The organism is Nocardia sp. NPDC057440 (assembly GCF_042802915.1).
In the GTDB taxonomy this organism is placed as follows: domain Bacteria; phylum Actinomycetota; class Actinomycetes; order Mycobacteriales; family Mycobacteriaceae; genus Nocardia.
The window spans coordinates 57,102-114,772 of record NZ_JBHVDF010000004.1; the positions used below are offsets into that span (position 1 = coordinate 57,102).

Genomic DNA, 57,671 nt, shown 5'->3' on the forward strand with positions numbered 1-57,671 from the left:
ATATTGCTACAACGTTGCAATTCGGCGGCGTGTGCTTCAAATATAAAGAACGAACATCGTTTAATATCGACTCCCATGGGAGCGGACTCACATCGTCGACGAAGGAGCCATGACCAGCCCGATCGTATGTGCGTCGCAGCCGGCGCGAACTGTTCAGCTTGCCTCTTGTGTAGATGTACCCAACTCGTTGATGCGACTACAGCTTCATAGGAGTGGATTGCTGTGCTAATCAAGTCGACCGATGCCGGCGACGGGAATCAATTGCGGCCCCCTACCTTCGGGGGGCTGCTGCGCCGACTGCGTGACGACCGGCGCATATCCCGGGAAAAGCTGGCATTCGCCGCGGGGGTCAGCTCCAGCTATATCACCCATCTCGAAGGCGGCGATCGCGATCACCCCACCAGGGCGGTGGTAACCGCGCTGATCGCCTATCTGGATCGGATCAGCCCGTTGGCAGACGCCGAACGTAGACATCTTTTCGATCTGGCCGGGCTAGCCGAAGAAACGTTTCCCGGCGTGCCGCAGTTGCGCGCCGAGATCAGTGACGACATGCGCAACGGGCTGCGACTGCATGAGCCGAATGCCGCAAGCTACCTCGATACCCGGTGGAACATTCTGTCGTGCAATGACGCCTACGAGGCCACGTTTCCCGGGTTGGTCGAGGACGTCAATATCCTGCGCTGGCTTTTCGGCAACGAGCTGTCCAAGCGGGTCATGGTCGATTGGCGGCGCGAGGCCGCGCTCACAGTGGACTGGTTGCGCGGCCTCATCGGTCAATCGGGCGACACCGCATGGTCCGCCGAACTGCTCGACGAACTCGGCGACTATCCGGAATTCCGAACCATGTGGGCGGCGGGCCGCACCATCTACGGCAGGGACCAGCCGATGCATGTTCGTGACCTCGACACCGACGAGTGCTACAGCCTCGATGTGCAGATGTTCCGGGTGGACTCCGGTAACTATCCGGGCAGGGTCCGATTCTTTCTCGGCATCCGCACATCGTGCCCCGCGACCGCGCCCACCACAAAATCGTTCGGTTCCTAGCTCGCACGGCGCATGAGCTGGAGTAATGGCAGCGCCACCCGCTCGGGATAGGCCACGCCGTGCCCGGCATCGGGCACCGTGACGACCCCGGCGTGCCGGACAGGCCGTCGGCCGACGCGGCCGACTTGGTCGCGGTGCTGGAAATATCGAGGCTGCCGCGCAGAACCAGTGCCGGCACCTCGATTTCGGGCGGTCTGTGCAGCACCGAATCCCGCGTCATCAGGCATTGCGCGGCCGCGCGGATGGCCAGGCGATCACCCGCTCGCCAGCGGGCGGTCCACCGCGTCCACGCGGCCGGGTCCGGACCGCCGATCAGCTGCGGCGCCAGGGTCTCGGTGATCGGCGCACGGGGTCCGTACCGCACCAGGCGTCGAAGAAAGCGCGGTAGTGCGTCACATTCGGGCAGGCTGCACGCGCCTGCCTCGGTATCGAGCAGGGCAAGTCCGAGTACTCGATCGGGTGCGAGCATGGCGGTGCGCAGCGCCGCGTATCCCCCTGATTCATCCCGCCGATGACGGCTTTTCGACACCAAGCGCATTCGATACCGATAGTGCGTCGGCGGCCAGATCCCAATAAGTGAACGGCTCATCGCGCGGTGCTCTGGTTCCGCCGTTGCCGCGCGCATCCCACGTCACCATAGTGATTCCTGCGGCGATCAGGAGTTTCCGTAAAGGATCGAACATGGATTCGTCCAGAGAAATCCGTTGGCGAGCAGCAGGACAGGTCCATGGGTTCGACACGGCTGGAAATGAACTGCGACCGAGCCGGATTGAACGTAGGGCATGGCGGCGATGTTACCGGCCCAAAAGGCTCCCCGACCACGTTATTGTCCACCGGATGCGCTACACGGTTGTGTCGCGTCCGGGCGGAGTTTCACTGGCCGGTGTAAGTACATCACAGGGTTTGCTCGATGTTATCGATTCTCTGGACAAGCCGTGTCGGAGCGTCTTTGATCCGCTTATCGGACAATTCACGAAGTTGGTGACGACCTCGCGAGTATCCGGCCGATGAGGACAGGTTGCGTGCACATTGCGGGAGTGAGTGTTTCATGGTGAATGACATCCAACTGGTGCCCCACATCACGCTGGCCGCGGCCGCGGACTGCTCGAACGGCACCTTCGCGGTATGCGGTGACGAGGGCCGAGCGCTCTGGTACGGCCCCTTTCTCGACACCGACCTCGATCATCCGCACGGTGACCGCCGTGCCGGAGCTATGGCCGCCGCCGCCCGTGCGGTCTGGCTGGCGGGCCGGGCCCGGGCCGACGCGGGCCACGACGAAGCGACCCTGCATCTGACCATCACCGAACCGGACGTGGACGCCATCACCCTGGCGTGCACCGCGTCGATGTCGGGACTGGCGCTGGATGTGGTGGTAGCCGCGGACAATCCGGCGCTGGACTGGTGCCTGGCCTTCGGCAGGCTGGACTGGAACCCGGGTGCGCTGGTCAGCCTGGTCGAGGACGGACGGCCGGGTCTGCTCCAGTCGTGCGCCCTGCGTTCGGTCATCGCGAACCCACAACTCGATACCGACTCGAAGGAGATAGTTCCTATGATTCGCAGTTCGCGCGCTACCCCCGCGATGGTCGACAACGCGGCGATCGACCCCGGTGTAGAGCTGCGCTCCGCGCTGGAAGCGCTGCTGCTGCACGACGCCGTCGGATTGGATGCCAGGATGCGGCACGCGATTGCCGCGGTGGTCCATCTCGCCGTCGACACCCCGCACGGTCCGCCGGAGGATGCCGAGGAATTCCTCGGCAGGCTCGACGCGGCCTGGCTGCTCGCCGCGTGGGCGGGCCACGACACCGAGATGTCGCTCATCGCAACGCTCGCCGCGGGCGATGTACCCGCCATGTCCTGGTGCGAACTCATGTTCACCACCGCACTGGCGCCCTGGTCGACCAGTCCCGTCGCGGTGCATGCGCGCCGTATCTTCGCTTCGGTCCAGCACGGCCACCTGGGCGCGGTGCGCAGCCAGATCGGTATCTCCGGCGCCTGAGCACGCAGGCCGACCGCGGCTGAGAACGACTCAGCGCAGCTCGAGGCGACTCAGCGTAGCCGGCGATGACTCAGCGCGGCTGGACTTCGGCGAACGAGGCTACCCAGCGGTGCGGTGGTCGTGGCGGATTCGGTTCGCCGGGGCGGTGGACGCCGATGGCCGACCAACCCGCCGCGACGGCGGCATCGAGTTCATCCGGGTGGTCGGACAGGAACAGGATCTGCTCTGCGGGCGTGCCGATCGCGCCCGCGATCTTCTCGTAGGACGAGGATTCCCGCTTCGGCCCTGCGGTGGACAGATCGAAATAGCCGCCGATCAGCGAGGCGAGTTCGCCACCGCGGGCGAAGGCGAACCAATCCTGCTGGTTGCGTACCGATCCCGACGAATACACATAGAGATCGAGCCCGTCGGCCCGCCATGCGGCGAGTGCCGGCGCGACGTCGGGAAAGAACTCGCCGTGCAGGGCGCCGGAGCGGAAGCCTTCGTGACAGATCAGTCCCTGTGCGGCTTTGAGCGGCTCGGCCTTGACATCCGAACCGAGCCAGTCGCGCAGGATCGCGGCCACCTCGGCTTCGTCGGCGTCGGGGCGTTCGGCGAGTGCCCTGGTCGCCGCGACGATGGGGACGGCCGCGTCCATGCGGTTGTCGGCAAGCCACTCGGGGAGCCTGGCCCTGGTGTAGCCGTACAGGTCCTCGCGCACCGAGCTGGTCGGGCTGGTGGTGCCTTCGATATCGACGACGACCGCGGCGATCACGGCGCGGTCAGCAGCTGGTCGAGCGTCGGGAAACCTTCGCTGATGCGGTCACCGGTGAAATCGCCGACCCAGCCGTCTTCTTCCTCGAAGAAACGGATGGCGATGAAATCGGGGCGGGTGCCCATATCGAACCAGTGCAGGGTTCCGGCGGGGACCGAGAGCAGGTCGCCGCCCTCGCAGACGACGGCCAGCACCGCATCGTCGAGGTGCAGGTAGAAGCACCCGCGGCCGCCTGCGAAGAAACGCACCTCGTCTTCGGCGTGCCGGTGCTCGTTGAGGAACTTCTCGCGGGCGCCCTTCGCGATCTGCGGCCATTCGGGGTTCGCGTCGTCGGGATGGATGCGGGCGATATCGATGTGGCGGTAGCGGCCGGCGGCATTGAGCTCGGCGACCCGCTCGGCGTACTCGGCCAGCAGCGCGTCCGAGGCAGTGCCTGCGGCGTTGTCCACCACCGGCCAGCGGTCGAAAGTGATTCCGCGGTCGGCCAATTGCGCGGCGATCACCACGTCGTCCGTGGTCCGCAGTAGTACCTTGTCGGCATTGTCGGCGGCCATCACCTGCAAAAGCGTCATCGGGTGTTCGGCGCGGTTACTCCCTCGTTCGCGAGGAGAGGAAGCGCCGTCCTCCTTTCAAGGGTTGGGTCGGGAGGGTTTGTCGGTGGTCTGGTTGATCTCCTGCCTTCAGACAGGGGAAGCGTCAAATCGGTCCAATCTCGAGGATCTCCTCGCGCGCCGTGCTCTGTCGAGCGACCTGCGTGCAGTCGCCGTCGGCGAACGCCTGTCGTCGACCGGTGCGGATCACCAGTTCGGACAGTGCCTCGAAGCATTCGGCGCGGTCACGCGCCTGGGAAAGAGTGTCCCCCCACGTGGTGATGCCGTGGCCTGTGATCCCCAAAACTGTTGGCGCGGTGGGATTCTCGGACAGGTACCGCTCGATGTCGGAGCCGATTCGCGCGACGTCGGGCCAGTTGGGGAACACCGGGATATCGATGGATGCCGGGTCAGCGCCGCCGAGTCCCTTGATGAGTTCGAAGTCGGTGATGCGCAGGGTGGTCACTTCATCCGGGGAACCGGTCTGCGTCGAAAGGGTTGTCGCATACGGCGGATGGATGTGAACGACCGCGGCGGCATCGGTCGTCCGGTAGATAGCAGTGTGAATGGTGGTCTCCGCCGAGGGTTTCCGTGTCTGCTGCGGCAATGGCGTCGAATCCGAGATGCGGACGGTCACCATGTCGTGCTCGGTCAGCTCGCCCTTCGGTAGGCGACTGCCGGTGATCACGGCGTTCGCGCCGGTCCGCGCGGAGATATTGCCCGCGGTGCCGGGCATCCACCCGCGTTCGTAGAGTTCGCGCGCGATGGCGGCGATCGCCGTACTCGGATTCGAAGTTCGTGCGGTCGCGCTGTGCACCACGCCGAGCTCGGTGACCACGGCGGTCACCAGGTCCGCGGGTGTCACGTCGAAGGCCGGGTTGAAAACCGCGGTGCCCTCGGGAGCTGTTGGGACACCGCCGAATCCGGTGACCTCGGCGGCGGCTCGCTGTTCCACCACGATGTCGTCACCGGTCGCCATATTCGGGTCGCGGGTGGACTCGGGGGCCACCACGATGAACGGGATCCCGTGATGGCGGGCGGCCAGCGCGAGGGCGTAGGTCCCGATCTTATTCGCGACGTCGCCGTTGACCGTGACGCGATCGGCGCCGACAAGGACGCAATCGACCTGACCGGTGGCCATTGCCCAGGCCGCCGCGGAGTCGATGGTGAGGCGATGCGGGATGCCCGCCTCGGCCAGCTCCCATGCCGTCAGACGCGCACCCTGCAGTAGTGGACGGGTCTCGTCGACCAGGACGTCCTCGATCGCGTCGCGCTCGAACAGCACTCGAAGCGTGCCGATCGCCGTGCCGAAGGCGCTCGTCGCGAGCCTGCCGGTGTTGCAGTGGGTCAGCACCCGCAGCGGGCGATCCGGGCAGAGCTCTTGCACCAGATCGGCGGCATGCGTCGCCGCGGCCTGGTTGACCCGGCCGTCCTCGGCAAGGATGGCCAGTGTTTCCGCGAGCACCGCGTCCGCACCCAGCGGCACTTGGGCCGTGACCCTGCGTACCGCCCAGGCCAGGTTGACCGCGGTGGGCCTGGTCGCCGTGATGCGCTCGGCGTCGGCTTGGACGCGCGCCACATCGACCACGCCGTCAACGGTGTTCGCGGCAGTGGCGATAACCACCCCGAACGCCCCCGCGATCCCGATTGCGGGAGCACCGCGGATGGCAAGCACCCGGATAGCGTCGATGATCTGATCGACCGTCGTGAGCCGCAGCTCCCGTACCTCGTGCGGCAGCCCGCGCTGGTCGATGGTGACCAGTGCACCGTCGTCCCAGATGAGGGAACTGTCGTCCATCAGGTGCGTCCTTCTAGTCGTGAAGAGGGCTGTTGTGCCTGGTCAACGGTATCCGACTGGGGACGGTGTCGAAAAATCGGCTTACGCCTGCGCCCGTAGCTTCGCCGCCCGCTCGCGGGGGTCGTAGTTCGGTCCTACGCCCTCGATCAGCAGCAGGTCGCCCTCGATGTGATCGGTGCGCAGAGGCAGGATCTCCTGGTACGCGGCAGAGTCATACCAGGCCTTCGCTTCGGCCATCCCCGGGAATTCGATCAGCACCATCCTGCCGGGCCACGAACCTTCCACCACCTCGGCGGGTGGGCCGTGGATGACGAAATGGCCCGCGAAAGGATCGAGGGTCTCCTGGATACGCTCCAAGTATTCGATGATGTCCGGGTGGTCGCGTCGGCTGCGCAGATGGGCGAAACCATAGGCGGGCATGGTCGAATCCTTTCGGTGGGCAGCGCCGTCGCTATCGGACGACACACCGAACGTAGGTCGCGCGGATACATCGGACAATTACCTCGCAGGTAAACACCGTCGGCACGGTGCCTACTCAGCGACGAATTCCGCTTCGCGTTCCACCGCCTCGATGGTGGCCTCGGGAACGCGGATCGGGCCGGGGGTGTAGGTCACCGCGCGCAGTTCGCCGGAGTAGCGGAAGGGGCCGCGACGTTCCCGCAGGTCCCATGAGACCGGGCCACGGGCATCGACTCCGACGGAGATGCCGGTCCACGGGGCCATGCCGACCAGTTGCACCTGATCACGCAGTTCGGCGACGCGTTCGCCATCGATGACGATGCTGAAATCCCAGCGCAGATGCGGGCGAACCGCCGCGGTCACTGTGATGCGGCGGCTATCGGTGTTCAACGGGCCCGCCGAGACCGTGGCGTAGGTGCCGTAGCTGTTCACCCCGAAGGTGAGCCGGCCGTCTTCGACATAGAGCAGGTAGCCGCCGAGCGGATCGCCGTGTGCGACCAGAACGCCCTCGTCACCGGGGCGGTATCCGCCGAGTTCCACGGTGATGGCGAAGTCGCGGTAGGCGATCAGGCGCTGCGAACGATAGCGCTCCAGGGTCGGCGTGCCGGGCAGCAGCCGCAGCGGCTCGGCGAAGCGGGACTCCTCGGGCCGCCTGCGCGCCAGATCCTGACGGGTCAGCAGCGGGAAAACGGTGTTGGCCCAGGCGGATTCGTCCCAGGCCGCGGCCAGCTCGGCGGCCTTGTCCGGATACTGGTCCGAAAGGTCGTGCAGCTCGGTCGGGTCGGCGCGCACATCGAACAGCTGCCAGTGCGGGGCATCGACATCGGTGCCGGGTTCATGCAGCGACAGCAGCTTCCAGCCGTCGCGGTAGAAGCCGCGGTGTCCCGTCATCTCGGAATATTGCTCGGTGTGTGTGCTGAGGGCCTGCGGGTCACGTAGCAGTTCAGCGGCGGATGTACCGTCGAACTCCTTGGCGGGCAGCCCATTACGCACACTAGGCCGTCGCAGGCCGGCCAGCTCGAGCAGGGTCGGCGCCAGATCGGTGACGTAGGCGTATTCCTGCCGGATGCCGCTGTCGGTTTCGGTACGCGGCAGACCCTTCGGCCAGGAGACGATGAGCGGCACACGCACGCCACCCGCGAAGGTCTGGCCCTTGTAGAACCGGAACGGTGTGTTGGAGGCCTGGCCCCAGCCGCGCGGGTAGTGCACGCCGAGCCGGGCGGTGCCGATCAGTTCCTCGTCGTGCGGCACATCGCCGACCCAGTCCGGATCGTCGATGTGCGCGAACTCCGCGAAATAGGTGCGGGTGCCTTCCGGGCCGCCCTCGGCGGTGCCGCCGTTGTCCGAGGTGAACACGACGATGGTGTTGTCGAGCTCGCCGAGCTGCTCGACCACATCGAGGATGCGGCCCAGGCTCTGGTCGATGCTGTCGACCATCCCCGCGTACACCTCCATGTACCTGGCGAAACGCCGCTGCTCATCGGCACTGAGCGAATCCCACTCCGCCGCCTCGTATCCAGGCTCGGTGTTGCGAGCCTTCTGTTGCGTGCCCTCCGGGAAAAGGCCCTGCGCGAGCTGAGCGGCAAACCGGTTCTGGCGCAATCGATCCCAGCCCTCGGCGTAGCGGCCGCGGTATTTGGCCAGGTCTTCGGGCTTGGCCTGCAGCGGGCCGTGCATGGCGACATGCGCGAAGTACAGGAAGAAGGGTTTGGCCGAATCGTGGGCGCGCAGGTCCTTGAGGTAGCCGATGGCCTTGTCGGTCAGGTCGTCGGTCAGGTAGTAGCCCTCCGGGTACTGCTCGACGTCAACGACGGAGGAGTCCGACACCAACTGGTTGGGGTAGTAGAAGGAGTTGAGTCCCTCCAGCGAGCCGTAGTAGCGGTCGAAGCCGCGCTGGGTCGGCCACGAATCCCGGTGCGCGGCAGGGTTCATCGTGGCGTCGCGCACCAGATGCCATTTGCCGACCGCGTAGGTTGCGTAACCGTTGCCGCGCAGTATCTCCGGCAGGGTGAGCACGTCGTCGGCCAGTTCCAATCGCAGGCCAGGGTACCCCGGATCGGCATTCGCGACGAAGCCGAATCCGGCACGGTGAGAGTTGATTCCGGTCAGCAGCGCCGCGCGGGACGGCGAGCACAGCGGGGTGGTGTGGTAGTTGGTGAACCGAACCCCGTTGGCGGCCAGCCGGTCCAGCGCCGGCGTCTCGATCTCGGAGCCGAACGGGCCGATATCGCTATATCCCATGTCGTCGACCAGCACCACGATGATGTTGGGAGCGCCTGCGGGTGCGGCCGGCGGGTAGGTCCATTCCGGTGCCGAATCGGCGGTGGTCCGGCCGATCGAACCGGAGTGGGATGCATAGCCGCGGGCGTGGGATGGAACAGGCATCATTCGAGTCAAAGCCGGGAAGTCTCAGGTCACCAGCATTTCGCGCACGGTGCGCCGAACCGGTGCTTGCTGGATCGTTGCCTGTTAGCTTGACCGGTATGCCCACGACACAGCCCTGCGCACCCCGAACGGAGTGCGCGCAGGAACCCTGCTGTTCGTGAGAAGTTGAGCTGCAAGGGGTTTCGCTGGCCGGGCTGCCGACTGAGGAGCTTCGCGCGCTGCGAAAGCATGTCGCACGCGTCCACCAGGATGTCTCGGTTCAGGCTCAGGTGCTCGACCTGTTCGCGGACCTGCGCGCCGAGTACGGCTTCGCCTGCCTGTTCATCAGCCACGATCTCGCCGTCGTGCATCAGGTGGCCGACCGGTCGTGGTGCTGCGCGCGGGATCCGTTGTCGAAACAGGATCGGTGACAGATGTTTTCGCTCACCCGCGCGAGGATTACACACGGCGACTGCTCGATGCGGTGCCGACTCCGGATCCGACGGTCGCCGGAAGGCCGGTGGATGTCGATTCCGAATCGCTGTTGCGTATCGGTGCTCGAGGCGAAAGCTCGAATTAATCCACATAATTGAAACGGGCCGCTGATTCCTGCAATGCAGGAACCAGCGGCCCGTTCTACAGGACTTGGATCAGTGCTGCCCCGGCCGCCGATCGATGCGGTTGGGGTCGTTCTCGCCCTGGCGTCGTTGCTGGTCCGGCATCATCTTCTGGCCTTCAGCACTCCCGCCTGCTCGGGGCATGCCCTGCTCCTGGCGCTGCTGTTGCTGCTGCCGAGGCATCTGCTTGGGCATTTTCTTAGGCGTCTTCTTGGACTTTTCAGCCATCTCCACTCGGTCCTTTCCGGGTGATTAATGTTCGCCTAACAACCACACAATAGCGAGCGGGCATCAATCGTGGAAGGAAAATGCCGATGTGTCGGACGATTCGTGGCAATTTCGGTGGAAATGGGCGGAAATAAGCGGCCGAAATCAGCCCAGCAGCGGCAGGAATTCGACCTGATCGTCGTCGGTGGCCGCGGTGGGGACGATGACCAAGCCGTCGCGGTCGATGAGGCCGCCGAGATGGGTGGTTCGGACGTCGGCGTCGCCGTGCCAGCCGCCGTCCTGGTCGATACGGGCCGGGACGATACGGGGAACCGGGCCCGCGATCTCGGAGGCGTTGTGCAGGGGGCCGGTCAGTGCGCGCCGCGGTGGGCTGCCGATGCGGCCGTCGACGAGGGCTGGAGCCAGCGCCATCATGATGGCGACGGCGGCGAAGGGGTTGCCGGGCAGGCCGAGGACGGCGGTGCCCGAGGGGAGTTCCGCGACGACGGTGGAGCCGCCGGGGCGTAGGCGCAGCCGGTGCACGAGGATCCTGGCGTCCGCACGGGTCAAGGCGCCGCGCAACTGGTCGGCGGCGCCGCTTCCGGTCGCACCGACGATCACCAGGACATCGCAATCGTTTGCGGCGGTGAGGACTTCGTCGAATCCATTGGGGGTGTCGCGCAGGTGGACGCGGGCGATGGTGTGAATGCCGTACCACGACAACATGTCCGGCAGCACCGGGCCGATGGAATCGCGGGTCTGGCCGGCGCGCAAGGGGCCCCTGCTGCGGATTTCGTCGCCGGTCATGACAATGCGGGCCCGGACCGGGCCGCGGACCAGTGCTTCGGTCGCCTCCACGCTGGCGGCCGCCGAGATCAGGGTCGCACTGACAGGGGCGCCTTCGGGTGCGATCAGATCGCCGCGCCTGCGGTCCTCGCCGCTGCGGCGGATGTCGTCGCGCAGGGGGGTGCCGGGAAGCCGGTGCAGCGTATTGTCCGCCTCGACACTCGCGAACTCGTCCCGCACGACGTGGGTGGTGCCGTCGGGCACGTGCGCGCCGGTGGCGATGCGCACCGCCTCTCCGGTCAGCAATCCGACAGGGCGCTGCCCACCCGCGAAGCCGATATCGCGGCGCAGGCGCCACGGGCCGTCGCCTGCGACCGCGTATCCGTCCATCGCCGACACATCGAAGCGAGGCAGCGGGCCGACGGCCGACAGCGGCGCGGCCAGTGCCGCGCCGCGGACCGAACGGAGGTCGGCACGATACGCGGTCAGCCGAGAGATATCGGTGCGCAGCGTGTTTCGCGCCTCGTCGAGAGTCAGTGTGGGGCGCTCCCGTCGCGACGCGGCGACGGCCGAGGTCGGCCCTTCGGGTCTTGCCCCTGCCGACCGGGAGGGAGCGGGCGGCCTGGCCTGCGGCGCGGCGCTCGTGTCGGCCGCGTCGTCCACCGTCCGCGCCGCCGCTCGCGCGCGACGGACCTGCTCGTCGGTGTCGCAATCGGCGATCCCCGGCATCGCCACGGTCACCGTATCGGTCGGAACCAGCGCCTTCATCGGCTGATTGACCAGCGCATCCAGCTTCGCGATGGCCGCGGCGAGCGCCGAGCGCCGCCACACTCCGGTGAGGTACTGCGGCCGCCCGGACTCATCGGCGGCGAATACCGCCTCAGCGCCGGATTCGGTGGCGTGCCTGATCAATTCGACGACCACCGCCCCGGTCAGGAACGGCATGTCCGCGGCGAGCACCACCACGAGCGGCGACGCGGTGGTGCCGAGCGCCCGCAAGCCCGCGTCGACCGCGGCCACCGGTCCCGACCCCGGCGGGACTTCCCGGACCTGCCGGATCGCTGAATCCAGCTCCGGCCGCTGCGGCCCGACGACGACGGTGCGCACACACCCTGAGACGGCGGCAAGGGCCGCGTCGAGCATGGATCGTCCGCCGATGATGATGGCGGGTTTGTCCACGCCGCCCATGCGGCTGGCACGTCCGCCCGCGAGGATGATCGCGTCGACGGCCGTCACGAGCCGAAACCTGGAGCGAGGAACAACATGGCCGACATGCTAATTCGTCGGCGCCGCACAACCGCCCAAGCGAGCGCGGTCGATCAGACCGTCGTGTAGCTCGAGGCCGGTCGGAGCAGGCAGAACTCATTGGTCTCCGGATCGGCGAGCACCTGCCCCGGCGCGCCACCGACATCCCCGGTGGAGATCTGTGTCGCGCCCGCCGCGCGGAGCCGGGCGACCTCCGCTGCCTGGTCGTCGGAGGGGAAGGAGGACAGATCCAGGTGTAGCCGATTGCGTCCGCACTTCACGTCGGGCGTCCATACGAACTCCAGCCAGGAACCGAGCCCCGTCGCCGAACGCAGGCCGGCTACCTGCGCGCCTGCGTGTTCCATCGGCCAGCCGGACGCGGCGGACCAGAACTCGGCAAGCCGGACCGGTTCGTGCGTGTCGATGACGATCGCCGCGACCGCGCCGGTGTCCACGTACTCCTCCCTCGGCTCCAGCACACAGAATTCATTGCCCTCCGGATCGGCGAGCACCACCCACGGCACCGTCCCCTGGCCGATGTCGATCCGGCGCGCACCGAGCGAAAGCGCCCGATCGACTTGCACGCGCTGGTGGTCGATGGATCGACTGGCGAGGTCGAGGTGGATGCGGTTCTTCCCGCGCTTCGCGCACGCCGCTGGGAGGAAGGTCAGGGCCAGCTCGAGACCGTCGGGGTCGGGCGCCGCGACATCGACTTCGTCGGCGCGGTCCACGGTCACCCCCCAGCCGAGCAACTCGGCCCAGAAGTTCGCGACGAACCGCGGCCGGTCTGCATCGAACACGACACAGGACAGGCGGGTGGACATGACTTCCACGGTAACCGGCGAAGGTGGGCGGCGTGACGGGATTGCGCGGCACTACCCGTTCGGTGTGTCGGGGAAGGAGAAACGCGCTGCGCGCAGGTCGACGCGCCCGTCGCGGATCGCGACACCTTCCTCGGCGAGCCGCCGTAGTTGGCGCTCGGCCAGGTGCGCGGCCGGCTTGCCGCCCGCCCCGATCACGCGATGCCATGGCAGATCCGCGGCGTCGGTGCGCATGATCCAGCCGACCGTGCGCGGCGTGGAAAGCCCCGCCGCCGCGGCGATGTCGCCGTAGGTGGCCACCCGGCCGAGCGGGATCGTCGCGACCAGCGCGCGGACCAGCTCGACCTGGGCATCCGAGGTGGCCATCGGGATCAGAGCACCGATCGGATCAGCGCCGCCGTCTCGGCGGGCCGGATCTGGGCCACCATGTGATCGCAGTCCCATTCGAGCAGCGTCAGATTGTCGCCGAGCCGCTCGAACAGGGCGGCACGGAACTCCGGTGTCACGAACGGCGGCACCACCTTCATGGCCTGCACGAGCACCGTCGGCAGATCGCGCGGCGGCAGCACGTAGTGGCGGGCGAGCTGACCCCAGTAGGAATTGACGGCGGGCAGGCTGATCCGCCATCCGACGCGGCCGTCGGCGGTCGGCATCAGATGCTCGGCCAGTTCCGCGTCCAGCAGGCGCGGGTCCACTTCGCTCCAGCCGGTCGCCATCTTGTCTCGACGCGCATGCTCGACGTCGACGTAGTCCGGCGAGGCCAGACTCGACAGCGCGACATCCATGAGCAGTTCGGGTTCCAAGGCGATAGCCGAGTCGAGCAACACCAACTTGCGCACCAATTCCGGATGGCTATCGGCGAGGTGCAGCGCACACGCGCCGCCGAACGAGTGCGCGACCACCACAACGGGTTCGTCGGTTTCCGCGGCGAGCACCCCGGCGAGATCGGCGACGATGGTCTCGAAGTTCCACGGCGGCAGCCCGGTCGAGCGTCCGTGTCCACGCAGGTCAGGAGCGATTATTCGGACATCGGGCAGGTGCTCGGTCGCGATGGCTTCCCAGCGTTTGCCGTGGCCGACGACGCCGTGCAGGGCTAGGACGATCGGTCCGTCGGCGGGCCCGAACCGGTGGACATGAAGAGAGGACACGGTATCTATTTTGACGTGTATCGAAACCCCTCGCAGCCCGAGCCGACCCGGAGCGGCGTGTGGTGTGTCGGTCGCGTCTGTTGCAATAGCCCGCGTGGTGCGATCCGATAGCGCGGTGCGACTTGTTCGCCGAAACGTGGCGGCACCCCGGCCTCGGGTCTGGGGTGCCGATGTCCGCGCGCTGTTCGACGCCCAGGCCGCGATCGGCCCGATCCGCCCGGGATGGCGGCCGTGGCAGGTGCTCGGCGGGCCGGGCACCGGCAAGACCACCCTGTTGATCGATCTGGCCGCCGATCGGATCGCCGCGGGAGCCGACCCGGAATCAGTGCTGGTGCTGACCCATTCGAAACAGGCGGCGAGCGCGCTGCGCGATGCCATCACCGCCCGGCTGACCGGCTCCGAACCCGACGCCGAACCGGGCGTGCCCGGCGCGACGCGCGAACCGCTGGTTCGCACGCTGCACTCCTACGCATTCTCGGTGTTACGCAGGCACGCCACCGCGCACGGCAACCCGCCGCCACGTTTGCTGACCGGTGCCGAGCAGGATGCCGTGCTCCGCGAGATGCTGCGCGGCGACCTGATCGATATCGCGGCGGGGGCGACCGGATTGTGGCCCGAACGGTTGCAGCCCGCACTGAGTCTCGGTGGGTTCGCCGAACAGTTGCGCGACCTGATGCTGCGGGCCACCGAGCGCGGGCTCGGACCGGAGGACCTGGTCCGCCTCGGCCGTGAGCATGCTCGGCCCGAGTGGGTGGCGGCGGGCAAGTTCGCGGTGCGGTACGAGCAGACGATGCTGCTGCGCTGGTCGGTGGGAGTGGAGGCGCCCGAGGCGACCGCGCCAGCGCTGGATGCCGCCGAGCTCGTCGGCGCCGCCCTCGACGCCTTGGCCGGCGACGCGAATCTGCTTGCCGCGGAACGCGCTCGGATCCGATACCTCCTCGTCGACGACGCTCAGCATCTGGATCCACAGGCCGCGCTGCTGATTCGGGTGATCGGCAACGCCGCGCAGACCGCGGTGGTCGCGGGCGACCCGGACCAGGGCGTCTTCACTTTCCGTGGCGCGGACACCCGTTTCGTCGCCGACCTCGATACACCGGAGGGGCAACGAATCATCCTGCGGGACAACCACCGATCGGGCGGTCAGGTGGAGCTGGCGGTGGCCAGGATCGCGGCCAAGTTGCCAGGTAGTGCGCCGCAACGGTTTTCGCTGCCGAGGCGCGATACCGAACCGGAAGACGACGGTAGCGCGGTGCGGGTCCGGGTGCTGGCCACTCCGGCGAAGGAAGCCGGGCTGATCGCCGACTATTTGCGGCGCGCCCATCTCACCGCGGGCGTGCCATGGTCGCGCATGGCGGTGATCGTGCGTTCGGTGCCGCTATCGCTGGCGCCGCTGCGGCGCGCGCTGCTGGCGGCCGGGGTGCCGGTGCAACAACCCGCGCTCGATGCGCCGCTGGCCCGACGGCGCGGCGCGGCCTGGATGCTGCTCGCATTGCGCGCTGCACTCGCGAGCGAGCCTGCGAAGCGCAGTGCGCCGCCGACGACCGAGCCGATGTTCTCCGACGAGGATGCGCTCGACCTGGTCGGCGGGCCGCTCGGTGGCGCCGATCAGATCAGTCTGCGCAGGCTGCGGCGTGGTATTCGACGCAGCGTGCTGGAGTCGCAGCGGAACGGAAAGTCCGGTGCCGGATTCGCGGGGGATGACGACGACGGCGGTCTGCTGGATCGGTCCTCGGCGGAGGTGCTGCGGGATCTGCTGATCGGTATCGCCGACCGCGAGCTCATCGAGCGGCTGACCGATGTGGAGGCCGCACCGCTGCGCCGGGTGCTCGACGCGTTGGATCGGGCTCGCACGGCCCGGCGCAAAGGCGCCGGACTCGAAGACGTGATGTGGGCGCTGTGGACCGGGTCCCGACTGGAGCGGCGCTGGGTCGCGCAGTCCGAACGCGGTGGCGCGATCGGGATGCAGGCCGATCGGGACCTCGATGCGGTGGTCGGTCTCTTCGACGCTGCCGCCGCCTATGTCGACCGGCTGCCGCGTGCCAGCGTCGAGGGATTCGTCGAATACCTACTGCAACAGGAGATCCCGCACGACACGACGTCGCTGACCGCGCCCGGGGAAGCTGTCGCGCTGCTCAGCGCGCACGCGGCCGCGGGCCGGGAGTGGGATGTGGTCGCGGTTGCCGCGGTGCAGGAAGGCATCTGGCCGAATCCGCGTCCACGCGGCACGCTGCTCGGCAACGAGGACCTGGTGGATGTGACAGCGGGGATCGCCGATGCCGGGGAGCGCGTGAGCCGCGCGGCGCCGATCCTGGCCGAGGAACGCAGGCTGCTGCTGGTGGCGTGCAGCAGGGCTCGGCAATCGCTGCTGGTCACCGCGGTGGAATCGGTATCGGGCGACCGCGATCTCGTGCCGTCCCGTTTCCTGGCCGAGCTCCTCGGACACGACGACGACGGTGAACCCGGCGCGCTTCCGGTCGTCGATCCCGGCCGGGCCCTGGTGATGCATTCCCTGGTCGCCGAAATGCGCGGCGTGGTCTGCGATTCCGAGGCAGATCCGGAACGCAGGCGCCGCGCGGCCCACCAACTGGCCCGGCTCGCGAGTGCGGGCATTCGCGGCACCCACCCCGAAGACTGGTACGGCACAGCCGATCTCAGCTCGTCGCGGTCGCTGTGGGACGAGGACGACACCGCCGTCGCGCTGTCACCGTCCACGGTGGAACTCTTGCGCACCTGCCCGCTGCGCTGGGCATTGGAACGGCACGGCGGCACCGACGGCGACAACCCGCACGCGGTCAAGGGCAACCTGGTGCACACGCTGGTCCAAGCGCTGGCCGGAAAGGTGCCGGAGGCACAGGTCCAGGCCGCGCTCGACAAGGCATGGCAGGCCATCGATCCCGGCACCGGCTGGCACTCCCGCCAGGAGTTGCGCCGCACCGAGGCCATGCTGGAGACATTCATGGCCTGGGTCCGCAACACCCGAGGCGAACTCACCCAGGCCGGCGTCGAGGTCCCGGTCGACTGCGTTCTACCCGCACGCGCGGAAGACGAACGCCCCGTCCGCATCCGCGGTCGAGTCGACCGATTGGAACGCGACGCTCTCGGCCGCTTCGTGATCGTCGACGTGAAGACGGGCAAGTCCCCGGTCACCAAACAAGCCGCCGCCGACCATGCCCAACTCGCGACCTATCAGGTAGCCGCGGCGATGGGTGCGCTCGACCCGACGATGGGCACGTCGGATGACAACCCACGCGAACCGGGTGACTTCGACACCCAAGCCCGAGGCTCGGAATCCCGTTCTCCCGCACTCGAATCGAGGCGCGTCACCACTGAATCCTGGAGCTTGCCCGACGACGCCGAACTCGGCGATGTCGCGGGCGAACCCGGCGGACCAGCCGGTATGGCCGGTGTCGTAGCCGGAGCTCCGAGGTCACCGGCCGGCCCGGGTGGCACCGGTGTGCGTGCTGGTGTGTGGGGAGAGTCCGGTGCGGGCGCAGCCGACGGACCTCGGGCCGAGGCCGATGGGGCGGCGGGAACCCCTGAAGTCACCACCGCTGGAACGTCGAGCGCAACAGCCGACCCGATCAGCGCCGCAGGTTCGCGTGGTGAGGTCGTGAACGAGTCCAGTGGAACCGTGGGTGAGCTCAGTGGAACTGTGAGTGAGTCCGGTGGACCTGTCAGTGAGCCCGGTGGTGCTGTGGGTGAGTCCGATGGTGGCGTAGGTGAATTCGAGGGGGCTCCCGGCAGGGCCATCGGTGAAGCCAATGGGCCGATGGGGGAGCCTGGTGGGGCACGGCTGGTCTACGTCGCCAAGCCGAGCAGCAAGGAAGGCGCGACCCAGCGGATGCAGTTGCCGCTGGATGCCGAAGCTCTCGAGAAATGGCGCGGCACCATTCACGACGCGGCGGCCGCCACCCAGGGCCCGAGCTACCTCGCCATGCGCAACGATGGCTGCAGGCACTGCTCGGTCGCGGGCAGCTGCCCGGTCCAGGACACCGGGAGGCAGGTGACCGACGAGTGAGGCACTACCTCGAGCGAGCCGTGGGCGCGGGTCCTTCGGGAACTGTGGTGTCGTGTGCCGGTGCGGCGCCGTCGGCGACGGACCGGCGGCGAATGGACCGCGAGCCCAAGGCGCACGGGGCCTGCGGTGTCAGCCGTCGGCGAGGTGGCACCGTGAGGGTGCGTAGCGACCTGACCTGCGCCCCGGCTTCGACGCGGGCGATGCCGGGTTCTGACGAGGCGAAATCGTGAGACAGCACACAGGCAGGGGCGTCCGTGCTGGGACTACGAGAGCTGTGGTGCCCGATGTTGGCCGGGGTGTGCGTGTGGGGGAGCATGGCGGTCTGGCTGTGGTGTCGGGTGCTGGTCGGGGTGTGAGTGTGAGGGAGCTCGACGATCGGGCCGTCGGCGCTGGGGCTTCGGCGGCTGCGGCGCCGCGTGGTCGCGTGGCACAGTCGTGAGTCGGGTGACGCCGTATCGGCTGGCGGAGGCGCTCGGTTTGCCGCCGCCAACCGATGAGCAGGCTGCGGTGATCGCGGCTCCGCCGGGGCCGACGCTGGTGGTGGCCGGTGCGGGCGCGGGCAAGACGGAGACCATGGCTGCCAGGGTGGTGTGGATGGTGGCCAATCGACTGGTGCTGCCCGATGAGGTGCTCGGGTTGACCTTTACCCGAAAAGCCGCACAGCAGTTGACCTCTCGTATTCGTACTCGGCTGGCCAGGCTGGCGGGGTCGCCGCTGTTGCGCGATCTCGATGTCAGTGGCGAATTGCGCGCGCAGTTGGCCGGCGCCGAGCCGGAGATCAGCACCTATCACTCGTATGCGGGCAGGCTGCTCACCGAACACGGACTGTTGCTTCCGGTGGAACCCTCGGCGACGCTGCTCACCGAAACCCAGCTCTGGCAGCTCGCGCACCAAGTGGTGCGCAATTGGGATGGTGACCTGGATACCGAGCGCACCCCGGTGTCGGTGACCGAGGCGGTGCTCGCGCTGTCCGGACAGCTCGCCGAACACCTGGTGGAACCCGAACAGCTGGCCGAAGTGCACACCGAACTCGAAAAACTGGTGTTCACGCTGCCCGCAGGCCCACGACAGCGCGGGGGGCCGAGCCAGACGTTGCTCAATATCGTTCAGGTGCAACGCGAACGCGTCGCACTCCTGCCGCTGGTCCAGCAACTGGCCGAGGCGCTGCGGCGTCGCGGCGCCCTGGACTTCGGCGCCCAGATGTCCCTGGCCGCCCGCCTCGCCGCCGAGCACCCCGAGGTCGCCACCGCCGAACGGGCCCGCTTCCGTCTGGTCCTGCTCGACGAATACCAGGACACCGGCCACGCCCAACGCGTCCTGCTTTCCGCATTGTTCGGCGGCACACTACCTGCCGAGCGACAGCGCCACCCCGGTCGAGCCTCGACCACCACCACTGCCCGGCCCACCGCCGTCGAGCCACCCCGCCGTGCCCAGTCCCCAGCGATCGAGCCGCCCACGAACTTCGAACCCGCATCGGACCATGCCCCGCCCCCGAACTTCGAGCCCTCTGCGTACCCTGCGTCGTCTCCGGATTTCGAGCCTCCGCCGGATTTCGAACCCCCTCCGGACCTAGAGCCACCACGGGATTTCGACCCGTCGCAGCATCGGAGCCGACTGCCGGATTCAGGTGACCGGCAAGGCTCGGTTGGTGAGTCGGGCTCTGGCCTGGGATCGGTTTCAGGTGACCGGCAAGGTTCGGTTGGTGAGTCGGGCTCTGGCCTGGGATCGGTTTCAGGTGACCGGGAACGCTCCGTTGCCGAGTCGGACCCCAGTCTGTCGTCGGGCTCCGGACTGCTGTCGGACTCGGATGCCCGGTCGGGCTCAGGTGCAGCGTCGGGCTCGAACGCGCGGCCGCCCTCTAGCTCGCGGCCGCACGCGGGCCCCCCTGCGGTCTCTGACCGTCGTTCGAGCGCGAGCCAGCGATCGGATGCTGATCCGAGGTATGGTGCTGTTGACACTGTGCGGTCCAGCGCACCCGAAAATGTCGACAGCTCAGCACATTTCGTGCACGCCGGGCAGGGCAGGCAACGGTTGGCGGTGACGGCGGTCGGTGATCCGATGCAGTCGATCTATGGCTGGCGCGGTGCTTCCGCGGCTAACCTGCCGCGGTTCGCGACCGACTTTCCCGTCGCACCCGGTGTCCCCGCGCCGACCCTGCCGCTGTTGACCAGCTGGCGGAATCCGCCGGAGGCGCTCGCCCTGGCGAACCTGGTCGCGGAACCGTTGCGGCGCAGTGCGATCGATGCGGGCGGGGTGACTGTCGACGCGTTGCGTGCGAAACCTGATGCGGAGCCGGGGGTCGTGGCATTGGCGTTGACCGAAACCGTTGCCGACGAACGGGATTGGGTGGCGGCGCGTATTTCCGGCGAGTGGGCGGTGCGCCGCGCCGCCGACGAGCCGCCGCCCACCTCTGCGGTGCTCGTACGACGCAACGCCGACGCCGCCCCACTCGCGGAAGCTCTTCGCGAGCAGGGACTTCCGGTGGAGATCGTGGGTCTCGGCGGGTTGCTCGCGACGCCGGAGGTCGCCGATATCGTTGCGACGCTGCGGCTGATCGCCGAACCGGGCGCGGGCAGCGCGGCGATGCGGGTGCTCACCGGCGCGCGCTGGCGGATCGGGGTCGCGGACATCGCGGCGCTCGCGCGTCGCGCTCGCGACCTATCGATCAGCCGGCTCACCACGGGCGATGCCAACGAGATCACCGATTCGACCACCCTTGCCGCAGCGCTGCGCGAGGTGGCGCCGGAACCATCCGAGCAGGCAGGGCTGGCCGATGCGATCGCCGATCCCGGTCCGCAGGAACAGTATTCGGAGTCGGGGTTCACGCGGATCGTCGCGCTCGGCCGGGAACTCGCCGCACTGCGGGAGCGCAGTGGCCAGCCGCTCGCGGAACTGGTCGCCGACGTCGAACGCACCATCGGTGTCGGTGTGGAGACCCAGGCCCGGCGGGCTATGGCGGGTGCGGGGGCCGGGCGTGAGCATCTCGATGCCTTCGCCGAGGTGGTCGCCGGGTATGCCAGCGATTCGGGGGCGTCGCTGAGCGGTTTGCTCGCCTTCCTCGCTGCGGCCGAATCGGTGGAGAACGGTTTGGAACCGGGTGAGGTCGAGGTGGCCCGCGATCGCGTGCAGGTGCTGACCGTGCATGCCGCGAAAGGGCTGGAATGGGAGATCGTCGCCGTCCCGCACGTGGCGCGCGGCGTGTTCCCGTCCGGAGCGGCCTCGGGCAGCTGGCTCGGCGCGCTCGCCGAACTGCCGACCACGTTGCGCGGCGATCGCCAACAGGACGACGCCGCCGAAGGCGTTCCGGTCCTCGACCTGTCCGACCTCTACGACCGGGCCGATCTGGACCGCGCGATCAAGGCGCACAAAGAAGCTCTCGACCGCCGTCGCCTCGATGAAGACCGCCGCCTGTTCTACGTCGCACTCACCAGAACCGAACGGGTCCTCCTTGTTTCGGCCCACCACTGGGCCGAGACCGGCACCACCCCCAAGGGTCCGTCCGACTTCCTCCTCGAACTCGAGCACGCCAGCGAGTCCCCGGACAGCCCGGCCAACGGCGCCGTCGAGATCGATCGCTGGGACGACCCGCCCGCCGTCGACGCCGTCAACCCTTTCACCGACAACCCGGCCACCGCCGAGTGGCCCCGCGACCCACTCGGCAACCGTCGCGACCCCATCGAGCAGGGCGCGGCGCTGGTCCGCGCCGCCCTGGAAGAGCTACTCGCACACAGGGAGTCGGTATCCGCCACTGCCACAGTCGATCCCGTGCAGCTCCAGCTGGTGGCGGAGGTTGACGCTTCGGACGACATAGCAGTGATAGTAGGCGGACCCACCGACACGCGAGCCTTGTCCGATGCCGATGCCGATGCCGATGCCGATGCCGATGCCGATGCCGATGCCGATGCCGATGCCGATGCCGATGCCGATGCCGATGCCGGCGGCCCGAAACAGGCTGGAGTGGAAGACGACTCCGGCCGCCCGAACCAGCCCGGGGCTGATGGCGACTCCGAGGGTTGGGATCGGGTTGTAGCCGACCGCGACTCCGACGGCCGGAATCAGGTCGTCGCCGACGGCGATCCCAACGACCCAAGACAGGTCGTAGCCGATGGTGACCCCGGCGACCCGGACCCGGCTGGAGCCGATGGTGACCCCGGCGACTCGGACCCGACCGGTGCGGACGACGACCCCGACGGCTGGGCCGCCGACGTCGACGCCCTCCTGGCCGAACACGAAGCGGCTCGAGCGATCGCGCAGGTGGTGGAACTTCCGGGGCAGATCGCGGCGACCGCGCTCGTCGAGATGCGCGCCGACCCCGCGAAGCTCGCTGCGCGCCTGCGCCGCCCGCTCCCGTTCCCGCCGAACCCCTTGGCGCGCCGCGGCACCGCGTTCCACGCGTGGGTGCAGCGGTGGTTCGGCGCCGACCGGCTACTCGGCCTCGACGAGCTGCCGGGCGCCGCCGATAGCAGCGCCGCCGATGCGGGCGCGGACGTGGAACTGACCAGGATGCAGGACGCATTCCTGAACTCGCCATGGGCGCACCGCAGCCCGCTCGAAGTGGAGATCCCGTTCGAAACCTCCATCGCAGGCACCGTCATCCGCGGCCGGATGGACGCGGTGTTCGCCGAGCCGGGCGGCGGTTGGATCGTGGTGGACTGGAAGACCGGCGCCGAGCCGGGCGCCGCCGAGGAACCGGCGGTCGCAATGCAGTTGGCGGTCTACCGGCTGGCCTGGGCGAGGCTGATGGCGGCCCGAGAAGGCGGCACCGAGCGGGAGATGCTCGACCGCGTCGCCGCCGCTTTCCATTACGTGCGTTCCGGACGCACCATCGCGCCGGTCGCACTGCCCGGCCCCGACGAGCTGGCCGAGCTGATCAGGAGCGCCGCGCCCGTCGGCTCACCTTCAGCGACTGAGTGATCAGCGGCAGCTGTAGCGGCAGCCGCAGCACCGTCCCGATCTTGAATGCCCGCGGCGACTCGGGGTTGCCGAGTACGTCGGCGGCCATCTGCACATTCGCGGGGAACACGACGATGAACAGCAGCGCCGCGAGCCGGCCCCCGAAGCCGCGGGTGCGCGGCAGAGCGAGCGCGGCCGCGACGGTGAGTTCGGCGACTCCGGAGGCGTAGGTGTAGTCGCGGGCCCGGCCCGGCAGCGCGCGCGGCACGATCGAATCGAACGGTTTCGGCCACACGAAGTGCAATACGCCGGATCCGAACAGCAGTGTCGCGAGCATCAGTGCGGGCCGTCGGCCGGTGTCGCGGGGGACGAGAGCTTTATCTGCCATGCCTCACCCTCGCATCCGCCCACTGTTCGCGTTGAGATCGGGCGTCGCCGCGCGAACCGGGTAGGCTCCCGTGCTGTGCCGGAGGGACAAGCAGAGCCGGGGACAGCGATCTCGGCGAGCAACAGGGTTGGTGAGTCCGGTGCTCGGTGATCGAGTCAGGCCCGGAGTGTCCGACCGCCCGGATTTCGCGCTGGTCGGAGTGCTGCGCATTCCGGAAATACAGACGAGTCCATGGATTTCGCTGTCGCGCCGGGTGGCCTTCGCGATCGGGCTGCTGTTCAGCGCGGCGTTGGTGGTCTACCTGGGTCGCCACGGATATCACGACAATTCCGGCGACGAGCTGTCGTTCCTCGACGCGTTGTATTACGCGACGGTGTCGCTGTCCACTACCGGATACGGCGATATCGCTCCGGTGACGGCCGAGGCGCGGCTGGCCAACATCGTCATCATCACGCCGCTGCGCATCCTCTTCCTCATCGTGCTCGTCGGAACCACACTCGGGGTGCTGACCGAACGCTCCCGGCAGGCATTCAAGATTCAGCGTTGGAGGCGCAGCGTGCGTAATCACACCGTGGTCGTCGGATACGGCACGAAGGGTCGCACCGCGATCGACGCCATGATCGGCGACGGCGTGCAGCCCGCCGACATCGTCGTGGTCGACACCGATGTCGTCGCGCTGGAGGCCGCCGCCAGTGCCGGGCTGGTGACCGTGCACGGCTCGGCCACTCAGTCCGATGTGCTCCGGCTGGCCGGTGCGCAGAATGCGTCGGCGGTCGTGGTCGCCACCAACCGCGACGACACCGCTGTCCTCGTCACGCTCACCGCGCGCGAGCTCAATAAGGCGGCCAAGATCGCGGTGGCCATCCGCGAGGCGGAAAACACCCATTTGCTGCGTCAATCCGGCGCGGACTCGGTGGTGGTGTCTTCGGAGACCGCGGGCAGGCTGCTCGGCATCTCCACCACGACGCCGACCGTCGTCGAAATGATGGAGGACCTGCTCACCCCCGAACAGGGTTTCGCGGTGGCCGAACGCGAGGTCGAGGCCTCCGAGATCGGCGGCTCGCCGCGGCATCTCAGCGACATCGTGCTCGGTGTCGTGCGCGGCGGGGAGCTGATCCGGGTCGGCGAGCCCGAGGTCGACGCCATCGAGGCCGGTGACAAATTGCTCTACATTCGCCGCGTGTCCAAGTGACATCGGTGCGCCCGGCACCTGCGCGAGAACCGGCATTCCAGGCGGCAGCTAGTCTCGAAGCGTGGCATTTCAGCTCAATGGTGTTCCGTTGCTGTCCCGTTCCGTCGTCGATCGAGCCGAAGAGGTCAGGGCCGACGCGCAGGCGCTGAAGGAAGGCTGGGCCGAGGCCAGGCTGCTACGGGTGAACCGGCGGGGTCAGGTCAGGTTCGAGGACGGCGCGCTGGTGCTGGATTCGGCGATCGAACTCGCCGCGGAGCCGAGCCCTGCGGCAGTGTTCCTCGGTATCGACAAAGGCATCCACTTGTGGGCGGTGCGCGATCCCGAGCTCACCGGGTCGCTGACCGACCTGCGTGCGATGGCCGGCGGGGTGGACGATTTCACCGCGGGCCTGCTTTCCAGCGCTAGCGCCCTGCTGAACTGGCATGACAAGGCCGGTTTCAATAGCGCCGACGGCGCCGTCACCGTCTCGGCCAAGGGCGGCTGGTCGCGGGTCACCGAGTCCGGATACGAGGAATTCCCGCGCATCGATCCGGCGGTCATCTGCCTGATCCACGATGGCGGCGACCGGGTGCTGTTGGCGCGTCAGCACAGCTGGCCGCAGCCGTTGTTCTCGCTGCTTGCCGGTTTCGTGGAGGCGGGTGAGTCGCTGGAACGCTGCGTCGAGCGCGAGATGCTCGAGGAAGTCGGCCTCGATGTGCGCGACATTCACTATCTCGGCAGCCAGCCGTGGCCGTTCCCGCGCTCGTTGATGCTCGGCTTCGCCGCGGTGGCCGATCCCGAACAGCCACTGGTCTTTTCCGACGGCGAGATCGCCGAGGCGCACTGGTTCACCCGGGCCGAGGTGCGCGAGGCGCTGAGGGCGGGGGACTGGTCGGCCAAGACCGAGAACACACGACTGCTGCTGCCGGGCTCGATCTCCATTGCCCGCACCATCGTCGAATCCTGGGCGGCGCTCGACTGAGCGGGTGCGCCCAGCATGCGAATCCGCGCGGCCCGTATTCGGTCCGCGCGGATGTGCTATTCGGAACTATGCGCCGTCAGGCGATTGCGGCAAGTGCCGACTTGACCGCGGCGAGCGACGGGTTGGTCGCGGTGGAGCCGTCGGCGAACTTCACCGTCGGCACCACGTGGTTGCCGTTGTTGACACTGCCGACGAATTCGGCCGATGTCGGGTCTTGTTCGATGTCGATCTCGACATAGGTGATACCGGCCTCGTTCAGCTGTGTCTTCAGCCTGCGGCAATAGCCGCACCAGGTGGTCGAGTACATCGTCAGGTCAGGCGTCGCGTCAGTCACGGATCGTGCAACGCTCTGTGGTTCGTTCCTGTTCCATATCCGCGCGCCGACGCTTGCCCTGTCCGGCAAGGGCCTGCGCAGCAGGTTCGCGGAGGCCGAGGAAAGCCCGGGCCTCTTGCTCTGGCAAGTGACCAACCGCTGGCAGGCGGCCCAGCGTGCGGCCCTTGCCCCGTTAGACCTCACCCACGTCCAGTAGAGCGGTGAGTTGCCCGATGCCTGTGGCTGCTCGGCTTGTCGGCCTCGCCTCGCCGTCGGCCGGCGCGGTCTTGTCGGTCGGCGCTGTCATGATGGAGCCCGTGCCAGCACTCGACCTCGCCGCCCTCGACCCGGAGCAGGCCGCCGCCGTGCGCGCGCCGCGAGGGCCGGTGTGCGTGCTCGCGGGCGCAGGCACCGGTAAGACCAGGACCATCACCCACCGGATCGCGCATCTGGTCTCGGCCGGGCACGTGAAGGCCGACCAGGTCCTCGCGGTGACGTTCACCGCGCGCGCAGCAGGGGAGATGCGCGGCCGACTGCGTGAACTCGGGCTCGGCGGCGACGCGAATCAGGTGCAGGCGCGCACCTTCCACGCCGCGGCGCTGCGCCAGCTGAAGTACTTCTGGCCGCAGGTCGTCGGCGAGGTGCCGTGGCAGCTGATCGATCGCAAGTTCCCGATCGTGGCGCAGGCCGCGACCAAGGCCGGGCTCTCCTCGGCCACCGACAGCGTGCGTGACCTGCTCAGCGAGATCGAATGGTCGAAGGCCTCGCTGATCGCGCCGGAGGACTATCCCGCGGCCGTAGTCAAGCATCGGCGCGAGCCGCCCTACGACCCGGCGCGGGTGGCCGAGGTCTACCTCGCCTACGAAGCGCTCAAGACCTCGCCGGACGGCTTGCTGCTCGACTTCGACGACCTGCTGCTGCACACCGCCGCCGCGCTGGAGGACTATCCGTCGGTGGCCGACGAATTCCGCGGCCGCTACCGGAGTTTCGTTGTCGATGAATACCAGGACGTCACCCCGTTGCAGCAGCGGGTGCTCGACGCCTGGCTCGGCGAACGTGACGACCTGACGGTGGTCGGCGACGCGAACCAGACGATCTACTCCTTCACCGGCGCCACTCCCGCCTACCTGCTCGACTTTTCCCGGCGCTTCCCTGAGGCGACGGTGATCCGGCTGGAACGCGACTACCGCTCGACCCCGCAGGTGGTGTCGCTGGCCAACCGAGTGATCGGCGCCGCGCGTGGCCGCATCGCAGGCACCCGGCTGCAGCTGATCGGTCAGCGACCCGACGGGCCCGAACCGGTGTTCGCCGAATACGACGACGCCCCCGCTGAGGCCGCGGCCGTGGCGCGGTTCATCAAGCGGCGGATCGCGGCGGGCATGCCCGCCGCGGAGATCGCGGTGCTGTATCGCATCAACGCGCAGTCGGAGGCCTACGAACAGGCGCTGACCGAACTCGGCATCCCGTATCAGTTGCGCGGCGGTGAGGGCTTCTTCGCGCGAGCAGAGGTCAGGCAGGCCGTGCAGGCGTTGCGCACGGCCGCGGCCCGCGACGATCTGCCCGACCAGGCGCGCAGTGGAAGCGCCCTGGTCACCCTGGTCAAGGCGGTGCTCGGCCCGCTCGGACTCACCACTGCCGAACCGGCGGGCGCGCAGGCACGGGAGCGCTGGTCGTCATTGGTCGCACTGGTGCGGCTGACGGAGGAACTCATCGGTCATGACGACCAGCTCGACCTGCCCGGTCTGCTGCACGAACTGCGTGCCCGCGCGGAGGCGCGGCACCCACCGACCGTCCAGGGCGTAACCCTGGCGTCGCTGCATGCGGCGAAGGGCCTGGAGTGGGACGCGGTATTCCTGGTCGGCCTCGCCGACGGCACGCTGCCGATCGCGCATGTGCTCGGCGACAACGGCTCGGTCGCCGACGAGGCGGCGCTGGAGGAAGAACGCCGCCTGCTGTATGTCGGCGTGACACGGGCCCGCGAATACCTGCAGCTGTCCTGGGCGCTGTCGCGCGGTGAGGGCAGTAGGCGCACCCGTCGGCGCTCCCGGTTCCTCAATGGCCTGGTCCCCGACGATTCTCCCGCGTCGCGGATCGCCGCGCCCGCCTCCGGCGCTACCTCGAACGGGATTCGCCCGTCCTGCCGAGTCTGTGCCAAACCGCTGATCGGCACCTACGCCACCATGCTCGGTCGCTGTCGGCGCTGCCCGGCGGAATTGGACGCCGAGCTACTGACTGCGCTGCAGGCGTGGCGGGAGGAGAAAGCGCTGGCACTCGAGGTCCGCGAGTTCGTGGTGTTCACCGACACCACACTCACCGCGATCGCCGAGCAACTGCCCGGCGACGACAACGCGCTGGCGGCGATCCCCGGGATCGGGTCGAAGAAGCTCGATCAGTACGGCGCGGACGTGCTCGCGATTGTGGCGTCCAGGCTGCGGTCAAGCCCACAAAACCGCAGGTAGAAAATAGGTTGTCGGTTTCGCCGACATTGCATATGGTGGGAATCACGCACCGGGAGGTCATCTCGGCGCGCACAGTTCAGCGACAGACAACGAGTAAGGAGGGAGGCAGACCAATGAACGACTACATGAACTTCGACGCGAACGACGTTGCGGTGAATACACCCGTCATGTCGGCCTCCCGGGGGATCCTCGCTTTGCAGGGGATCGGTCTGTCCGGCGTCGGTGTATTCGGGGAGCGGGCGCGGTTTACGCACATGCAGTCCCCCATTTGCACCCTCACGCAGGACAAGCCCAGCGCGGGTTGGCACCCGGCAGCCGCGAAAGCAGCCGTCGGCACCGACGCATTCGAAGCCGGCTATGCACCGGCGGACCTGCAGGCAGCACGCCTCCGCACCGCAAACCCAGCGACCGTGATCAGGAATCGACACAGATGTCGACCTAGGTAGGGAACACCCCGACCTCCTGGCCACGGATCGCCCGAAGCGAAACCGTGGCCAGTATTTTTTCCCGGCCCTTCAGCCGGACGGCACCGGTTTCGCAGAAGAAACGAAACGAACCGCTGCAAACGAGCTGAAGGAGAACGACGTGTTCACCGCAGAGAGCTGGCCGCAGGCCACCGCTGGCGTGACATGCCGAACCGTGGCACTGCCTACCCGCACTCGGGAGGTTACGAAGGTCCTGCCTTGTCGAGCCGGAGACCCCGATCTCTGGTTCGCCGAGAGCCCTGCCCAGTTGGAGCAGGCCAAGACGCTGTGCGAGTCCTGCCCGATCCGTAAGGGCTGCTTGGCCGCAGCCGTGGATCGGCGCGAGCCGTGGGGTGTCTGGGGCGGTGAGATCTTCGACCAGGGTGTCGTGATCGCCCGCAAGCGCCCGCGTGGACGTCCGCGCAAGGTCGCGATCTCGGCATGAGCGAGCGTAGCGAGCTCACATCGGCGCAGTGCCCCGGCGTCATGCCGGAGCCGAGCGTCAGCGAGGCGCAGGCATGATGCCGAGACTCGCGACCTCCCTCCCTCCGGTCGCTGAGGCCCCTCCGGTCGATTCACCCCGGATCGGGGCCCACGAACGAGAAAGCACAAGAGCCGCTCACCTCGAGATCAGGTGGGCGGCTCTTGTGCGTTCGACACCGGCCAGCGGTGAACGGCCCGTGCGTCTTTCGAAGGTCAGCTGGCCGTGCGCTCTTCCCGGAAGCCCGGCATCCAGGTCTTCACCAACTGCATGAACGGCAGTTCCGCGTCGAGCTGGGCCAGGATGCCGACCGAGCCGCCGAGGACACGGAAGATCATCACGTATTCGGCGGGCAGCTGCAGGGCGCGTGCGGTCTTCATCTCGGGACTCGTGAGATCGGACGCCTTGCCCGCCACCCGCTGCATCCACTTACGGGTGAAGTGGAATGAATCCGTCTGCACCGGGTCGGTGAAAGGCCGTAGGTAGTCGGCGATCTCCTTATCGGTGACGGTGCGACCGGGAATCACCCAGCCGTTGTCGTACATCAGTTCCGTCAGCTCGTCGAAGCGCTCCTCGACCTCCAGCGCCAGCATCCGGCCGAGCACCTCGGGGAAGCCGTCGGGCATGGGTGCGCAGGCGCCGAAGTCGATGACCGCCAGCTTGCCGTCGGGCAGCATCATGAAATTGCCGGGATGCGGGTCGGCGTGCAGCAGGCCGACGGTCTCGGGCGAGGAGAAGTGGAACTTGCCCATCAGGGTTGCGACGCGATTGCGCAGCACACGGGTGCCTTCTGGATCCTGCGCGCCCTGCGTGATGATCGCCGAGACGGGGATGCCGTCGAGCCATTCGGTGACGATCACCTTCGGTGCGCTGGCCACCACCTTGGGCACCACGATTTCCGGGTGCCCGTCGAACGCCTTCGCGAACGCCCGCTGATTGGTTGCCTCGTTGCGGTAGTCCAGTTCCTCTTCGGTCCGCGCGGTGATCTCCGCGAGCAGTGGTTTCACGTCGGCGCCAGGAATCACCGAGGCGAACAGGCCCGTCATCCGCGACAGTGTCTTGAGATCCGCGCGCAGGGCCTCGTCGGCGCCGGGATACTGCACCTTCACCGCGACGACTCGGCCATCGGACCAGACCGCCTTGTGCACCTGTCCGATGCTGGCCGACGCGGCCGGAGTGTCGTCGAAAGACTGGAACCGCTGCCGCCACTGGGTGCCGAGCTGCTGGTCGAGCACCCGGTGCACGGTGTCGGCCGGCATCGGGGGTGCGGCGGCCTGCAGCTTGGTCAGCGCCTCGCGATAGTGCTCGCCGAACTCCTCGGGAACCGCCGCCTCCATCACGCTCAGCGCCTGGCCGAACTTCATCGCGCCGCCCTTGAGCTCACCGAGCACGGTGAACAATTGTTCGGCGGCCTTCTGGTTCAACTGGGCGTTGATCTCGGACTTGTCGCCACCGGCCAGCTTCTTACCGAACCCTACTGCGGCCCGGCCTGCGATCCCCAGCGGAATCTTGGCTAACTTGGCATTGCGGGATGAGCGACGACGCACAATCTCAGACACGTACCCATCATGGCGGACAGACCCGTTACTGTGCCATGGCAATGTGATGTCTTTCCTTGGCAGAGTGTAAGAACCGCCACACTCATGCGGCCGGACCAGCGAAGATTCCGCGACAGCCGCACGCGGCGTGCGGCGGCCACTCACGTCGCTCGATCACATGCGAAGCGAGATCGAGCTCGACGGTGGAATTCAGAGTGGCCAGCTCGTGGCGGGGCGAACATCTGCGGATCGCCTCGAATTCGCCGAGCAGCAACGCCGTTGTCGCCGCGATACCGGCGGGCGAGGCGTGCCCGACCCGGCCGAGCAGCTGCGCGGCGAGCAACGGCCAATCCGGGTCGTACCGGCAGCGGATGAGGTCGGCACAGCGCAGGCAGCTGGTCATCCCGGGCAGCACCAGTGGCCCGATGACGCCCTTGTCGTCACGGATACGGACGTGCAGATGCGGAATCCGGTGCAGCACGAGGTCATTGGCGAGACGCGGATCTATCACCAGCGAGTCGGTGAGCACCACCAGGTCGGCCCGCCAGCCGGTGACCGTGGCGTCGGGACGGTAGTCGCGAGAGCGGCTCGGTCGCAGCCCGAGCAGGCGAAGTCCGGCCGATACCGCGTCCGCGAGCGGACCGAGCCCGTGCACGCGCACCGCGCGGACCGGTCCTCCTGTGTCGCCGGGGTGTACGAGCAGGCCCGCATTGTCGATCTCGGCCAGCAGTGCAAGCGCACGCTCCGGTGCGATGCCGTGTTCTCCGGCTCGCCAGATCAGCTGCGGTCTGGTCTGTAATCCGTCCAAGAGGCGCAGGAAGGCGAGCACGGTGTCGACGGTCAGCTCGGCCGGGTGCAGCAGCAGTGCGCCCTCCGGGTCCCAGCCGAGCTGGACCACACCGGAGGGGCGCACCAGGATCGTCACCCGGGGATGCAGCATCGGACCGTGTGGGCGGATCGTTGTTGTCATGGCCAGCAGTATGCGGACCAGCCAAGGTCGCAGATACCGTGAAACCTGGGGTTATCCACAGGGATTCGTGGTATCGACAGGGCAATTTCAGGACTTGTCGCTGTCCTTGCCGAGGTCGGGACCGTTGGCGCCGGGCTCGTCGGACGCGGCCTGCTTGCGCTCGGCCTCGTCGCGTTCGCGGGCCTCGGTCGCGGCCAGCTGGGCCATCGGATCATCGAAGGCGGTGGCGCCGCCGCCGATCACCGAGTCGATGAAGCCGGCAGGGGAGTCGAGATCGTCGGAATCCGGCAGCAGATCCGGGTGCGCCCAGATGCCGTCCCGTGCCTCCATACCCGCGTCGGTGGTCAAACGCCGCCACAGTGCCGCCGCCTCACGCAGCTTGCGCGGCCGCAACTCCAGGCCGACCAGGGTCGCGAAGGTCTGCTCGGCGGGGCCGCCGGTGGCGCGTCGCCTGCGCAGCGTCTCGGCGAGCGCACCCGCGCCGGGCAGGCGGTCGCCGACCGCCTCGGTGACGACGACCTCGACCCAACCTTCGATCAGTGCGAGCAGCGTCTCCAGCCGTTCGAGGGCCTGCTTCTGCTCCGGGGTGGTCTGCGGTTCGAAGGTGCCCTGCGACAGGAGCTCCTCGAGCTTCGAGGGATCGCTCAGCGTCATAGGGTCGATGCCCTGCGCCGCCTGCTCCAGCGCGGAGAAGTCCATCTTGATGCCGCGCGCATAGTCCTCGACCGCGCCGAGCACCTGCTGGCGCAGCCACGGGACATGGCCGAACAGTCGCTGATGGGCCGCCTCGCGGGCGGCGAGGAACACCAGAATCTCGCTCTCCGGCTGCTCCAGCCCGGCGCTGAACTCCGAGATGGCCGCGGGCAGCAGCGCCGCGGTGCCGGTCGGTCCCAGGGGGAGACCGATGTCGGTGGAGGTCAGCACCTCCTTCGCCAGCTGCCCGAGCGCCTGCCCGAGCTGTGATCCGAAGGCGAGGCCACCCATCTGGCCGAGCATGCCCACCATCGGACCCGCGAATTCCTTTGCCTCCTCGGGCAATTGCGAGGTCCACATGCCCGAGATCTGCTCGGCCACCGGATCGCACAGCCGCTTCCATGTCGGCAGCGTCTCCTCGATCCAGTCGTTGGCCGTCCATGCCGCGGTCTTGGCCGCACCGGCCGGCAAGGTGGTCGCGCCATCGAGCCAGACCTCGGCCAGGTGCGCAGCATCGCGCACGGCGCCGGTCGCACCCGAGGTCAACGGCGTCAGATCGGCTCCGAGTTGCTGGCGCGCCAGCCGCTTGGCGACGTCGTAGTTCACCGGACCGGCCGGTGCCGAACCCGGCTGACCCATGCCACTGAGCATCTGCCCGAGCGAGGTCAGCATCTGCCCGAGCTGCGACGGGTCGAAGCCGCCCGCTCCGAAGCCGAGCGGATTGTTCGCATCGGGACCGCCCGGCTCCTCGCCACGCTTGCGCGCGTCGTCGTCATCGCGATTCGAGAATCCGAAGGGGAGGTCGCTCATACTCCTTACGTTACGCGTGCGGCATAGGGGTCTTGTGTTCGCGCGGCGCGAAATCAGACGACACCCGGACGTGGTAAATGCACGCCTGCGCCGCCCATCGGTGCGGGCGATCACTACTGTGGTCGAGGTGAATCGACGGATCCTCACCCTCGTTGCCGCTTTGATCCCGGTGCTCGTGCTCGGTGTCGCGGGCAGCGTCTTCACTGTGCCGTTCGTCGCACTCGGACCAGGGCCGACGTTCAATACGCTCGGCGAGGTCGAGGGCAAACAGGTCGTCGATGTGCAGGGTGCGGTGCTCGACCCCACCACAGGCCACCTGAACATGACCACGGTTTCGGTGCGCGACGGGCTGAACGTCTTCGAGGCGTTCGGCTTCTGGGTCAGCGGCGAACACGGTCTCGTGCCGCGCGCCGAGGTGTATCCGCCCGGAGTGCCGCGTGAGGAAATCGACAAGTCCAACCAGCAGGACTTCAAGGACTCCGAGGGCAACGCCGAGGTGGCCGCGCTGCACTATATGAACCTGCCGACGGTGGTGCTGGTGCGCAAGGTCGGCGACGACGGCCCCGCCAAGGATGTGCTCGCCGCGGGCGATGAGCTGATCAGCATCAACGGCGCACCGGTCAGCACGCCGAAGGACGTGGTCGCCGCCGTGTCCTCGCAGCCGCCCGGCGCCCAGATCGCCGTGGTGTTCCGGCGCGGCAATGCCGAGCAGAGCGCGAACATCACCCTCGCCCCCCGTCCGGACGACGCGGCCAAGGGTTACCTCGGGCTGACACCGACCGAAGGCGCGCGTCCCCCGATGCAGGTCACCTTCAACCTCGCCGACATCGGCGGTCCCTCGGCAGGCCTGATGTTCAGCCTCGCGCTGATCGACAAGCTCTCACCCGGTGAACTCGACGGCGGCAAGTTCGTCGCGGGCACCGGCACCATCGACCAGGACGGCAAGGTCGGCCCGATCGGCGGCATCCAATACAAGATGATGGCCGCCCGTGACGCGGGCGCGGAAACCTTCCTCGTCCCGGCCGCCAACTGCAATGAGGCGAAGCAGCGCACCCCGGACGGCCTGCGCCTGGTGAAGGTCGAAAACCTCGACGGCGCCGTCGCGTCGCTCAACGACATCAACGCGGGCAAGCCGACAGTCTCCTGCAATTAGGTCGGTTGCTTCGCCTGCGCTCGCCCGGCGGTTCTGCGGTCGCGTCGTACTTGTTCGGCCCGGCGGTTCCGCGGCTGCGTCGCCTTGACGCAGCCGGCGGCACAGCCAGGTGCGGTTACTCGAACGTGTGGTGCAGGGCCTCGATGACGTTGGGCGCCAGATTCGGGTAGGTGCGCAGGTCCAGGTCGCCGAATTCTTCCGCTTCGTCCTCCGGTCGCACCTGCAGCAGCGCCAGCGATGTGCCCTCGCGCAGCACGGCCGCGAACAGCCGCGCCTCACGACGTTCCGGGTGCGCCTCGGCGGCGGCGCGGGCGGCGGCGTCGGCGGCGTCGTGATCGGCGAGCAGTGGCGCGAGCGCATCGTCGAGGGTGCTCTCGGCGTCCGGCGGGAGCACCACGATCTCCTGCACGAGCACACAGCCCTCCACGGCTTCGGGCCAGCTCGTGGTCGCGAGGAACTCGTCGAGTGCCATCGAGCCGCCGGTCACGTCGTCCGGAAAGGATTCCTGGGCAACGGGAGTCAGCTCGTTGCCGTCGTCGAGCTGATCGATGAGGCCGGGCTCGGCCGCGACCAGATCGGCGGTGCGCACCAGCGCGAACATCTGCGGCGGGTGCCCCCAGCCCTCGGCGTCCACGAATTCGGCCACCTCCCGGACGGAGCGGGCGAGGACGAGTTCGGCGTGCAGGTCAGCGGTCACGCAGACATCCAATCAAACGATCGGTCGATCGCGGATCGCCGGTCCGGGTTAGCGGCAGCCCTTCTGTTCTGCGCAATTGCGGCCCCGCCGTCTGAACGGTGTCCGATTCCGTAGAGTGGGCGCGGAAGAGGGTCCGCAAGGACCACCTGCAACATCGGACTGCGGCGCATCGGCCGAAATATCGGTGCGAGTGCCGCCGGACCTTGGAGAGTGGCATCGTGGGCATGCGGCCCCCCACCGGCTTACCTTCGTTGTCCCGACGCAGCCGAGTGCTGCTGGTGGCGGCCATTATTGTGGCGGCGCTGCTTTTGTTGGGACCACGACTGACCGACACGTACACGAACTGGTTGTGGTTCGGCGAGGTCGGCTTCCGGAGCGTCTACCTCACCGTCCTGCGCACCCGATTGCTGTTGTTCCTGGTGGTCGCGGTGTTCGTCGGCCTCGTCGTCTGGCTGGCGCTGCTGCTGGGCTATCGGACTCGTCCGGTGTTCATCCCGGTGGCGGGCCCGAACGACCCGATCGCGCGCTACCGCACCACCGTGATGAGCAGGCTGAAGCTGTTCGGCATCGGCATCCCGGTGCTGCTGGGTCTGCTGTCCGGCCTGGTCGCGCAGTCGAATTGGGTCACCGTGCAGTTGTTCCTCAACGGTGGCTCGTTCGGGCAGAAGGATCCGCAGTTCAACCTGGACGTCGGGTTCTACGCGTTTGATCTGCCCTTCTACCGCATGGTGCTGAACTGGTTGTTCGTCGCTGTCGTCATCGCGTTCTTCGCGAGCCTGGTGACGCACTACGTCTTCGGCGGGCTGCGTCTTTCCGGCCGGGAAGGCACGCTGACCCGTCCCGCACGCATCCAACTTGCCGTGCTCGCTGGGCTTTTCGTGCTACTCAAGGCGATCGCGTACTGGTTCGACCGCTACGAGCTGCTGTCGGGCAGTCGTAAGGAACCGACCTTCACCGGCGGTTCCTTCACCGACATCAATGCCGTCCTGCCCGCCAAGCTGATCCTGCTGTCCATCGCGGTGATCTGCGCGGTGGCCTTCTTCGCAGGCATCGTGCTGCGTGATCTTCGGGTGCCCGCGATGGCGGCGGCACTGCTCGTGCTGTCGTCGATCCTGGTCGGTGCGGTGTGGCCGCTGGTGGTCGAGCAGTTCTCGGTGCGTCCCAATGCGGCAACCAAGGAAAGCGAATACATCGAACGCAATATCGCCGCCACCCGGCAGGCGTTCGGTATCACCAGCGACAAGATCGAGTACCAGGACTACAAAGGCGAGAGCAAGAAGAACCCGGTCGAGGTCCCGGTCGACGCGGCGACCATCGGGAACGCCCGGCTGCTCGATCCGAATATCCTCTCGCCCACCTTCACACAGCTGCGTCAGCTGAAGAACTTCTACGGCTTCCCGGAGTCGCTGGATATCGACCGCTACAAGCTCGACGGCGAGCTGCAGGACTACATCGTCGCCGCCCGTGAGTTGGCGCCGGCCGCGCTCAGCGGCAACCAGACCGACTGGATCAACAAGCACACGGTCTACACCCACGGCAACGGCTTCGTCGCGGCCCCGGCGAATCGGGTCAACAAGCCGCAGTCCGAGGAGCCGAACGCGACCGGTGACAGCAGCGACAGCGGCTACCCGATCTTCATGGTCAGTGACCTGTTCACCCCGACCGACAAGCAGCTGATCAAGGTCGACCAGCCGCGCGTGTACTACGGCGAGCTGATCTCGCAGTCCAATCCGGACTACGCGATCGTCGGCGGCGTCGAAGGTCAGGCACCGCGTGAATATGATTCGGACGCCGCGCAGTACACCTACAGCGGTAAGGGCGGCGTACCGATCGGCAACTGGTTCAACCGGTTGGCGTTCTCCGCCAAGTACGCCGAGCGCAACATCCTGTTCTCCTCGGCCATCAGCGACGATTCCAAGATCATCTTCAACCGCAGTCCGCGCGACCGGGTGCAGAAGGTGGCGCCGTGGCTGACCACCGACGGCAACGCCTACCCCGCGGTGATCAACGGACGGATCCAGTGGATCGTCGACGCGTACACCACATTGGACAACTATCCGTACGCCCAGAAGACCTCGCTGGAGGGCGCGGTCGAGGACAGCATCGACCAGAAGACCGGCCGACTGCTGCCGCGCAAGGAAGTCAGCTACATCCGTAACTCGGTGAAGGCCACGGTCGACGCTTACGACGGCACCGTGACCCTGTACGAGGTGGATTCCGCTGATCCGGTGCTGAAGGCATGGCGCGGCGTGTTCCCGGATGCGGTCAAGTCGGAGAGCGACATCTCGCCGGAGCTGCGGGCACACTTCCGCTATCCGGAAGATCTGTTCAAGGTGCAGCGCGAGATGCTGACCAAGTATCACGTCGACGATCCGCGAGAGTTCTTCACCAACAACGCATTCTGGTCTGTGCCCAGTGACCCGACAGTCGAGGGTGGCAGCTTCAAGCAGCCGCCGTACTACGTGCTGCTCGGTGATGCGCAAACGAACAAGCCGGTGTTCAACCTGACGAGCGCCATGGTCGGTTACAACCGGCAGTTCTTGTCCGCCTATATCTCGGTTCGCTCCGATCCGGAACGGTATGGCAAGTTCACGATCCTGCGCTTGCCGACGGACACGCAGACCCAGGGGCCGCAGCAGACCCAGAATACGATGACCACCGCACCGAGGGTCTCGCAGGAAAAGACGCTGCTGTCGAACTCGAACAAGATCAGGTACGGCAATCTGCTGACGCTGCCCATCGCCGATGGCGGCATTCTGTATGTCGAGCCGTTCTACAACGAACGCAATACCGGGCCGAACACCTCTACCTTCCCGCAGCTATTGCGAGTTCTGGTGAGCTATCGCGATGCGGCAGGCAGTGTGAAGGTCGGCTATGCCTCGACGCTGGCCGAGGCGCTGAATCAGGTGCTGCCGGGAGCGGGTTCGCTGGCCACCCCATTCGGCGGCGACCCGGCATCGCGGCCGAAGCCAGGCACCACACCTCCGGTCGAAGGCGGCACAACGCCGCCGCAGACCGGCGGCACGACACCGTTGCCCGCGGGCGGCGTCACCCCGCCGCCCGGCTCGTCGGCTGCCAAGGACGCCGCGGCGGCGGAGCTGAACCGGAAGATCGAGAACGTGCGTAGTGCCATGCGCACCGGCAACTTCCAGGACTTCGGCAAGGCGCTCGAGGAGCTGGAGGCCGCGGTGAAGGCCTACCAGGACGCCGGTCGCTGACCGCATCCTGACACGACAACGGCCCTGCCACCCCGAACCGGGGTGCCAGGGCCGTTGGCTATTGGCGAGGACGAACCGGGTCACACGAGAACGGCCCCGTCGACGCTGACGGGGCCGTTCTTGCATCGGGTCCGAAAAACGGAACCGGAGATCAGCGGAACAGCGAGTTGATCAGGCCGCTGTTCTGCTCGAGTACTGCCTGGTACTGGTCTTGGACGCCGGCCTGCTTGGCGAGTTCGTTGCCCGCGCTCTTGGCCTGGTCGACGACGACCTTGGCGTCGTCGACGGTCGGGGCGTCGAGGGCAGGGGAGCCGGGCTCGACGGCGGGCTCGGGCGCGACATCTGCGGACTCGCCGTCGGTGAGGTAGGCACCGCAGGTGGGCCAGGCGCCGGCGCCTTGGGTGGCGAGCACGTTCTCCGCGACGCGGATCTGCTCGGCCTTGCTGGCGGTGTGCGCGGAGCCCTGGCCGCCGTTGGCCGCCCAGGTGCTCTGCGAGAACTGCAGGCCGCCGTAGTAGCCGTTGCCGGTGTTGATCCCCCAGTTGCCACCGCTCTCGCACTGTGCGACGCCGTCCCAGTTGTGGGCGGGCGCTGCCGACGCGGTGGCGGTGGAAAGACCGAACGGTACCGCAACGAGTGCACCGGTGACGGCCACGAAGCCGAGGGCGCGGGTGCTGAACTTCCGGTTCTGAGACATAGTATTTCCCCTCCCTGCGCCCGCCGACGCGGCGAAATTCCGCCGTGTCCCTGTCCCCAGGTGTCGGGGATCCTCGAACCGCGGGACAGGGTCACCGGTGTTCGGCGATTCGAGTTCGTGCCCATCACGTTTGATCCGGGCCGTGGGACCGACGGTAACGAAGAAATCTCAGCAGATCACGTCTTGATAACGCTTGAATTGTCTGAAGCGAATGACGTGTATATCCATGTTTGCGCTGGTCGTTAATGTCATTTGAATGGATACTTCATGATCATTTATAGCATCGTGATGTGTCTGAGATCACTACGAAATAGTGACCCGTGTCACGTTTGAATATCTCGACAAAAGGGTGTCGCGTGCGCGCATCCCCTCGGCGACGCCACGCCGAAACTGTGAATAGGCGTATCCGGATGGCCGTGCGCCGTGTCGCCCCGCGGCCGCTCACCCTGCTGTTCGGGCCCGTGTGGATACCGCTGGCCAGTGCAAACGCCCTGTTCGGAGGGCGATTTGCCATCTGAACGTAGACGTGTGTAATGTTGTGTTTACCGACGCGGGGTGGAGCAGCTCGGTAGCTCGCTGGGCTCATAACCCAGAGGTCGCAGGTTCAAATCCTGTCCCCGCTACAAAGGAAAGACCCGGAACACACTGTTCCGGGTCTTTTTCGTTGTTGCTCGAGCGTAGTCGGGAATTGTTCGAGAACGCCGCACGTACTGCGCTCGCATCGGCGAACGAGATCCCGTGCCGTCCGGGGGAACGGGGCCGACGCTGTCGGTGTCGGCGCAGACGGTCCCATCGAGCTCTCGAAATGAAACGAGCCGATGCGCTGCGCGCGGGGTTGATGTCAGACGATGAGTCCCATCACGGAGACGAGGTGCGGCCGACCTTCTGCCTGGCCGCTCGGCGGATCTTGGTCCGGGAGACGAGTTCGATCGTGATCGCGACGGCACACGATTGTGCGAGCAGCAGGGCGATCAGCACGAGGATCTGTACGGCTCCCGCCTGGATGGCGGAGCCGCTCGCGATCAGGACGCCGACGAAGGCGCCGGGCAGGGTGACGAGGCCGACGGTACGGGTTTGGTCCACGCCGGGGAGCAAAGCGTCCGCCGCGGTCGGCCGGGCCACCTCCAGCCGTGCGTCGCGTTCGCTCAATCCCAAACTCAGCGCGGCTTCGACCTCGCCCCACCGCTGCTCGATCGCATCGAGCGCTCGCCTGGCGGACAGCGAGGTCGCGGTCATCGTCCCACCGAGCACGATGCCGCCGATCGGAACCAACGCCACACCCTCGAACGGGACAACACCACTGACGAGCAACAACGGCAGCACACTGCCGAGCCCGCAGCCGATCGCAAGCGCCAACCACGCCGCCGACCGACCGGCGTTCGAGCGCCGTGCCGAAGTCACGACCGCCGCGCCGAACATCACCACTAGCACCACGATCGAGGACCACAACTGCGCGAGCGCCGCGGCGAGCACCAGCGCGACAACCGCCAACTGCGCCGCTCCCCGCAATGCCGCACGCGGCACGATCGCCGCATCGCCGAGCCCGGCGGCCAGATAGACCGCCACCGCGCCCGCGACCATGATCGTGCATACCGCGGCCAACCCGGGACTCGGCGTGATCACCCCGTTCATGTCACATTCACACGCCCATTGTTTGTCACAAGAGGTGGGCGCGGACGGAGCTGGCCGAACCGGCCCTGGTCTTCACCAGCGAGGTGGCCCTTGTCGACCGGAACTCGCGCACCCGGGAAGGGTCCGCCCGCCGGCCAGACCACGACGTCGGAGATCTCGTCCGGCTCGGCCAGTTCATCGGTCTTCAGCAGGCCCCAGCACATCCGCCCGCGACGTAGCTGCGCACCGCTGCGGTCGAGAATCGCATCGTTGGTCTCCCTTCCGCTGTGGTCAGCGTGACGCGGCGACTGCTGGTTGCGCGAGTAAGCGGCTACCCGAGGTTCCGTCTGTTCCTCTGACGATCGCGAGTGGTGCCGCATGACCCTCGGCCGAGGCTGTGGACACCCGGCGCGCACGCCAGGCGGTTCATGCGGCGCCCGGCGGACCGTCGCCCCGGACACGTCGATGAACCGGGCACCGCCGGAAAACGTGAGGTGAGAGAGATACTTGGGCCGATACCGCCGCGGCGGTCGAGAACCGAGGAGATGCCCTCATGTCGACGATCAACGGATTGCCCGCCCACGTGCTGTTGGTTCATGTGATCGTGGTGTTCGTGCCGTTGACCTCGGCATTGTTGATGCTGTCCGGGCTGTGGCCCGCGGCACGCCGCCGATTGATCTGGCTGGTCACCGCCCTCGCGGCGGTGACGGTCGCGCTGACTCCGCTCACCACCGACGCCGGTGCGTCACTGCGGGATCGGCTCGGTTCGCCACCCGCGATCGAAACCCACGCCGACCTCGGCCGGACGATGATCTACTTCGTCGTCCCGCTGCTGCTGGTCGCGGCGCTGCTCCTCGTCGTCCATCTGCGCGAGGAACGCGACAAGCCGCCGACCCGGGCACTCACCGCTCTCCTCGCGGTGCTGGCGGTCGGCTGTGGCATCGCGGCCTGCACGCAGGCGTATCGAGTAGGCGACTCCGGCACCCGCGCCGTGTGGGGAGCCCAGATCGATCAGAACTGCGGCGGTCCGGCGGGCACCAGCCCGTGCTTGTGGGCGAACACGACCGCGTGAATCCGGTCGCGGACACCGAGTTTGGCGAGAATGCGGGAGACATGGGTCTTCACGGTCTCCTCGCCGACGCCGAGCAACGAGGCGATCTCGGCATTGCTGCGCGCGTCGGCGAGCAGTAGCAGCACTTCGTGCTCCCGTGCGGTGAGCTGCTGCACCTGCGGCGGAGTGCGCGGCGGCGCGAGGCTGCCCGCGAACCGCGTCGCCAAGCGGCGGGTCATCGACGGATCGATCAGAGCGTCGCCGCGAGCCGCGATCCGGATCGCGGCGACGAGTTCTTCCGGCGGAAGGCTTTTCAGCAGAAAGCCGCTCGCGCCTGCTCTCAGGGCGCGGTAGAGGTTGGCATCGCTGTCATAGGTGGTGAGCACGAGGACACGGGTGCCGCCCGCGGCGACGATGACCTCGGTGGCGGCGAGCCCGTCCAGCTTCGGCATTCGCACATCGAGGATCGCGACATCCGGTCGCAGCCTGGATATTTCGGCGATCGCGGCCCGACCCTCGCTCACCTCGGCGACACAGTCGAGATCCGCCTGGCTGTCGACGACGGCGCGCAGGCCGGAGCGGAACATGCTGTGGTCGTCGGCGATCAACACTCGAATCGGTGCGTTCACGATCCTCCGATCGGGACCGAAACCGCACTGTACCAACGAGTTCTATTCGACTGCGGACCGTAGCGGAGCTCACCGCCGAAGAGTTCGGCGCGTCGTCGGATGCCGCCGATGCCGCGCGGCACCGAGGCGTTGTCGATCGCCGTGCCCGCCATGATCGGATTCGTCGTTTCGATCATGATCAGGTTCGGCCGGTATTCCACATCAAGCCACGCGTTCTCGCCATCGCCGTGGCGTAGTGCGTTGGTCAGCATTTCCTGCACGATGCGATAGAGGGTGATGTTCAGCGAATCCGGCAGTGGCACGGCGGATCCGCGCACGGTGACTTCGACCGTCATCCCGGCCGACCGCACGTGCTCGATCAGGCCGTCGATATCGGCAAGCCCGGGTTGGCGCTGGCCGTCGTCATCGCGGCCGTGCAGCAGATCCAGTTGCCTGCGCAGGTCGACCATCGCGGCTCTGCTACTTGTTTCTACCGCCGTCAACGACTGCGTGGCCGGACCATTTCCGGAGTCGGCGAGGGCGATTCGCGCGGCGCCCGCGTGGATGCCGATGGCACTGACATGGTGGGAAATCACGTCATGCAGATCGCGCGCGATGGCGGCGCGTTCATCGGCGACCGCGCGCTCGAGCGCGACCTGCTGTTCCTGCTTGCGCAGCTGCGCTTGCTGCTCGAGCTCCGCGATATACGCGCCGCGTGCCGCGGTGTATCGGCCGACCAACCACGGCACCACACCCACCGACACCGTCGTCGCGAGTAGCAGCCGCCAGTCGTGTGAGGCGGTGCTGCCGACAAGCAGGTGCGCGCCCGCGAAACCGGAGCACAGCGTGAGGACTGTCGAAACGGATGTCGGGCCCGCCATCCACGCGCCCGCGCGATAGCCGGCGACCAGGAATCCGACATCGGCGAATCGTGCCGCGAAGCCGTGCCGATGCAGCAGCAGCGCCTCCAGCAGCCGTAGGGCAACCTGGCTGACCGCGACGATGCCCGCGGTACGCGGCGGCGCGGCCAGCGCGAGATCGGCGGCTGCGACACCGACCGCCACTGCGGTCGCCTGCCACGGCGCAACGGCGAAGACACCGCACAGGGCTAGGACCACGGTGTCGATCACCGCGGCGACCACCGCGACCACCAGTGACTGGCGGGCCAACGATCTGCTGACGTCCACCGGCCGCCACCTCCCACATCATCCGGCAGTACCGGCCGGCCCGATCCAGCGAACTCACCGATACCGGCCGAGTCGTTCGCGGGCGATCCTACCCAGCCGCCGGCGCACCGCACCGGAGCTGCTGTGGGTCAACTCTGCCCTCGGACGGTACGCCGCGCGTCCCCCGCGCGGGGGACGGTGCGTCCCTCGGCGGCGCGATGTCTGTCATGGCCGCGGCCCGTAGCGTGGCCGTGACCGGCGGGAAAGTGAAGGAGATCTCATGGGCCGTGTGGACTTGTTGGGCTATGCGTTACCGGCATTCGTGCTGCTGATGGTGGTCGAGTGGATCTCGTATCGCCGCGATCCCGACCGATCCGACAACACCAGCGCAGGGCGGGACACCGCTGCCAACTTGGCGACTTTCACCCTCGGCAGGCTCGTCAAGCCGTTCATGCACTACCTGCTGCCGTTCTCCGCGGTGCTGGTCGCCGCCGCGGTGACTCCGCTGCACCTGTCGCCGAAGAGCTGGTGGGTGTGGGCGCTCGGGCTGGTGGTCACCGATTTCTGCTACTACTGGGCGCATCGCGCCGACCATCGGGTGCGGCTGCTGTGGACCGCGCACAGCGTTCACCACTCCAGCGAGTACTTCAATCTCTCCACCGCGCTCCGGCTGCCATGGCTGCATCCGGTGGCCACCATGGTGCGCGGACTGGCGTGGGTGCCCGCGGCCTTGATCGGTCTGCCGCCGTGGATGATCTTCCTGCTGCAGACCATCGGATTGCTCTACCAGTTCCCGATCCACACCCAGCGGGTCGGCACGCTGGGGCGGCCGATCGAGTTCCTGTTCAATACGCCCGCGCATCACCGCATCCACCACGGCTCGAACCAGCCTTATATCGATAAGAACTATGGCGGCATCTTCATTATTTGGGACCGGATGTTCGGCAGCTTCGCCGCCGAATCCGAACCGATCCGTTACGGCCTGACGAAGAACATCGCCACGCACAACCCGCTGCGGGTCAATTTCCACGAGCTGGCGGGATTGATCGGCGACGTTCGCAATGCCGAAACCTGGAGGGGCCGAATCGGTTATGTGTTCGGCCCGCCGGGATGGACCGAAAAGGCGACCGACTCCGAGCCGGAACCCCTCGCGGTGCGGCCCGAGGCCGTCAGGGTCGCCGACCCTACTGCCGTGGCGTGATCTCGGCGAAATCGAGCGGTATCGCCGCCGGACCGCGCAGGTTGACGTGTGCGCGGTACGGCGGCGGATCGATGGCGCAGCGGGGGGATCGGACCCGCTGCGCGAACGTGGTCACTGCGACGCGTCCTTCGAGCCTGGCCAGCGCAGCGCCGAGGCAGAAGTGCGCACCGAGCCCGAAGGCGAGATGGCGGTTGTCGCGAGTGGGGGCGAAACGGTCGGGGTCGGTGAATACCGCGGGATCACGCTGCGCGGCGGCGATCAGCATCAGGACCAGGTCGCCACGGTCGATGTCCATGTCGCCGATCCGCATATCCGCGGCCGCGATGCGCGGAATCATTTGTACCGGAGGGTCATACCGCAATGTTTCCTCGATGACACCGGCGGCCTGCTCCGGATCGGCGCGCAGTGCCGCGAGGTGTTCGGGGTGGCGCAACAGGGCGAGGATCGCGTTGGAGATGAGGTTGACCGTGGTCTCGTGGCCTGCGATGAGCAGCAGCGCGCATGTGGAGATGAGCTCGTCGTGGCCGAGTGTGTCGCCCGCGTCCTCGGCGGCGATCAACTCCGACAGCAGGTCCGGGCCTGGATTGCCGCGCCTGCGCCGGGTCAGGTCCTCGAAGTAGGCGTTCAGTTCCGTTCCCGCAGCCTGTAATTCACCGGGGTCGGCTTGATGCTCGGCGGCGGTGCGGGAGGTCGGGTCCAGGGTGCGGGCCAGCAGTGACGACCATTGCCGCAGTTGTGGCTCGTCGGCGAGTGGCACGCCGAGCAGTTCGCAGATGACGGTGACCGGCAGCGGATAGGCGAGATCGGCGACGACATCGAAGGTACCTGTCTCGGCGACCCGATCGAGGGTGTCGTCCACGATCGCGCTGATCCGTGGTTCCAGCTGCGCGACAACCCGTGGTGTGAAGGCCTTCGACACCAGTCGGCGCAGCCGGGTGTGGTCGGGCGGATCGAGGAACAGGAACGACGGCTTGGCCTGGCGGACAGCATCTTTCGTGGCCGAGGTCGCCATCGGCAGCGTCTCCAGCTGCACTCGGGTCAGCGAGCGGTCGACGCTCGCGTGCGGGTGGCGCAGCACTGCCGTGCAGTCCGCGTGGCTCGACACGATCACGACTGGCGCGGCCCCGATCCGGAACGGGCCGCCCGCCCGTACCTGGGCGTATATCGGGTAGGGGTTCGGCCGCACCGCCGGGTCGAGCAGCTGTCGATAGATGGCGGTGCTGTCGGTTCGTTCGCTCATCGTCATGGCTGTGCACCAATCCGGCTCGGGAGCCGCCGCGGGTCTGTCATCTTGGTGGTATTAATATCCTACCGATAGTAGGATTGCAATACTAGAAGGAGGGGATGGGAGTATGACCCGGTGAAGATTCGGCCCCCCGCGAACGATTCGATCCAGCGCGTCGTCGAGCTACTCGGCGATCGCTGGACGATCCTCGTGATCAGGGAGGCGTTCTTCGGGGTGCACCGTTTCAGCGAGTTCGCCCGCAATATCGGCATCACCAACCGCAATCTGCTGACCAATCGGCTGCGTCTGCTGGTCGACGCCGAGATCTTCGAGCGCACCGACGAAGGCGGTGGCCGGATCGACTATCGCCTCACCGCACGCGGGCGTGATCTGTATCCGATGATGATGGCGATGATGGCCTGGGGCGATCGGCATCTCGCTGACCCTGGCGGCCCGCCACTGACGCTCGAGCATCGCTCGTGCGGGCATCCGGCCGCGCCTGTCCTGGTGTGCGAGCACTGTCATGAGCCGATCGACCCGCGCGATATCGATGCACGTCCGGGACCGGGCTTCGAGCCGCCGGGGGAGTCGCGCGGTACGGATGAGCGGGCGTCCTGATCGAACCGGCGAACGGTCCGATTGATGAGGTCTTCGGTCTGATCGGTCGGGTGCTCGGTCCGATTGAACCAGCCGATCGGGCGAGTGTTCGACTCGATCGGTCGGGGGCTCGCTCGGATTCGGCGGGTGCTCAGGCGTCGGTGAATACTCGGATCGCGCTGATTCGCGTTGTTCCGGAGGTGAAGTCGATGAACGCGACGCCGTGCACCGCGCCGAGTTCGATGCTGACGGTGACGGTGCGACCGGCGGCGATCATCTTGTCCCACTTCAGGTTTCGTGCCCGATTGGTGAATTCCTCCACCGAGACCCGCGTGCCGGCGGGAAGCTCGATGGCACAGTCGTAGTCGAGCAGGGCGCGGACGCGGCTGATGTCCGTCGCCGCCGCGGCCGTGCAGAACCGGGTCGCAACGCGTTTGCCCGCGCGGCCGACCCCGAGGAGTCCTTGCATCATCCCGATGGCGCCGCCGATGCCCTGATTGACGATCAACTGCGGGCCGAGTTTCAGTGCGGCGCCCAAGCCCGGCAACCCGGTGCGCAGCAGTTGCGCGATCATCGCGGCCAATTCCCAGTGCGCGGCCAGGCGGGCGATTTTCCAGACGCCGTCTTCTTCGGCGAGGTCGTAGCGCAGGTGCATCGGGACCGCGACGGTGGCGCCGGTCGACATCGTGGTCTCGATCAGTAGGTCTCGGACCACGGTCGGCCCGCCGACGAGATCGCGTTCGACCCGGAAGGTGATGGTGTTCGGGCCGATGAAGGTGTCGTAGAAGCGCTCGATCGCGGCGCGGCCGATGTGCGGCCGCGAGCCGACCGGATCATTGACGGCGGCGTCGGTGCTGAACAGCCCCACCCAGGCCGCGCGGTCGTGGGCGGCGACGGCGCGCGGCGAGGCGGCTACGGCGGCGAGCAGATCGGCGGCCGTCGGATCCAGCGGCATGACAGTTCCTCCGTTGTCGCGGGTCGTGACTCGAACCCATGGTAGAACATGTTCTAATTTTGGCGCTGGACGTGAGCGGAAGTATCCGGCGCAACGCTCGACAAAGGATCTCGATGGACTGGTACACCGGGAACACCGCCTACGATACGGTGCTGACGATCGCCTTCGGGTTCGCGGCATTCGTGCTGGTCGGTGGGCTGTTCGCGCAGAGTCCGTACGGCCGCTTCGCTACTGCGAAGGTCGGTTTCAATTTCAACCCGAAGCTCGGCTGGTGGTTGATGGAAATACCGGCGACGGTGGTGTTCGCGGTGTTCTATCTGACCGGCCCGAACCGATTCGAGCCGACGTCGCTGGTACTCGCGCTGATCTGGCTGGTGCACTACGGAAATCGCGGCTGGTTCTTCCCGCTGTCCATTCGGCAGGTGCCGGGCAAGCGCAGCAGCTTCAACGTCTCTGTGCTCGGCATGGGCATGTTCGTGACAGCGCTGCACGGTTATCTGAACGGCGCATTCTTCAGTCACGACTACAAGCATCAGTACGACACCGGCTGGCTGACCGATCCGCGCTTTCTCGTCGGCGTCGTGGTCTATCTCTGCGGGTTCACCCTGCTGGTCCGCTCCGAGGCGATCGTGCGCGACCTGCGCGACAAGAACGACCCCGGCGCGGCGGAATACCGGATCCCCTACGGCTTCGGCTTCCGATTCGTCACCAGTCCCGCCTACCTCGGCGAACTGCTCGCCTGGGCCGGCTTCGCCCTGCTGACCTGGTCGCTGGCCGGTGTGGTGATCTTCTTGATCACCGCGGGCAACCTGGTGCCGCGCGCCTTCGCGACCCAGAGGTGGTACCGCGAGAAGTTCCCCGACTATCCGGCCGACCGGAAGGCATTGATTCCGTTCGTGATCTGAGGCTGCGGGGCCTCGCTCAACCGATACCGATGCGGGCCGCCTCCCGGCAGTCGAGCCAGAGCCGCCACAACTCGCCGTTGGTGTAGTGGGTGCGGCGTAGGTAGTGCTCGGGTCGCGGGCGGCGGTCGTGCCAGAACCGGCCGGACGGTGGGGTCGGTGTGGCCGCGGCCAGCCAGACGGCGGTGTCCGCGCCTTCGGCCGGAGTGCGCAGCAACGGACCGATCAGGCGATGGAATCGGGGCAGCGCGGTGGCGACGCCGGGTGTGTCGACCCAGCCCGGGTGCATGCTGTAGAACGAAATACCTTGGGGGCCATAGTATTCAGCGAGGACCGAGGTGAAGGCCACCTGCATGCGTTTGGTGCGGGCGTAGGCGGTCGCGCCGCGGTAGCGGCCCTTGCGGTACTCGGGATCGTCGACGGCCAGCGGCTGGGTATACATGCCGCCGGAGGACATGAAGATCACCCGCGGGTCGCCGGCTGCGTTCAGCAGGGCGGCCAGTCGGTCGGTGAGCAACAGCGGGCCGAGCACGTGGGTCGCCAGAGTCAGCTCGTGCCCGTCGGCTGTCTCGGTGCGTTCGGGCGGCAGCACGCCTGCGTTGTGGATCAGTATGTCGAGTTTCGGCAGTCGCGCGCGGAGGCCTTCGGCGCATTCCGTCACGTTGGCCAGGTCTGCGATATCGCATTCCGTGACGGTCAGATCGGCGTCGGGGTGTGTCGTGAGGATGTCGCGACGGGCGCGCTCGCCGCGTCTCCGATCGCGCACGACAAGGATCACCGATGCGTCGAGTCCGGCCAGTGCCTCGGCGATCGCCTTGCCGATGCCCGAATTCGCGCCGGTCACCATGGCTGTGGCGCCGCGCAGTGCGCCGGGTTCCGGATCGGCGGGCCGGCTGCGGCGGCGCAGGACAACGCCGAGGCGGGTGTATCCGGGAACGATCGTCCGGTCGAGCAGAGTGTCGAGCTTCGGGGCTCCGGATGGATCGGTCATGTCGCCATTGTGCTGGCGATCCGACATTTTGCCGGTGAACGATGCATAAACGTTGCAAGCGAACTGATCGTGACTACAGTCGTGAGATGGGCATCGAGTGTTCGAGCGTCGTCGCCGTTCCGCGGGCCGAGGTCTTCGCCTGGTACGCCAGACCAGGGGCGTTCGCCCGGCTGGCGCCGCCGTGGCAGCCGGTGTCGCTGCTGGCGGAGGCGGGCTCGACGCAGGACGGTCAGGCGGTGCTCGGTCTGCCGGGTGGACTGCGCTGGGTCGCGAGGCATGATCCGATGGGCTATGAACCGCCGCATCGTTTCGTGGACACGATCGCCGTAGACGGCCTCGCGTCCCTGCCCGCCGGATTGCTGCTGCGGTGGCGGCATACGCACGATTTCGAGGTCGTCGACGATGAGCACACCCGGATCGTCGATCGCGTGGAGTCGCCGGTGCCCGCGTTCGCACTGCGATCGATGTTCGACTACCGGTACCGGCAGGTCACCGACGACCTCGCCGCGCATCGCCGGGCGGCGCGGGCGGGCTTCAGGCCGTCGATCATCGCGATAACCGGTGCCTCCGGGTTGGTGGGCTCGGCGTTGGCCGCGTTCCTGACCACCGGCGGGCACGCCGTCATTTCCCTGGTCCGCCATGCACCCCGCGGCACGAGCGAAAGACGCTGGGACCCCGCGGATCCGGCCCCTGATCTGCTCGACGGTGTCGATGCGGTGGTGCATCTGGCCGGTGCGTCGATTGCGGGTCGATTCACCGAGGAGCACAAGCGGGCGATCGTCGAGAGCCGTGTCGAGCCGACCCGCAAGCTCGCCGAGCTCGCAGGCCGTGCGGGCGTACCCACCTTCATCGGCGCCTCCGCGATCGGCTACTACGGCTACGACGGCGGCGATGAAGTGCTGCGCGAGAACACTCCTCGTGGCGACGGCTTTCTCGCCGATGTCGTCGCGGACTGGGAAGCGGCCACTGTTCCCGCCGCTGCGGCGGGCGTCCGGGTGGTGTCGGTGCGCACCGGCATCGTGCAGTCGCCGCGCGGTGGCACGCTGCGGTTGTTGCGCCCGCTGTTCGCGACCGGGCTCGGCGGCCGGATCGGTGACGGCAGCCAGTGGCTTTCCTGGATCGGGATCGATGACCTGGTGGACGTCTATCACCGAGCGCTGTGGCAGGGCGATCTGTCCGGTCCGGTCAATGCCGTTGCACCACAGCCGGTTCGGAATATCGACTACACCAGGATCCTGGCCGCCGTGCTGCGCAGGCCCGCGCTGCTCCCGGTGCCGGAGTTCGGTCCCGGCTTGCTGCTCGGCGCGCAAGGAGCGCGGGAGCTGGCGACGGCGAGTCAACGAGTCGAGCCTGCTCGGCTGCTTGCGGCAGGTCACGTCTTCCGTCGGCCGGATCTGGAGTCGACACTGCGACATCTGCTCGGCCGCGTGCCCGCCTAGCCGACCGGCTCCGTGCGGGTGAGCAGCAACTGCTGGACATCGAGATAGCCGCAGCGAAACCCCGCCTCGGCATGCGCCAAATACAACCGCCACATCCTGCGGAACATCGGGTCGAAGCCGAGTTCTGAGACCCGGTCCGGTCGCGAGTCGAATCGCTGCTGCCACAGGCGCAATGTGTGCGCGTAGTGCTCGCCCATCGATAGTTGTTCGCGCACAACCAATCCGGTACTTCGGGCAGCCACTTCGCGCAGCAGTCGGGTCGAGGGCAGGAACCCGCCGGGAAAGATGTACTTCTGTACCCAGGTGTAGGTGTCGCGGGTGGCCGCCATCCGGTGGTGCGGCATGGTGATCGATTGGATCGCCACTCGTCCACCCGGTGCGAGCAGGCGATCGACGGTTCGGAAGTAGGTATCCAGATATTCGTAGCCGACGGCTTCGATCATCTCCACGGACACCACCGCGTCGTAGCTGCCCTCGACATGCCGGTAGTCGAGCAGATCAATGGTCACCCGGTCAGCCAGGCCGGCTGCCGCGACCCGGTCGAGCGCCCGCGCCCGCTGCTGCGCGGAGAGTGTCACCGAGCGCACTGCCGCGCCGCGCAGCGCCGCACGCAGCGCCAATTCGCCCCAGCCCGTGCCGATTTCGAGGACACGAGTGCCGGGTCCGACACCGGCGAGGTCGAGTAGCCTATCGATCTTCGCGCGCTGAGCCGAGGCAAGGTCGCTCCACCGCGGCAGCGGCGACAGCGCGGGAAACAGCGCACTGGAGTAGGTCAGCGTTTCGTCGAGGAACAGTGCGAAGAAGTCATTGGACAGGTCGTAGTGCCTGGCGATATTGCCGCGAGTGTTCGATTCGCTATTGCGCTGCACAGCAGGATGTTTCGCGACATAGAGGCCACGTAGTCGCTGGAGTGGCGCGGGCACCAGGGTGTCCACATGTCGCGCGAACACCGTCATGGCGGCGGTGAGATCGGGGGCCGACCAATCGCCCGCCATGTAGGACTCGCCGAATCCGATCAACCCGCCGCTGCCAAGGCGCGCGAAGAAGTGATCGGGTCGATGCAGGATCAGCCGGGGCTGATCCTGCCGCACCGCATTGCAGCCGAGGACCGTTCCGTCGGGGTACTCGACCCTGATCGGCAGGTCGCGCACGGCGTATCGAAAGAGTCTGTTGGCCACTGCTGCGGCAACGCCTGCGCGAATCCCGGTGGGCACGCGCTCGACGTCGGGATAGGAAGGAAGCTGTTGCGCGGATGCGCAATCGGACGTGGAATGCGATTCGATGCTCACCGCGAAGACTCCGTCGGTGCGGGGGTTGGCTGGGGAACGACGGGCAGGCGGCGCGCCCGCAGGCGCATGCCCTGCCAGCGAATGCGCGCCGAAACCACAAGTGGAGCACAGGGTGCCGCCACTATCGCGCGCAGAATGGTACGGGTGGTTGCGGGACGGCAACGCCCGGTCATCGAGGCGGCGAAGATCGGTCCGCCGTCGCTGAGCACGATGGATATCCGCAGCCGCTCATCCGGTTCCGGCAGTCGCATGTGGTACTCGCCGCGCACTTCGTTGAAGGGCGAGACATAGAACTCCTTGGGCGTGCGCGCCCGTGCGTGCTCGTCGAGGCGGACGAGGTAGCGGTGCCGCCCGCCATAGGTGTTGTGCACCTCGGCGACGACACAGACGTCCGCGCCGGTGTCGTCCCGGCACCAGAACAGCGTGAGTGGATTGAACACATAGCCGAATACCCGTGCGTTGGTGAGCATGAGGATTCGGCCGCCGCGTAAATCGATACCTTCACTGTCGAGGAAGTCCTCGACGTTCGCACGCAGCGACCGAGTCGGATCACCGAGATGATCGGCGGATCGGAATGCGGCGATAGTCCGCAGCCCACGAGGCAACCTGGGCATATCGTCGAGGTCGATCAACCAGCTGTAGCTGCGATAGCGGAACTCATGTCGTATCGGTGTGACGCGCACATGACGGATGTGCGTGCGGATGATGCTCGCCGTCATGATGCTCGCACCGTTGTCGCGGGCCTGTTCGTCCACCGCGCGCCGAGCCGCTCGGCAGCGTGCAGGCCCGATGCCGCGCCGTCCTCATGAAAACCCCAACCGTGATAGGCGCCGGCGAATGCCAGTCGGGCATCGCCGATTTCGCCGAGTCTGCGCTGTGCCGCAACCGACGCCGGAGTGTATTGCGGGTGTTGGTAGATCATTCGGTCCACGATCAGGTTCCCGTCGATGCGGTCGTGCTGGCCGAGGGTGACGAGGAAGGTTCGATCCGTGCCGGCGAGTCGCTGCAATCGGGTGAGGTCGTAGCTGACCAGGACGCGATCGACCGGTGTGGCGCACGAGGGCAGTCGATAGTTCCAACAGGCTCGGGCCCGTCGCGCACTCGGCAGCACGGACTCGTCGGTGTGCAGCACCGTGTGGTTCACCGAATAGGGAATGGCGGAAAGGATTGCGCGCTCGGCGGCGGTGGGTTCGGCGAGGATGTCGAGCGCCTGATCCGGGTGGGTGGCGATGACAGCGGCGTCGAAGACGCGCAGTCCATCTGCTTCGTCACGGACTGCGACACCGTCGCGGAGTCGGTGCACCGCCCGCACCGGGGTCGCGCGCAGCACCGTGTCGAGTCGCTGAGCGACGGCGTTCACGTAGGTGGCGGATCCGCCGGTGACCGTGCGCCAACTAGGGGAGCCGAACACTGTCAGCATGCCGTGGTGGTCGAGGAAGGTGAAGAGGTATCGGGCCGGGTAGCGCAGGGCTGTCACCGGGTCACACGACCACACCGAGGCGACCAATGGAGTCAGAAAGTGCGTGACGAAGTAGGCGGAGAAACGGCTGGCTCGTACCCATTCCCCCAGCGTGCGGTCGGACTCGGGTCCGGCGTCGAGTTCGGCGCGTGCGAGCCGATGGAACCGTGGCACCTCGGTCAGCAGTCGCAGGTAGCGGCCGTTGCGCGACGACCGGGCGTCGGCGAACAATCCGCCGAGTCCACGAGCGCCCGCGTATTCCAGGCCGCAGCCCTCGCACTTTACCGACATGCTCATATCCGAATCCTGCGTCGCAATGCCCAATTCGCCGAACAGGCGCAGCAGAGTCGGGTACGTGCGGTCGTTGTGCACGATGAAACCGGTATCGACGTGGACGTCTGTGCCGCGGCGCACGGTGACTCGGTGGGTGTCCGCATGACCGCCCAAACGAGCATCCGCCTCGTACAGGGTCACTTCGGCCGAACGCGAGAGCACCCAGGCTGCTGTCAGTCCGGCCACTCCGCTGCCGATGACCGCAACCCGCCGGAGGTCGTCCATCGGATCGGTGTGCTCGATCATCGTGCTCCTTCTTCCAACGGCGGGGCGGTACCGGACGCCCACTGGTCGAGGCTGAATTCCGCGTTGATCGGGTCACCTCGACGCGGCAACGGGAGTTGCCGGCGCAACCGGCATTCGTCGCGGCGGTGGACGCGTACACGCAGTGTTGCCTCGATTATGCATCGTTTGATGCGAGCTGGCTACCCGCGTCGGAATTCGGGCACTGCTCGCCGGTCCGGAGAAGTGTTTGTCGGGGCATTTCGGAGACCGTGTCTTTGCGGTCGGGTGTGACCATCACGGGATCGAGCAATGTGGCTGTCGGGTACGCGGCGGTGGCGTCGGATCAGTAAATCCGCGCGACGTGTCGACGCCGACGCGAGGCGGCACGCTCGGGTCGTATGCGGTTCGAGAAGGGCGAACGAATCAGCTCAGGCGGTCGGCGGCATCGGTGAGGCTGTCGAACCGTATAACCGAGTCGGGCAGGATAACCGCATCCCAGCCGGGACCCCCTACGAACACTTCGGCTCCCGCGGCGACGCATGCGCGCACCGCTGAGGTCAGCGCGGTGGATTCCTGCTGTGACCACAGCACTACGCAAGTTGAGCGGTCGTGCCTGGCAAGGGCGTCGGTCAGCGCGGTGGTCGGGACATCGGCGCCGAGCATCCACGCTCCGATACCGCGCTCCGCAAGGGTCGCGCGCAGGACCTCGAGCGGCAGCGCATGCGTCTCACCGCTGGTGCAGGCCAGCACGACCGGTCTCGGAGCCGGCCCCACGGGCGGCGGGTTGGTGCGGTGCAGGACCGAGGTGATGCACCACGACAACAGGTGTTCGACGTCGATACAGCCCTCGCCACCGCGCTGGCGCTCGACGATGTCGGCAAAAGCCGGGCGGCACAACCGATCCCACGTGTCCACCACCCCGAAGGCGCGGACGTGGGCGGCGAGCCGGTCGCACACCGTCGTCGCGTCGAGCGCGAAGGCCGCGATCAACAGTGCCGCGCGATCTCCGATCGCCGGTGCGGCGCCGCGCACCACCGACGCCGCGCCCGCGGGCGTCGCGCCCGCTCTGATCAGGGCGAGCATGCGGCCGAGCACCTCGATGTCGGCCTCGGTGTAGAGGCGGTGCTTTCCCGGCCGCTGCTGCGGCGGGCCGATGTTGTAGCGCCGATTCCAGCTTCGCAGGGTGGCCGTCGGGATGCCGAGGCGATCGGCGACTGCGCGCACGGTGTATCCGGCCGTGTCGGAGGCGGGGACGGTACCGGCGGACATCGCACCATTCTGCCCGGTCCTGTTCTCGCGCTTGGTCACGGCCGGGAGTCCGTCCGTCGATTCCGCCCGCGGCCGCCCGACCCGGCGTTCATTGCCGTACGGCGGCCGCCGCCGCCGCGCAGTGCAGACCCCAGTCTGCCGTCACCGCGATGGCCTTCGCGCGCTGGGTCTGCCCGCGCACGCAGTGCCGAGCACCACGGTGCCGGCCAGGTCCGAGCACGCCCGCACGGCGATCGCAAGCCGCATCGCGCCTGGTCCCGGCGCTGCGACGAGTGCAAGGCCCGAGGCGGCATCGCGCAGCCCCACCATCCGCGCGAGGGCTCGCGTGGCGGGTCGTCCGGACTCCAGCCGAACGACCCGAGCAAGAACGCGGGACGGGCGGTCACCGCGAGTCCATATGCCGTCGTTACCGCGCCCGTCACACGCGGCAGCCACGGCGTCGTCATAGATCCTCCTCCGCGTGAGCACGGCATGAATCAATTATGCATCGTTATGCGCTAGTATGGTCAAAGCCGTCGAATAAGAGGAGTTCGCATGACCCCAATTCGAACCCACCGGCATTCCGTTTGCCGCACGGCCGGAGTGGCTCCGGCGCTCGTCGCCATCACGATGGCTGCGGGAACCGCGGTCGCAGGCCCGGCGGTATCGCCGATCGAGGCCCCCGCGCCGGTTCCGTATCTCGACCTCGACCGGTATCTCGGCACCTGGAATCAACTGGCCGCTGTGCCTCAGTTCTTCAACCTGGCCTGCGCCCGCGATACGCGGGCCACTTACACGCTCGACCCGCAGGGCAATATCTCCGTGCACAACTCGTGCACCACATGGGTGAATTCGCTCAACGAAATCACCGGCACAGCAACGGTCAATGATCGGACGACCGGCGCGCAACTGCACGTCAGTTTTCCCGGGGTGCCCACCCAGGATGGACGGGAAGGTCCGACCAACTACATTGTCACCGCGTTGGGCGTGGCGTACTCGTGGGCCCTGGTCACCGATCCGAGCCGAACCTCCGGCTTCGTCCTCGCTCGCGACCGGGTACTGGATACCGCTCAGTGGCAACAGGTTCGGGCCGCCATCGATGCCGTTGGCCAGAATTCCTGTCTGTATCTGACCTCGCCGACAACAGGTGGTCGGACCGATATCGCACCATTGTGCGCGGTGACGCGATGACCGTCACGATCGCACTGTTCACCCGCGACCTGCGGGTGCGTGACAACCCCGTGCTGATCGCGGCGTACCGCGAGGGTGCCGCGGTGGTGCCGCTGTTCGTCATCGACGAGAAGATCCTGTCCGGGCGCTTTTCCGCGCCGAACCGGGCCCGGTTTCTGGCCGCCGCGCTCGGCGAGCTCGATGCCGAATTGCGTGCCATCGGAGGACGTTTGGTGGTGCGGCGCGGTGATGTCGTCACCGAGGTCGATCGACTGGTTGCGGAGGTGCACGCCGACAGCGTGCATATCGCCGCCGATGTGAGCGGATACAGCCGCAGGCGCGAAGATGCGCTGCGGGCGCGGCTCGAGCGGCGCGGTTGTCTGCTGCGCACGCATGCCGTCTCGATCACCGCCGCAGATCCGGAAGAGTTGGTCCCATCGACAGGACGTGACCACTTCGCGGTGTTCACCCCGTATTTCCGGCGATGGGCGCGGGCTCACCGACGCGAGCCGCTCGGCAGACCGCGCGCACTGTCCCTGCCCGAGGTAGCCGGACTGCCATTGCCGGAGCCCGACGATATCTGCGTCGGGGCGACATCGCCCCAGCTGTCCGTCGGCGGCGAGACTACGGGCCGAAAGATCATGCGGGACTGGCTGTCCGGCCCGATCGGTGGCTACGAGCGCAGCAATGACGACCTCTCCGCCGACGCCACCTCGCGGCTGTCGCCGTATCTGCACTTCGGCTGCGTGTCCCCGGTGGAGGTAGTGCACCGGGTCGATCTGTCGACCGCGGACGGCCATGCCTTCGCCCGGCAACTGGCTTGGCGCGACTTCCACCATCAACTGCTGGCCGCTCGCCCCGACACCGCCCGCTCGGATTACCGCCCCCGCCGGATCGAGTGGCGCGACGATCCCCAGGCTGTCGACGCATGGCGCGAGGGCCGCACGGGCTATCCCGTTATCGACGCGGCGATGCGTCAGCTGCGCGCAGAGGGCTGGATGCCAGGCCGCGCCCGACTGATCACCGCTAGCTTCTTGTCCAAATCCCTCGGCGTGGACTGGCGCATCGGCGCAGACCACTTCCTGCACTGGCTGGTCGACGCAGACCTGGCGAACAACCAGCTCAACTGGCAGTGGGTCGCGGGCACCGGCACCGACACTCGCCCCAACCGCGTGCTCAACCCGCTACGCCAAGCCGGACGCTACGACCCCGACGGCGCGTACGTCCGCCGCTGGATCCCCGAACTCGCTCACCTACCCGGCGCCACCATCCACACCCCATGGCGCGAAAACATCAATCCCACAGACTATCCCGCCCCGATCATCGACTGCGCCGGCATGTAGCGCGACGGCATCAGTGCGACATATGGTCCCGTATGATGCGCACGGCCACTGCCGCACGCACCCTCGGGATCCGCACTGCGTTGT

General features: G+C 67.4%; 46 protein-coding genes, 1 tRNA gene and 1 pseudogene. 20 read left to right on the plus strand and 28 right to left on the minus strand.

Features of this window, described 5'->3' with window-relative positions; translation table 11 throughout:
* Window positions 1-222: 222 nt before the first annotated feature.
* Window positions 223-1,044: a helix-turn-helix transcriptional regulator gene (locus ACFU4Z_RS09300; protein WP_379060951.1), complete on the plus strand. Its 822-nt coding sequence runs from the start codon at window positions 223-225 to the stop codon at window positions 1,042-1,044.
* A gap of 500 nt (window positions 1,045-1,544) precedes the next feature.
* On the opposite strand, the gene ACFU4Z_RS09305 is transcribed toward ACFU4Z_RS09300, so the two are convergent.
* On the minus strand, window positions 1,545-1,727 hold the full coding sequence (locus ACFU4Z_RS09305; RefSeq protein WP_379060952.1) for an alpha/beta fold hydrolase: 183 nt from the start codon (window positions 1,725-1,727) through the stop codon (window positions 1,545-1,547).
* A gap of 365 nt (window positions 1,728-2,092) precedes the next feature.
* Here ACFU4Z_RS09305 and ACFU4Z_RS09310 point away from each other — a divergent pair, with 365 nt between their 5' ends.
* Window positions 2,093-3,040, plus strand: coding sequence for a hypothetical protein (locus ACFU4Z_RS09310; RefSeq protein WP_379060953.1), 948 nt, complete (start codon window positions 2,093-2,095; stop codon window positions 3,038-3,040).
* Between the two features lie 70 nt (window positions 3,041-3,110).
* Here ACFU4Z_RS09310 and mtnC read toward each other — a convergent pair whose 3' ends face one another.
* The 5 genes from mtnC to ACFU4Z_RS09335 all read right to left on the minus strand — a co-directional run bounded on the left by mtnC (window position 3,111) and on the right by ACFU4Z_RS09335 (window position 9,026).
* Window positions 3,111-3,794, minus strand: coding sequence for an acireductone synthase (gene mtnC / locus ACFU4Z_RS09315; RefSeq protein ID WP_379060954.1), 684 nt, complete (start codon window positions 3,792-3,794; stop codon window positions 3,111-3,113).
* Window positions 3,791-4,366, minus strand: coding sequence for an acireductone dioxygenase (locus tag ACFU4Z_RS09320; protein WP_379060956.1), 576 nt, complete (start codon window positions 4,364-4,366; stop codon window positions 3,791-3,793). Before ACFU4Z_RS09320 ends, mtnC begins: the two co-directional genes overlap by 4 nt.
* 124 nt (window positions 4,367-4,490) lie before the next feature.
* Window positions 4,491-6,182, minus strand: a complete 1,692-nt coding sequence (mtnA, locus tag ACFU4Z_RS09325) for an S-methyl-5-thioribose-1-phosphate isomerase (RefSeq protein ID WP_379060958.1) — start codon at window positions 6,180-6,182, stop codon at window positions 4,491-4,493.
* Between the two features lie 81 nt (window positions 6,183-6,263).
* On the minus strand, window positions 6,264-6,602 hold the full coding sequence (locus ACFU4Z_RS09330; protein ID WP_379060959.1) for a DUF1330 domain-containing protein: 339 nt from the start codon (window positions 6,600-6,602) through the stop codon (window positions 6,264-6,266).
* A gap of 111 nt (window positions 6,603-6,713) precedes the next feature.
* Window positions 6,714-9,026 carry an arylsulfatase gene (locus ACFU4Z_RS09335; protein WP_379060960.1) on the minus strand — a complete coding sequence of 771 codons (2,313 nt, stop codon included), beginning with the start codon at window positions 9,024-9,026 and terminating at the stop codon, window positions 6,714-6,716.
* A gap of 248 nt (window positions 9,027-9,274) precedes the next feature.
* Between ACFU4Z_RS09335 and ACFU4Z_RS09340 the strand changes: the two are divergent.
* Window positions 9,275-9,585: pseudogene (locus tag ACFU4Z_RS09340) on the plus strand (glutathione ABC transporter ATP-binding protein); the annotation flags it as partial.
* A gap of 70 nt (window positions 9,586-9,655) precedes the next feature.
* Here ACFU4Z_RS09340 and ACFU4Z_RS09345 read toward each other — a convergent pair.
* The 5 genes from ACFU4Z_RS09345 to ACFU4Z_RS09365 all read right to left on the minus strand — a co-directional run bounded on the left by ACFU4Z_RS09345 (window position 9,656) and on the right by ACFU4Z_RS09365 (window position 13,829).
* A complete protein-coding gene (locus ACFU4Z_RS09345) occupies window positions 9,656-9,850 on the minus strand; it encodes a hypothetical protein (protein ID WP_379060961.1) in 195 nt (64 codons plus the stop codon).
* 144 nt (window positions 9,851-9,994) lie between these two features.
* On the minus strand, window positions 9,995-11,851 hold the full coding sequence (locus tag ACFU4Z_RS09350; RefSeq protein WP_379060962.1) for an NTP transferase domain-containing protein: 1,857 nt from the start codon (window positions 11,849-11,851) through the stop codon (window positions 9,995-9,997).
* An 83-nt stretch (window positions 11,852-11,934) separates the two neighbouring features.
* Window positions 11,935-12,684, minus strand: a complete 750-nt coding sequence (locus ACFU4Z_RS09355; RefSeq protein ID WP_379060963.1) for a VOC family protein — start codon at window positions 12,682-12,684, stop codon at window positions 11,935-11,937.
* A 51-nt stretch (window positions 12,685-12,735) separates the two neighbouring features.
* A complete protein-coding gene (locus tag ACFU4Z_RS09360) occupies window positions 12,736-13,047 on the minus strand; it encodes an MGMT family protein (protein WP_379060964.1) in 312 nt (103 codons plus the stop codon).
* Between the two features lie 5 nt (window positions 13,048-13,052).
* Window positions 13,053-13,829, minus strand: coding sequence for an alpha/beta fold hydrolase (locus ACFU4Z_RS09365; protein ID WP_379060965.1), 777 nt, complete (start codon window positions 13,827-13,829; stop codon window positions 13,053-13,055).
* A 97-nt stretch (window positions 13,830-13,926) separates the two neighbouring features.
* Between ACFU4Z_RS09365 and ACFU4Z_RS09370 the strand changes: the two genes are divergently transcribed.
* On the plus strand, window positions 13,927-17,847 hold the full coding sequence (locus ACFU4Z_RS09370; RefSeq protein WP_379061650.1) for a PD-(D/E)XK nuclease family protein: 3,921 nt from the start codon (window positions 13,927-13,929) through the stop codon (window positions 17,845-17,847).
* Window positions 17,848-18,282: 435 nt separating this feature from the next.
* On the plus strand, window positions 18,283-22,761 hold the full coding sequence (locus tag ACFU4Z_RS09375) for a UvrD-helicase domain-containing protein (protein WP_379060966.1): 4,479 nt from the start codon (window positions 18,283-18,285) through the stop codon (window positions 22,759-22,761).
* Here the strand turns inward: ACFU4Z_RS09375 and ACFU4Z_RS09380 are convergent.
* On the minus strand, window positions 22,718-23,128 hold the full coding sequence (locus tag ACFU4Z_RS09380; protein ID WP_379060967.1) for a hypothetical protein: 411 nt from the start codon (window positions 23,126-23,128) through the stop codon (window positions 22,718-22,720). The two genes, ACFU4Z_RS09375 and ACFU4Z_RS09380, sit on opposite strands and share 44 nt — an antisense overlap.
* A 139-nt stretch (window positions 23,129-23,267) precedes the next feature.
* On the opposite strand from ACFU4Z_RS09380, the gene ACFU4Z_RS09385 reads away from it, so the two are divergent.
* Window positions 23,268-24,320 carry a potassium channel family protein gene (locus tag ACFU4Z_RS09385; RefSeq protein ID WP_379060968.1) on the plus strand — a complete coding sequence of 351 codons (1,053 nt, stop codon included), beginning with the start codon at window positions 23,268-23,270 and terminating at the stop codon, window positions 24,318-24,320.
* 61 nt (window positions 24,321-24,381) lie between these two features.
* Window positions 24,382-25,281: an NAD(+) diphosphatase gene (gene nudC / locus ACFU4Z_RS09390; protein ID WP_379060970.1), complete on the plus strand. Its 900-nt coding sequence runs from the start codon at window positions 24,382-24,384 to the stop codon at window positions 25,279-25,281.
* Between the two features lie 76 nt (window positions 25,282-25,357).
* On the opposite strand, the gene ACFU4Z_RS09395 is transcribed toward nudC, so the two are convergent.
* Window positions 25,358-25,588 carry a mycoredoxin gene (locus tag ACFU4Z_RS09395; protein WP_379061652.1) on the minus strand — a complete coding sequence of 77 codons (231 nt, stop codon included), beginning with the start codon at window positions 25,586-25,588 and terminating at the stop codon, window positions 25,358-25,360.
* A 311-nt stretch (window positions 25,589-25,899) separates the two neighbouring features.
* Here ACFU4Z_RS09395 and ACFU4Z_RS09400 point away from each other — a divergent pair, with 311 nt between their 5' ends.
* The 3 genes from ACFU4Z_RS09400 (at window position 25,900) to ACFU4Z_RS09410 (ending at window position 28,962) form a co-directional block, all read left to right on the plus strand.
* A complete protein-coding gene (locus tag ACFU4Z_RS09400) occupies window positions 25,900-28,053 on the plus strand; it encodes an ATP-dependent DNA helicase UvrD2 (protein WP_379061654.1) in 2,154 nt (717 codons plus the stop codon).
* 113 nt (window positions 28,054-28,166) lie between these two features.
* Complete coding sequence (locus tag ACFU4Z_RS09405; protein ID WP_379060971.1) at window positions 28,167-28,499, plus strand: hypothetical protein; 333 nt, start codon at window positions 28,167-28,169, stop codon at window positions 28,497-28,499.
* Window positions 28,500-28,638: 139 nt separating this feature from the next.
* Window positions 28,639-28,962, plus strand: a complete 324-nt coding sequence (locus ACFU4Z_RS09410; protein ID WP_379060972.1) for a WhiB family transcriptional regulator — start codon at window positions 28,639-28,641, stop codon at window positions 28,960-28,962.
* 251 nt (window positions 28,963-29,213) lie between these two features.
* Here the strand turns inward: ACFU4Z_RS09410 and ACFU4Z_RS09415 are convergent, their stop codons facing one another.
* From ACFU4Z_RS09415 to ACFU4Z_RS09425, 3 genes are all read right to left on the minus strand, one after another.
* The gene (locus tag ACFU4Z_RS09415) at window positions 29,214-30,557 is read right to left on the minus strand and encodes an ABC1 kinase family protein (RefSeq protein WP_379060973.1); all 1,344 of its coding nucleotides are present in this window, start codon (window positions 30,555-30,557) and stop codon (window positions 29,214-29,216) included.
* An 82-nt stretch (window positions 30,558-30,639) separates the two neighbouring features.
* Window positions 30,640-31,506, minus strand: coding sequence for a hypothetical protein (locus ACFU4Z_RS09420; RefSeq protein ID WP_379060974.1), 867 nt, complete (start codon window positions 31,504-31,506; stop codon window positions 30,640-30,642).
* Window positions 31,507-31,593: 87 nt separating this feature from the next.
* Window positions 31,594-33,009: a zinc-dependent metalloprotease gene (locus ACFU4Z_RS09425; RefSeq protein WP_379060975.1), complete on the minus strand. Its 1,416-nt coding sequence runs from the start codon at window positions 33,007-33,009 to the stop codon at window positions 31,594-31,596.
* A 127-nt stretch (window positions 33,010-33,136) separates the two neighbouring features.
* Here ACFU4Z_RS09425 and ACFU4Z_RS09430 point away from each other — a divergent pair, with 127 nt between their 5' ends.
* Complete coding sequence (locus ACFU4Z_RS09430) at window positions 33,137-34,162, plus strand: PDZ domain-containing protein (RefSeq protein ID WP_379060977.1); 1,026 nt, start codon at window positions 33,137-33,139, stop codon at window positions 34,160-34,162.
* 115 nt (window positions 34,163-34,277) lie between these two features.
* On the opposite strand, the gene ACFU4Z_RS09435 is transcribed toward ACFU4Z_RS09430, so the two are convergent.
* On the minus strand, window positions 34,278-34,859 hold the full coding sequence (locus ACFU4Z_RS09435) for a PPA1309 family protein (RefSeq protein WP_379060979.1): 582 nt from the start codon (window positions 34,857-34,859) through the stop codon (window positions 34,278-34,280).
* Window positions 34,860-35,077: 218 nt separating this feature from the next.
* Between ACFU4Z_RS09435 and ACFU4Z_RS09440 the strand changes: the two genes are divergently transcribed.
* Window positions 35,078-38,077 carry a UPF0182 family protein gene (locus ACFU4Z_RS09440; protein ID WP_379060980.1) on the plus strand — a complete coding sequence of 1,000 codons (3,000 nt, stop codon included), beginning with the start codon at window positions 35,078-35,080 and terminating at the stop codon, window positions 38,075-38,077.
* Window positions 38,078-38,228: 151 nt separating this feature from the next.
* Here ACFU4Z_RS09440 and ACFU4Z_RS09445 read toward each other — a convergent pair whose 3' ends face one another.
* Window positions 38,229-38,774: a transglycosylase family protein gene (locus tag ACFU4Z_RS09445; protein ID WP_379060981.1), complete on the minus strand. Its 546-nt coding sequence runs from the start codon at window positions 38,772-38,774 to the stop codon at window positions 38,229-38,231.
* A 549-nt stretch (window positions 38,775-39,323) separates the two neighbouring features.
* Between ACFU4Z_RS09445 and ACFU4Z_RS09450 the strand changes: the two genes are divergently transcribed.
* A tRNA-Met gene (locus ACFU4Z_RS09450) sits at window positions 39,324-39,397 on the plus strand.
* A 235-nt stretch (window positions 39,398-39,632) separates the two neighbouring features.
* Here the strand turns inward: ACFU4Z_RS09450 and ACFU4Z_RS09455 are convergent.
* Complete coding sequence (locus tag ACFU4Z_RS09455; RefSeq protein WP_379060982.1) at window positions 39,633-40,406, minus strand: ABC transporter permease; 774 nt, start codon at window positions 40,404-40,406, stop codon at window positions 39,633-39,635.
* Window positions 40,407-40,938: 532 nt separating this feature from the next.
* Here ACFU4Z_RS09455 and ACFU4Z_RS09460 point away from each other — a divergent pair.
* On the plus strand, window positions 40,939-41,457 hold the full coding sequence (locus tag ACFU4Z_RS09460) for a DUF2231 domain-containing protein (protein WP_379060983.1): 519 nt from the start codon (window positions 40,939-40,941) through the stop codon (window positions 41,455-41,457).
* Here the strand turns inward: ACFU4Z_RS09460 and ACFU4Z_RS09465 are convergent.
* Window positions 41,397-42,065, minus strand: a complete 669-nt coding sequence (locus ACFU4Z_RS09465) for a response regulator (protein ID WP_379060984.1) — start codon at window positions 42,063-42,065, stop codon at window positions 41,397-41,399. The two genes, ACFU4Z_RS09460 and ACFU4Z_RS09465, sit on opposite strands and share 61 nt — an antisense overlap.
* Window positions 42,062-43,231, minus strand: a complete 1,170-nt coding sequence (locus ACFU4Z_RS09470; protein WP_379060985.1) for a sensor histidine kinase — start codon at window positions 43,229-43,231, stop codon at window positions 42,062-42,064. The genes ACFU4Z_RS09465 and ACFU4Z_RS09470 overlap by 4 nt, the downstream gene beginning before the upstream one ends.
* A 259-nt stretch (window positions 43,232-43,490) precedes the next feature.
* Here ACFU4Z_RS09470 and ACFU4Z_RS09475 point away from each other — a divergent pair, with 259 nt between their 5' ends.
* The gene (locus ACFU4Z_RS09475; protein ID WP_379060986.1) at window positions 43,491-44,411 is read left to right on the plus strand and encodes a sterol desaturase family protein; all 921 of its coding nucleotides are present in this window, start codon (window positions 43,491-43,493) and stop codon (window positions 44,409-44,411) included.
* Here the strand turns inward: ACFU4Z_RS09475 and ACFU4Z_RS09480 are convergent.
* Complete coding sequence (locus ACFU4Z_RS09480) at window positions 44,395-45,651, minus strand: cytochrome P450 (RefSeq protein WP_379060987.1); 1,257 nt, start codon at window positions 45,649-45,651, stop codon at window positions 44,395-44,397. The two genes, ACFU4Z_RS09475 and ACFU4Z_RS09480, sit on opposite strands and share 17 nt — an antisense overlap.
* Window positions 45,652-45,771: 120 nt before the next feature.
* Between ACFU4Z_RS09480 and ACFU4Z_RS09485 the strand changes: the two genes are divergently transcribed.
* Window positions 45,772-46,254: a winged helix-turn-helix transcriptional regulator gene (locus ACFU4Z_RS09485; protein ID WP_379060988.1), complete on the plus strand. Its 483-nt coding sequence runs from the start codon at window positions 45,772-45,774 to the stop codon at window positions 46,252-46,254.
* 130 nt (window positions 46,255-46,384) lie between these two features.
* Here the strand turns inward: ACFU4Z_RS09485 and ACFU4Z_RS09490 are convergent, their stop codons facing one another.
* Window positions 46,385-47,188, minus strand: coding sequence for a nuclear transport factor 2 family protein (locus ACFU4Z_RS09490; protein ID WP_379060989.1), 804 nt, complete (start codon window positions 47,186-47,188; stop codon window positions 46,385-46,387).
* 113 nt (window positions 47,189-47,301) lie between these two features.
* Here ACFU4Z_RS09490 and ACFU4Z_RS09495 point away from each other — a divergent pair, with 113 nt between their 5' ends.
* Window positions 47,302-48,093 (plus strand): 3-oxo-5-alpha-steroid 4-dehydrogenase, encoded by a 792-nt coding sequence (locus ACFU4Z_RS09495; protein ID WP_379061656.1) that lies wholly within the window; start codon window positions 47,302-47,304, stop codon window positions 48,091-48,093.
* 16 nt (window positions 48,094-48,109) lie between these two features.
* Here the strand turns inward: ACFU4Z_RS09495 and ACFU4Z_RS09500 are convergent, their stop codons facing one another.
* Complete coding sequence (locus tag ACFU4Z_RS09500) at window positions 48,110-49,081, minus strand: SDR family NAD(P)-dependent oxidoreductase (protein ID WP_379060990.1); 972 nt, start codon at window positions 49,079-49,081, stop codon at window positions 48,110-48,112.
* 86 nt (window positions 49,082-49,167) lie between these two features.
* Here ACFU4Z_RS09500 and ACFU4Z_RS09505 point away from each other — a divergent pair, with 86 nt between their 5' ends.
* Window positions 49,168-50,520, plus strand: coding sequence for a TIGR01777 family oxidoreductase (locus tag ACFU4Z_RS09505; RefSeq protein ID WP_379060991.1), 1,353 nt, complete (start codon window positions 49,168-49,170; stop codon window positions 50,518-50,520).
* Here the strand turns inward: ACFU4Z_RS09505 and ACFU4Z_RS09510 are convergent.
* The 4 genes from ACFU4Z_RS09510 to ACFU4Z_RS09525 form a co-directional block, all read right to left on the minus strand.
* Window positions 50,517-51,809, minus strand: a complete 1,293-nt coding sequence (locus ACFU4Z_RS09510) for a class I SAM-dependent methyltransferase (protein WP_379060993.1) — start codon at window positions 51,807-51,809, stop codon at window positions 50,517-50,519. The genes ACFU4Z_RS09505 and ACFU4Z_RS09510 overlap by 4 nt on opposite strands.
* Window positions 51,806-52,528 carry a DUF1365 domain-containing protein gene (locus ACFU4Z_RS09515; RefSeq protein ID WP_379060994.1) on the minus strand — a complete coding sequence of 241 codons (723 nt, stop codon included), beginning with the start codon at window positions 52,526-52,528 and terminating at the stop codon, window positions 51,806-51,808. Before ACFU4Z_RS09515 ends, ACFU4Z_RS09510 begins: the two co-directional genes overlap by 4 nt.
* Window positions 52,525-53,847, minus strand: a complete 1,323-nt coding sequence (locus ACFU4Z_RS09520) for an NAD(P)/FAD-dependent oxidoreductase (RefSeq protein WP_379060995.1) — start codon at window positions 53,845-53,847, stop codon at window positions 52,525-52,527. The genes ACFU4Z_RS09515 and ACFU4Z_RS09520 overlap by 4 nt, the downstream gene beginning before the upstream one ends.
* Before the next feature lie 402 nt (window positions 53,848-54,249).
* Window positions 54,250-55,095, minus strand: a complete 846-nt coding sequence (locus ACFU4Z_RS09525) for a MerR family transcriptional regulator (protein ID WP_379060996.1) — start codon at window positions 55,093-55,095, stop codon at window positions 54,250-54,252.
* A 534-nt stretch (window positions 55,096-55,629) separates the two neighbouring features.
* Between ACFU4Z_RS09525 and ACFU4Z_RS09530 the strand changes: the two genes are divergently transcribed.
* On the plus strand, window positions 55,630-56,265 hold the full coding sequence (locus tag ACFU4Z_RS09530; protein WP_379060997.1) for a lipocalin family protein: 636 nt from the start codon (window positions 55,630-55,632) through the stop codon (window positions 56,263-56,265).
* Entirely contained in the window at window positions 56,262-57,587 is a 1,326-nt protein-coding gene (locus ACFU4Z_RS09535) for a cryptochrome/photolyase family protein (RefSeq protein WP_379060998.1), read from the plus strand. Before ACFU4Z_RS09530 ends, ACFU4Z_RS09535 begins: the two co-directional genes overlap by 4 nt.
* Window positions 57,588-57,671: the final 84 nt, after the last annotated feature.

What these genes read in the sequence shown, in the direction of transcription:
- ACFU4Z_RS09305 (WP_379060952.1), bottom strand. Translation starts at nt 1,727, where the DNA reads ATGTTCGATCCTTTACGGAAACTCCTGATCGCCGCAGGAATCACTATG.
- ACFU4Z_RS09310 (WP_379060953.1), top strand. Translation starts at nt 2,093, where the DNA reads ATGGTGAATGACATCCAACTGGTGCCCCACATCACGCTGGCCGCGGCC.
- ACFU4Z_RS09320 (WP_379060956.1), bottom strand. Translation starts at nt 4,366, where the DNA reads ATGACGCTTTTGCAGGTGATGGCCGCCGACAATGCCGACAAGGTACTA.
- mtnA (WP_379060958.1), bottom strand. Translation starts at nt 6,182, where the DNA reads ATGGACGACAGTTCCCTCATCTGGGACGACGGTGCACTGGTCACCATC.
- ACFU4Z_RS09330 (WP_379060959.1), bottom strand. Translation starts at nt 6,602, where the DNA reads ATGCCCGCCTATGGTTTCGCCCATCTGCGCAGCCGACGCGACCACCCG.
- ACFU4Z_RS09335 (WP_379060960.1), bottom strand. Translation starts at nt 9,026, where the DNA reads ATGCCTGTTCCATCCCACGCCCGCGGCTATGCATCCCACTCCGGTTCG.
- ACFU4Z_RS09345 (WP_379060961.1), bottom strand. Translation starts at nt 9,850, where the DNA reads ATGGCTGAAAAGTCCAAGAAGACGCCTAAGAAAATGCCCAAGCAGATG.
- ACFU4Z_RS09355 (WP_379060963.1), bottom strand. Translation starts at nt 12,684, where the DNA reads ATGTCCACCCGCCTGTCCTGTGTCGTGTTCGATGCAGACCGGCCGCGG.
- ACFU4Z_RS09360 (WP_379060964.1), bottom strand. Translation starts at nt 13,047, where the DNA reads ATGGCCACCTCGGATGCCCAGGTCGAGCTGGTCCGCGCGCTGGTCGCG.
- ACFU4Z_RS09380 (WP_379060967.1), bottom strand. Translation starts at nt 23,128, where the DNA reads ATGGCAGATAAAGCTCTCGTCCCCCGCGACACCGGCCGACGGCCCGCA.
- ACFU4Z_RS09395 (WP_379061652.1), bottom strand. Translation starts at nt 25,588, where the DNA reads ATGTACTCGACCACCTGGTGCGGCTATTGCCGCAGGCTGAAGACACAG.
- ACFU4Z_RS09400 (WP_379061654.1), top strand. Translation starts at nt 25,900, where the DNA reads ATGATGGAGCCCGTGCCAGCACTCGACCTCGCCGCCCTCGACCCGGAG.
- ACFU4Z_RS09405 (WP_379060971.1), top strand. Translation starts at nt 28,167, where the DNA reads ATGAACGACTACATGAACTTCGACGCGAACGACGTTGCGGTGAATACA.
- ACFU4Z_RS09420 (WP_379060974.1), bottom strand. Translation starts at nt 31,506, where the DNA reads ATGACAACAACGATCCGCCCACACGGTCCGATGCTGCATCCCCGGGTG.
- ACFU4Z_RS09425 (WP_379060975.1), bottom strand. Translation starts at nt 33,009, where the DNA reads ATGAGCGACCTCCCCTTCGGATTCTCGAATCGCGATGACGACGACGCG.
- ACFU4Z_RS09445 (WP_379060981.1), bottom strand. Translation starts at nt 38,774, where the DNA reads ATGTCTCAGAACCGGAAGTTCAGCACCCGCGCCCTCGGCTTCGTGGCC.
- ACFU4Z_RS09455 (WP_379060982.1), bottom strand. Translation starts at nt 40,406, where the DNA reads ATGAACGGGGTGATCACGCCGAGTCCCGGGTTGGCCGCGGTATGCACG.
- ACFU4Z_RS09460 (WP_379060983.1), top strand. Translation starts at nt 40,939, where the DNA reads ATGTCGACGATCAACGGATTGCCCGCCCACGTGCTGTTGGTTCATGTG.
- ACFU4Z_RS09475 (WP_379060986.1), top strand. Translation starts at nt 43,491, where the DNA reads ATGGGCCGTGTGGACTTGTTGGGCTATGCGTTACCGGCATTCGTGCTG.
- ACFU4Z_RS09480 (WP_379060987.1), bottom strand. Translation starts at nt 45,651, where the DNA reads ATGAGCGAACGAACCGACAGCACCGCCATCTATCGACAGCTGCTCGAC.
- ACFU4Z_RS09490 (WP_379060989.1), bottom strand. Translation starts at nt 47,188, where the DNA reads ATGCCGCTGGATCCGACGGCCGCCGATCTGCTCGCCGCCGTAGCCGCC.
- ACFU4Z_RS09495 (WP_379061656.1), top strand. Translation starts at nt 47,302, where the DNA reads ATGGACTGGTACACCGGGAACACCGCCTACGATACGGTGCTGACGATC.
- ACFU4Z_RS09500 (WP_379060990.1), bottom strand. Translation starts at nt 49,081, where the DNA reads ATGACCGATCCATCCGGAGCCCCGAAGCTCGACACTCTGCTCGACCGG.
- ACFU4Z_RS09505 (WP_379060991.1), top strand. Translation starts at nt 49,168, where the DNA reads ATGGGCATCGAGTGTTCGAGCGTCGTCGCCGTTCCGCGGGCCGAGGTC.
- ACFU4Z_RS09515 (WP_379060994.1), bottom strand. Translation starts at nt 52,528, where the DNA reads ATGACGGCGAGCATCATCCGCACGCACATCCGTCATGTGCGCGTCACA.
- ACFU4Z_RS09520 (WP_379060995.1), bottom strand. Translation starts at nt 53,847, where the DNA reads ATGATCGAGCACACCGATCCGATGGACGACCTCCGGCGGGTTGCGGTC.
- ACFU4Z_RS09525 (WP_379060996.1), bottom strand. Translation starts at nt 55,095, where the DNA reads ATGTCCGCCGGTACCGTCCCCGCCTCCGACACGGCCGGATACACCGTG.
- ACFU4Z_RS09530 (WP_379060997.1), top strand. Translation starts at nt 55,630, where the DNA reads ATGACCCCAATTCGAACCCACCGGCATTCCGTTTGCCGCACGGCCGGA.
- ACFU4Z_RS09535 (WP_379060998.1), top strand. Translation starts at nt 56,262, where the DNA reads ATGACCGTCACGATCGCACTGTTCACCCGCGACCTGCGGGTGCGTGAC.